At 53.9% G+C, this 47068-nt stretch carries 53 protein-coding genes (1 of these 53 only partly in view); 50 read left to right on the top strand and 3 right to left on the bottom strand.

Annotated features, from left to right (window positions below):
* Window positions 1-15: 15 nt before the first annotated feature.
* From rfbB to flhB, 23 genes are all read left to right on the top strand, one after another.
* Window positions 16-1080, top strand: a complete 1065-nt coding sequence (gene rfbB / locus IQ22_RS12420) for a dTDP-glucose 4,6-dehydratase (protein WP_145138774.1) — start codon at window positions 16-18, stop codon at window positions 1078-1080.
* Between the two features lie 65 nt (window positions 1081-1145).
* Window positions 1146-2027, top strand: a complete 882-nt coding sequence (rfbA, locus tag IQ22_RS12415; protein ID WP_145138777.1) for a glucose-1-phosphate thymidylyltransferase RfbA — start codon at window positions 1146-1148, stop codon at window positions 2025-2027.
* Window positions 2027-2560 (top strand): dTDP-4-dehydrorhamnose 3,5-epimerase, encoded by a 534-nt coding sequence (gene rfbC / locus IQ22_RS12410; protein ID WP_145138781.1) that lies wholly within the window; start codon window positions 2027-2029, stop codon window positions 2558-2560. The genes rfbA and rfbC overlap by 1 nt, the downstream gene beginning before the upstream one ends.
* Window positions 2560-3489: a dTDP-4-dehydrorhamnose reductase gene (gene rfbD, locus IQ22_RS12405; RefSeq protein WP_145142210.1), complete on the top strand. Its 930-nt coding sequence runs from the start codon at window positions 2560-2562 to the stop codon at window positions 3487-3489. Before rfbC ends, rfbD begins: the two co-directional genes overlap by 1 nt.
* 202 nt (window positions 3490-3691) lie before the next feature.
* Window positions 3692-4054: a ComEA family DNA-binding protein gene (locus IQ22_RS12400; RefSeq protein ID WP_145142208.1), complete on the top strand. Its 363-nt coding sequence runs from the start codon at window positions 3692-3694 to the stop codon at window positions 4052-4054.
* A 237-nt stretch (window positions 4055-4291) separates the two neighbouring features.
* Window positions 4292-4666 carry a flagellar hook-basal body complex protein FliE gene (fliE, locus tag IQ22_RS12395; protein ID WP_145142206.1) on the top strand — a complete coding sequence of 125 codons (375 nt, stop codon included), beginning with the start codon at window positions 4292-4294 and terminating at the stop codon, window positions 4664-4666.
* Window positions 4667-4680: 14 nt separating this feature from the next.
* On the top strand, window positions 4681-6489 hold the full coding sequence (gene fliF / locus IQ22_RS12390; protein ID WP_145142204.1) for a flagellar basal-body MS-ring/collar protein FliF: 1809 nt from the start codon (window positions 4681-4683) through the stop codon (window positions 6487-6489).
* Window positions 6476-7489: a flagellar motor switch protein FliG gene (gene fliG, locus IQ22_RS12385; protein WP_145142202.1), complete on the top strand. Its 1014-nt coding sequence runs from the start codon at window positions 6476-6478 to the stop codon at window positions 7487-7489. Before fliF ends, fliG begins: the two co-directional genes overlap by 14 nt.
* Before the next feature lie 123 nt (window positions 7490-7612).
* Entirely contained in the window at window positions 7613-8404 is a 792-nt protein-coding gene (gene fliH, locus IQ22_RS12380) for a flagellar assembly protein FliH (RefSeq protein WP_145142200.1), read from the top strand.
* On the top strand, window positions 8394-9740 hold the full coding sequence (gene fliI / locus IQ22_RS12375; RefSeq protein WP_145142198.1) for a flagellar protein export ATPase FliI: 1347 nt from the start codon (window positions 8394-8396) through the stop codon (window positions 9738-9740). Before fliH ends, fliI begins: the two co-directional genes overlap by 11 nt.
* A 6-nt stretch (window positions 9741-9746) precedes the next feature.
* Complete coding sequence (gene fliJ, locus IQ22_RS12370; RefSeq protein WP_145142196.1) at window positions 9747-10196, top strand: flagellar export protein FliJ; 450 nt, start codon at window positions 9747-9749, stop codon at window positions 10194-10196.
* A gap of 21 nt (window positions 10197-10217) precedes the next feature.
* Window positions 10218-10523, top strand: coding sequence for an STAS domain-containing protein (locus tag IQ22_RS12365; RefSeq protein ID WP_145142193.1), 306 nt, complete (start codon window positions 10218-10220; stop codon window positions 10521-10523).
* On the top strand, window positions 10523-11047 hold the full coding sequence (locus IQ22_RS12360) for an ATP-binding protein (protein WP_145142190.1): 525 nt from the start codon (window positions 10523-10525) through the stop codon (window positions 11045-11047). Before IQ22_RS12365 ends, IQ22_RS12360 begins: the two co-directional genes overlap by 1 nt.
* A gap of 81 nt (window positions 11048-11128) precedes the next feature.
* A complete protein-coding gene (locus tag IQ22_RS12355) occupies window positions 11129-11482 on the top strand; it encodes an Hpt domain-containing protein (protein ID WP_145142188.1) in 354 nt (117 codons plus the stop codon).
* An 86-nt stretch (window positions 11483-11568) separates the two neighbouring features.
* On the top strand, window positions 11569-12855 hold the full coding sequence (locus tag IQ22_RS12350; RefSeq protein ID WP_145142186.1) for a flagellar hook-length control protein FliK: 1287 nt from the start codon (window positions 11569-11571) through the stop codon (window positions 12853-12855).
* Window positions 12856-12997: 142 nt separating this feature from the next.
* A complete protein-coding gene (fliL, locus tag IQ22_RS12345) occupies window positions 12998-13510 on the top strand; it encodes a flagellar basal body-associated protein FliL (RefSeq protein ID WP_145142184.1) in 513 nt (170 codons plus the stop codon).
* A gap of 8 nt (window positions 13511-13518) precedes the next feature.
* On the top strand, window positions 13519-14490 hold the full coding sequence (gene fliM, locus IQ22_RS12340; protein WP_145142182.1) for a flagellar motor switch protein FliM: 972 nt from the start codon (window positions 13519-13521) through the stop codon (window positions 14488-14490).
* A gap of 62 nt (window positions 14491-14552) precedes the next feature.
* Window positions 14553-15011: a flagellar motor switch protein FliN gene (gene fliN, locus IQ22_RS12335; protein WP_145142179.1), complete on the top strand. Its 459-nt coding sequence runs from the start codon at window positions 14553-14555 to the stop codon at window positions 15009-15011.
* 3 nt (window positions 15012-15014) lie between these two features.
* Entirely contained in the window at window positions 15015-15428 is a 414-nt protein-coding gene (gene fliO / locus IQ22_RS12330) for a flagellar biosynthetic protein FliO (RefSeq protein WP_145142177.1), read from the top strand.
* Window positions 15429-15504: 76 nt separating this feature from the next.
* A complete protein-coding gene (gene fliP / locus IQ22_RS12325) occupies window positions 15505-16299 on the top strand; it encodes a flagellar type III secretion system pore protein FliP (RefSeq protein ID WP_145142249.1) in 795 nt (264 codons plus the stop codon).
* Window positions 16300-16309: 10 nt separating this feature from the next.
* A complete protein-coding gene (fliQ, locus tag IQ22_RS12320; RefSeq protein WP_145142175.1) occupies window positions 16310-16579 on the top strand; it encodes a flagellar biosynthesis protein FliQ in 270 nt (89 codons plus the stop codon).
* 3 nt (window positions 16580-16582) lie between these two features.
* The gene (fliR, locus tag IQ22_RS12315) at window positions 16583-17359 is read left to right on the top strand and encodes a flagellar biosynthetic protein FliR (protein WP_145142173.1); all 777 of its coding nucleotides are present in this window, start codon (window positions 16583-16585) and stop codon (window positions 17357-17359) included.
* Window positions 17360-17371: 12 nt separating this feature from the next.
* Entirely contained in the window at window positions 17372-18508 is a 1137-nt protein-coding gene (gene flhB, locus IQ22_RS12310; RefSeq protein ID WP_145142171.1) for a flagellar biosynthesis protein FlhB, read from the top strand.
* Window positions 18509-18537: 29 nt separating this feature from the next.
* Here the strand turns inward: flhB and sodC are convergent, their stop codons facing one another.
* Window positions 18538-19065, bottom strand: coding sequence for a superoxide dismutase family protein (gene sodC / locus IQ22_RS12305; protein WP_145142169.1), 528 nt, complete (start codon window positions 19063-19065; stop codon window positions 18538-18540).
* Between the two features lie 296 nt (window positions 19066-19361).
* On the opposite strand from sodC, the gene flhA reads away from it, so the two are divergent.
* From flhA to IQ22_RS12235, 14 genes are all read left to right on the top strand, one after another.
* Window positions 19362-21449: a flagellar biosynthesis protein FlhA gene (gene flhA / locus IQ22_RS12300; protein WP_145142247.1), complete on the top strand. Its 2088-nt coding sequence runs from the start codon at window positions 19362-19364 to the stop codon at window positions 21447-21449.
* 10 nt (window positions 21450-21459) lie between these two features.
* On the top strand, window positions 21460-22791 hold the full coding sequence (flhF, locus tag IQ22_RS12295; protein ID WP_145142167.1) for a flagellar biosynthesis GTPase FlhF: 1332 nt from the start codon (window positions 21460-21462) through the stop codon (window positions 22789-22791).
* A gap of 139 nt (window positions 22792-22930) precedes the next feature.
* Window positions 22931-23758 (top strand): flagellar synthesis regulator FleN, encoded by an 828-nt coding sequence (fleN, locus tag IQ22_RS12290; protein WP_167654171.1) that lies wholly within the window; start codon window positions 22931-22933, stop codon window positions 23756-23758.
* Window positions 23755-24495, top strand: a complete 741-nt coding sequence (gene fliA, locus IQ22_RS12285) for an RNA polymerase sigma factor FliA (RefSeq protein WP_145142164.1) — start codon at window positions 23755-23757, stop codon at window positions 24493-24495. Before fleN ends, fliA begins: the two co-directional genes overlap by 4 nt.
* A 76-nt stretch (window positions 24496-24571) precedes the next feature.
* Window positions 24572-24946, top strand: a complete 375-nt coding sequence (locus IQ22_RS12280; RefSeq protein ID WP_173869067.1) for a chemotaxis response regulator CheY — start codon at window positions 24572-24574, stop codon at window positions 24944-24946.
* 19 nt (window positions 24947-24965) lie between these two features.
* Window positions 24966-25751, top strand: a complete 786-nt coding sequence (locus tag IQ22_RS12275; protein ID WP_145142162.1) for a protein phosphatase CheZ — start codon at window positions 24966-24968, stop codon at window positions 25749-25751.
* A gap of 26 nt (window positions 25752-25777) precedes the next feature.
* Window positions 25778-27952, top strand: coding sequence for a chemotaxis protein CheA (locus tag IQ22_RS12270; protein WP_145142160.1), 2175 nt, complete (start codon window positions 25778-25780; stop codon window positions 27950-27952).
* A gap of 31 nt (window positions 27953-27983) precedes the next feature.
* Complete coding sequence (locus IQ22_RS12265; protein WP_145142158.1) at window positions 27984-29075, top strand: protein-glutamate methylesterase/protein-glutamine glutaminase; 1092 nt, start codon at window positions 27984-27986, stop codon at window positions 29073-29075.
* Window positions 29076-29161: 86 nt separating this feature from the next.
* Complete coding sequence (locus IQ22_RS12260; RefSeq protein ID WP_145142156.1) at window positions 29162-29902, top strand: flagellar motor protein; 741 nt, start codon at window positions 29162-29164, stop codon at window positions 29900-29902.
* Between the two features lie 3 nt (window positions 29903-29905).
* Window positions 29906-30721: a flagellar motor protein MotD gene (gene motD / locus IQ22_RS12255; RefSeq protein ID WP_145142154.1), complete on the top strand. Its 816-nt coding sequence runs from the start codon at window positions 29906-29908 to the stop codon at window positions 30719-30721.
* A 70-nt stretch (window positions 30722-30791) separates the two neighbouring features.
* Entirely contained in the window at window positions 30792-31580 is a 789-nt protein-coding gene (locus IQ22_RS12250) for a ParA family protein (RefSeq protein WP_145142152.1), read from the top strand.
* Window positions 31581-31655: 75 nt separating this feature from the next.
* Window positions 31656-32525 (top strand): CheW domain-containing protein, encoded by an 870-nt coding sequence (locus IQ22_RS12245; RefSeq protein WP_145142151.1) that lies wholly within the window; start codon window positions 31656-31658, stop codon window positions 32523-32525.
* A gap of 92 nt (window positions 32526-32617) precedes the next feature.
* The gene (locus IQ22_RS12240; protein WP_145142150.1) at window positions 32618-33097 is read left to right on the top strand and encodes a chemotaxis protein CheW; all 480 of its coding nucleotides are present in this window, start codon (window positions 32618-32620) and stop codon (window positions 33095-33097) included.
* Window positions 33097-33495, top strand: coding sequence for a DUF2802 domain-containing protein (locus IQ22_RS12235; RefSeq protein WP_145142148.1), 399 nt, complete (start codon window positions 33097-33099; stop codon window positions 33493-33495). Before IQ22_RS12240 ends, IQ22_RS12235 begins: the two co-directional genes overlap by 1 nt.
* Window positions 33496-33730: 235 nt before the next feature.
* Here IQ22_RS12235 and IQ22_RS12230 read toward each other — a convergent pair whose 3' ends face one another.
* Both IQ22_RS12230 and fliK read right to left on the bottom strand, forming a co-directional pair.
* Window positions 33731-33988, bottom strand: a complete 258-nt coding sequence (locus tag IQ22_RS12230; RefSeq protein ID WP_145142146.1) for an EscU/YscU/HrcU family type III secretion system export apparatus switch protein — start codon at window positions 33986-33988, stop codon at window positions 33731-33733.
* Window positions 33985-35508 carry a flagellar hook-length control protein FliK gene (gene fliK, locus IQ22_RS12225; RefSeq protein ID WP_158635431.1) on the bottom strand — a complete coding sequence of 508 codons (1524 nt, stop codon included), beginning with the start codon at window positions 35506-35508 and terminating at the stop codon, window positions 33985-33987. The genes IQ22_RS12230 and fliK overlap by 4 nt, the downstream gene beginning before the upstream one ends.
* A gap of 133 nt (window positions 35509-35641) precedes the next feature.
* On the opposite strand from fliK, the gene ccmA reads away from it, so the two are divergent.
* The 13 genes from ccmA to IQ22_RS12160 all read left to right on the top strand — a co-directional run.
* The gene (ccmA, locus tag IQ22_RS12220; protein ID WP_208733637.1) at window positions 35642-36277 is read left to right on the top strand and encodes a cytochrome c biogenesis heme-transporting ATPase CcmA; all 636 of its coding nucleotides are present in this window, start codon (window positions 35642-35644) and stop codon (window positions 36275-36277) included.
* A complete protein-coding gene (ccmB, locus tag IQ22_RS12215; RefSeq protein WP_145142139.1) occupies window positions 36274-36945 on the top strand; it encodes a heme exporter protein CcmB in 672 nt (223 codons plus the stop codon). The genes ccmA and ccmB overlap by 4 nt, the downstream gene beginning before the upstream one ends.
* A gap of 15 nt (window positions 36946-36960) precedes the next feature.
* Complete coding sequence (locus IQ22_RS12210; protein WP_145142137.1) at window positions 36961-37722, top strand: heme ABC transporter permease; 762 nt, start codon at window positions 36961-36963, stop codon at window positions 37720-37722.
* The gene (ccmD, locus tag IQ22_RS12205) at window positions 37719-37895 is read left to right on the top strand and encodes a heme exporter protein CcmD (protein WP_145142134.1); all 177 of its coding nucleotides are present in this window, start codon (window positions 37719-37721) and stop codon (window positions 37893-37895) included. Before IQ22_RS12210 ends, ccmD begins: the two co-directional genes overlap by 4 nt.
* Window positions 37892-38350, top strand: coding sequence for a cytochrome c maturation protein CcmE (gene ccmE, locus IQ22_RS12200; protein WP_145142132.1), 459 nt, complete (start codon window positions 37892-37894; stop codon window positions 38348-38350). The genes ccmD and ccmE overlap by 4 nt, the downstream gene beginning before the upstream one ends.
* Window positions 38351-38395: 45 nt before the next feature.
* On the top strand, window positions 38396-40375 hold the full coding sequence (locus tag IQ22_RS12195) for a heme lyase CcmF/NrfE family subunit (RefSeq protein WP_145142130.1): 1980 nt from the start codon (window positions 38396-38398) through the stop codon (window positions 40373-40375).
* Window positions 40372-40908, top strand: a complete 537-nt coding sequence (locus IQ22_RS12190; RefSeq protein WP_145142128.1) for a DsbE family thiol:disulfide interchange protein — start codon at window positions 40372-40374, stop codon at window positions 40906-40908. The genes IQ22_RS12195 and IQ22_RS12190 overlap by 4 nt, the downstream gene beginning before the upstream one ends.
* On the top strand, window positions 40905-41378 hold the full coding sequence (locus tag IQ22_RS12185) for a cytochrome c-type biogenesis protein (protein ID WP_145142126.1): 474 nt from the start codon (window positions 40905-40907) through the stop codon (window positions 41376-41378). The genes IQ22_RS12190 and IQ22_RS12185 overlap by 4 nt, the downstream gene beginning before the upstream one ends.
* Window positions 41375-42574, top strand: coding sequence for a c-type cytochrome biogenesis protein CcmI (gene ccmI / locus IQ22_RS12180; protein ID WP_145142124.1), 1200 nt, complete (start codon window positions 41375-41377; stop codon window positions 42572-42574). Before IQ22_RS12185 ends, ccmI begins: the two co-directional genes overlap by 4 nt.
* A gap of 101 nt (window positions 42575-42675) precedes the next feature.
* A complete protein-coding gene (locus IQ22_RS12175; protein WP_145142122.1) occupies window positions 42676-42939 on the top strand; it encodes a YeaC family protein in 264 nt (87 codons plus the stop codon).
* A 93-nt stretch (window positions 42940-43032) separates the two neighbouring features.
* Window positions 43033-43860 (top strand): DUF2797 domain-containing protein, encoded by an 828-nt coding sequence (locus tag IQ22_RS12170; RefSeq protein WP_208733636.1) that lies wholly within the window; start codon window positions 43033-43035, stop codon window positions 43858-43860.
* A 47-nt stretch (window positions 43861-43907) separates the two neighbouring features.
* Window positions 43908-46580 (top strand): aminopeptidase N, encoded by a 2673-nt coding sequence (pepN, locus tag IQ22_RS12165; protein ID WP_145142120.1) that lies wholly within the window; start codon window positions 43908-43910, stop codon window positions 46578-46580.
* Window positions 46581-46724: 144 nt separating this feature from the next.
* On the top strand, window positions 46725-47068 hold the 5' portion of the coding sequence (locus tag IQ22_RS12160) for a LemA family protein (protein WP_145142118.1). The gene runs 244 nt beyond the window's last position; 344 of the gene's 588 nt are visible here — the first part of the coding sequence; its start codon is at window positions 46725-46727; its stop codon lies off the right edge, out of view.

The following is a 47068-nucleotide window of genomic DNA, read 5'->3' as shown; positions in this document are numbered from 1 at the left end:
TCAGGCAGGTTCAGGATGAAAGTTCTGGTAACAGGTGGTGCGGGTTTCATTGGTTCTGCAGTGGTCCGTTTTTTGATTAATGAGACTGAGTGTCAGGTTGCAAATGTTGATAAGCTGACCTACGCGGGCAACCTGGAGTCGCTGAACGAGGTTGCCTCTTCTGACCGTTATGAGTTTCACCAAGTCGATATCTGCGATAAGGCTGCGCTTGAAAAGGTATTTTCTACCTTCAAGCCCCAAGCCGTCATGCATCTGGCTGCCGAGTCGCATGTCGATCGTTCAATCGAAGGTCCTGCCGAGTTCATTCGTACCAATGTTTTGGGTACAGGGACTCTGCTTGAAGTAGCCCGCTCCTACTGGTTGGGGCTGGAGGCTGAAGCTAAAGAAGCTTTCCGCTTCCACCATATTTCTACGGACGAGGTATTTGGCGACCTACACGGTACAGATGATCTCTTTACCGAAACCACGCCTTATGCGCCCAGTTCGCCTTATTCAGCCAGCAAGGCTGGTAGTGATCACTTAGTTCGTGCCTGGGGCCGTACTTATGGCCTGCCAGTACTTATTACGAACTGCTCTAACAACTATGGCCCGTTCCATTTTCCTGAAAAGCTAATCCCTCACGTCATTCTAAACGCCATGCACGGCAAGTCTCTGCCGGTTTATGGTGACGGCTCGCAAATCCGTGATTGGTTGTTTGTTGAGGATCATGCCCGTGCCCTCTATACCGTGGTCACTAAAGGCCAGGTAGGCGAGACCTATAATATTGGTGGGCATAATGAAAAGCGTAACCTTGAAGTGGTAGAAACGATCTGTTCGCTTCTTGAAGAGCTAGCGCCTAACAAGCCAGCCGGCGTAAAGCAGTACCGCGATCTGATTACCTTTGTAAAGGATCGTCCAGGGCATGATCTTCGTTATGCCATCGATGCCAGCAAGATTGCTACCGAGCTGGGCTGGGTTCCGCAGGAAAGCTTTGAAACTGGTTTACGTAAGACGGTCGAGTGGTATCTGAGTAATCGTGACTGGTGGCAGCGTGTGCTATCGGGGGAATATCGCCTGGAGCGTTTGGGCGAGGCTGTTTAAGTAATGGTGTTCGAGCTCGTTGTATGTGTGTCGCTAACCCCTAAATTGGCTGAGAGGGATGTTCTATGAAAAAGTACAAAGGAATTCTACTAGCGGGCGGTTCCGGGACACGTTTACATCCTATTACCCTAGGCGTATCCAAGCAGTCTTTGCCGGTATACGACAAGCCAATGATTTATTATCCGCTATCTGTGCTAATGCTGGCGGGTATTCGTGAAGTGTTGATCATTTCTACACCAACCGATCTACCAGGCTTCAAGCGTATGTTGGGTGATGGCAGCCAATTTGGCATTGAGCTAAGTTATGCCGAACAGCCTAGCCCAGATGGATTGGCGCAAGCTTTCATTATCGGCGCTGAGTTTGTTGGTGAAGACAATGTTTGTCTGGTGCTAGGCGATAACATCTTTTATGGTCAACACTTTACACAAAGTCTAGCTCAAGCCGCCCAGCGCGAAAAAGGCGCTACTGTATTTGGTTACTATGTAGCTGACCCCGAGCGTTTCGGTGTGGTGGACTTCGATGAGAGTGGCAAGGCGTTAAGCATAGAAGAAAAGCCGAAGAAGCCCAGGTCAAACTATGCGGTAACTGGCCTTTACTTCTACGACAATGACGTTCTGGATATCGCTGCTAATATCAAGCCTTCACCGCGGGGTGAGCTTGAGATTACCGATGTGAACAATGAATACCTGCGTCGCGGCGATTTGAACGTGTCGGTATTAGGACGTGGTTTCGCCTGGCTCGATACCGGCACACATGATGCCTTGCTGGAAGCGGGGCATTTTGTGCAGACCATTGAAAAGCGCCAGGGGTTAAAAGTGGCCTGCCTTGAAGAAATCGCTTTGCAAAAAGGCTGGGTAACCACAGAACAGGTCGCCTTGCAGGCGGAGGCGCTCAGTAAAACGGGCTATGGCCAATATCTGGCACGTCTGATTGCAGGAGCGCGTTAATGGAAGTGATCGATACGGTCATTGATGACGTAAAGCTCATTCAACCGCGTATCTTCGGTGATGCGCGGGGGTTTTTCTTGGAAACGTTCCAGGCGGAGCGTTATGCAGAGAAGGCAGGGATAACACTACCTTTCGTTCAAGATAACCATTCACGCTCTTGCCGAGGCGTCTTGCGCGGTTTGCATTTCCAGCGTAGCCGCCCTCAAGGCAAGTTGGTTAGGTGTGTTCGAGGCGAAGTGTTGGATGTTGCGGTAGACATTCGTCAGGGCTCGCCGACTTTCGGGCGTTGGGTTGCGGAAGTTCTTTCTGAAGACAATAAGCGACAGCTTTGGATTCCGCCGGGTTTGGCGCATGGATTTGTAGTGCTGTCCGAGACGGCTGACTTTGAATATAAGTGCACTGATTATTACGACCCCACCGATGAAGGCTGTTTGATCTGGAACGATCCTGACTTGGGTATCGACTGGAAAGTCAGTGAGCCGCAACTGTCCGCTAAGGACGCTCAAGGGCTGCGTCTGTCGGAGCTTTATTGATGAAAATAATGGTCACAGGGGCAAATGGTCAGGTAGGGCAGTGCTTGATTGACCGCTTAAAGCAAACTGATCTGATTTGGGAGGCTCATGGGCGTGCCACTTTGGACATTGCTGACGAGCACTCTGTGGCCGAACAGCTGCAGCGTTTCAAGCCTGATGTCTTGATTAACGCTGCAGCCTACACGTCTGTAGATAAGGCTGAGATAGAACCTGAGGCAGCGTCTCGTGCCAATATAAAAGGGCCTGAAGTGTTGGCTCGCCTTTGTCAGACACAGGGTTGTGCATTGCTGCATATCTCTACAGATTATGTTTTTTCAGGTGAGGCAGTCAGTCCATACACGCCTGAAGACTCTGTAGGACCTTCAGGGCTGTATGGACTAACCAAGCTGGAAGGTGAGCGTCGTATACAAGAGTTTTGTACGCGACATGTCATTCTTCGGACAGCATGGGTCTTTAGTGAGCATGGCAATAATTTCATGAAAACCATGCTTCGCTTGGCAAGAGAGCGCGATACATTACAAGTAGTTGATGATCAGCAAGGAACGCCTACCTATGCCGGTCATATTGCTGATGCTTTGCTGGTAATCGCTCATCGGATTTCGCAGTCCTCTGATTCAGGTACTTATGGCCTGTATCACTTTGGAGGAGACAAAGCGACTACTTGGTGTGCTTTTGCCCGTTATATTATTGACCAAGCCAAGCAAAAGGGACTGCTGACGCGTAGCCCTGTCATTAGAGGAATTACAACAGATGATTTTCCAACGCCTGCCAAGCGTCCTTCCTACTCGGTGCTAAGCAGTTCGCTTCTTCAACAACGCTTCGGAATAATGCCTAGCAATTGGCGGCAGGCAGTAACGGATGTGCTGTTTGTTTTGGCAAGAGAACAAACAGAGCAATTAGAGGCTAACTCTAAGCGCTTCGTAGGTTAGTAACCTTCCTTTTCAACTGCTGTTAGTCATTTGAACGCTGTGTTTTGTGAAAATCTTGAGCGATTGATAGTGGCATAGCACTGAACCTAGGATATTTAATACATTATGTACTACGTGAGCTGCTAGGCTTTTCTATATTGGCTTCTTTGCTAAAATTTTAGCGTAACCCTTCCCTGTGCACGTGATGAAAGGACTCTCAATCATGCACAAGTCAATCTTTGTTCTAACATTGATCATTGCGTCTGTTTTCTCTTCTGTGGCCTATGCTGAAACCTATGGCGATCCCCTCCATTACGCTTTCCCGGCTAAGCCGATCCAGCCTCAGTCAAAGAATCCAGCCGTCTCGAACGGTATAGTGTTTAAACCCGAAAGGATTAATATCAATTCGGCTGACGCTGTATTATTGGACAAGCATCTAAAGGGGGTTGGGGTTGCCAAAGCCAAGGCGATTATTGCCTATCGCGAAGCGCATGGTCCTTTCGCCTCCGTTGATGAGCTGCTGGAAGTCAAAGGAATTGGTCCAGCCATTCTCGAAAAGAATCGAGAAATTCTGACGACTAATTGAACCGTCTATTACTTCTGGCCTCAGCGACAAGGTTTCGCATGTAAAAACTTGTCGCTTGGCTCGTGGATCAGGTCTGCATGGTTTTATGCAAAGGTCTGATTGTTGCTCTAAAAACGTTTGCGCTTTGTAAAGTAAGGGCTTCTAACGCGGGCAGCCCCATTCTTTAAAGCCTTTTAGGTTTCCCTTCCTGTTTTTTGCAAACTTGGCATCCCCATTGCTATGTCTCGGTATAGCTAAATGTGCAGTGTCAAAAAACTGCGCTGTTCGGAGGGTACTGAAGTGCAAGGTTTAGAGTTCAACCGTTTGATGTTGGATATGCGGTCCATGCAGACCGAGGCCATGGCAAAAAGGCCAGTGGCTTCCCCTGTTGAAGGAGGTGTGGTTGATACGCCCAGCTTTTCAAATCTATTGGGTCAGGCCATCAATAAAGTAAGCGAAACCCAAAAAGTCTCCAATGAGATGGCTAGTGCCTTCGAAATGGGGAAGGGTGGAGTAGATTTAACCGAGGTCATGATTGCCTCTCAGAAAGCCAGCGTTTCCTTCCAGGCTCTGCTCCAAGTCCGTAACAAGATGGTTCAGGCCTACCAAGACATCATGCAGATGCCTATCTGAGGATCATGTAAATCATGGCTGACTCTGCCCTCAATACTCCGGTGCCCGCCAAGGCTAACGGTTCTGGTGACTCACCAAAGAAATCGTTTCCTGGCCTTGCATTTCTGGACAATTTGTCCGAGATGACGATCCTACGCCAAGTGGGCCTCATGGTGGGCTTGGCTGCAAGCGTTGCCTTGGGTTTTGCCGTCGTGCTGTGGTCACAACAGCCTGACTATCGTCCTTTATATGGCAGCATGTCAGGTCTGGATGCCAACCAAGTCCTCGAGACGTTGGCAGCGGCTGATATCAACTACAAGGTTGATCCTAATACAGGAGCTTTGTTGGTCAAAGCGGATGACTTGGGCCGTGCGCGTTTGAAGATGGCTAGCGCAGGCGTGGCACCTACGGATGGAATGGTTGGCTTCGAGTTGCTGGACAAAGATCAACCACTCGGAACCAGCCAGTTTATGGAGGCGGCTAACTATCGCCGTGGGCTGGAAGGCGAGCTGGCGCGTACCATTTCAAGTTTGAACAATATCAAGAGTGCCCGCGTCCATCTGGCGATTCCAAAGAGTTCAGTATTCGTCCGTGATGAGCGTAAACCCAGTGCCTCGGTCCTCGTAGAAATCTACCCAGGCCGTACGCTGGATCAGGGGCAGGTTATGTCCATCGTCAATTTAGTGGCGACCAGTGTGCCCGAGCTAAACAAGTCTCAGGTTACGGTCGTGGATCAGAAGGGCGCGCTGCTTTCCGACCAGCTTAATCAATCGGAGCTAAGTATTGCTGGTAAGCAATTGGATTATACCAACCGTATCGAAAGCACGTTGACTCAGCGTGTCCAAAATATGATACAGCCGGTCGTGGGCAATGGCCGCTTCAAGGCGGAAGTGTCGGCGGATGTGGATTTTAGTGCTGTTGAGTCTACATCGGAGCAATTTAATCCTGATCAGCCAGCTCTGCGTAGCGAGCAGATTAATACCGAGCAGCGCCAAACGGCTGGCGGTGGTCCGCAAGGTATTCCGGGTGCGTTGTCTAATCAGCCTCCAGGGCCAGCCGCTGCGCCGGAAAGAGCGGCAGCGGGTGCTGCGGGCCCCAACTACATGCCGCCTGGACAACCATTACGTGACCCGAACGAGCAGTTCATTAATGATCCAAAGACTGGTCTACCTGCTACGCTACCTTACCCAACTGATAAGCGTGACCAGAGTACCCGAAACTATGAGCTGGACCGTAGCATCAGCTACACCCGCCAGCAGCAAGGTCGAGTGCGTCGATTGTCCGTGGCGGTAGTGCTGGATGATCAGGTCAAGATTGATGCGGCGACAGGAGAGGTAAGCCGTACACCTTGGAGTGCGGATGATCTGGCACGCTTTACTCGTCTAGTGCAGGACGCTGTAGGTTTCGATGCTAGTCGTGGCGACAGTGTTAGTGTGATCAACGCGCCGTTTGCGCCGATGACTGCAGATGATATCGAAAACATTCCGTTCTACTCGCAACCCTGGTTCTGGGATGTGGTGAAGCAGGCCCTGGGCATACTGTTCATCCTGGTCCTTGTATTCGGTGTGTTGCGCCCGGTTCTGAACAATCTGGCGGGTGGAAACAAAGGCAAGGAGCTGGCGCTGGCTGACGGTGGTGCTGGAAATATGGCCGGTGGCGGCGTTAACGGTCTAGGTGATGACCTGTCCGAAGACAAAGTAAGCCTGGCTAGTCCTTCTGCTCTTATGCTGCCGGGGCCAAGTGAGAATTACGAAGTGCAACTCAATGCTATCAAGCAATTGGTAGCTGAAGACCCGGGTCTTGTAGCCCAAGTCATGAGGGACTGGATCAATGCCGACGAATGATTTTAGTACCATGAGCAATGTCGACAAGGCTGCAGTCCTGTTGCTCTCTCTGGGTGAAGCCGATGCGGCTCAGATCCTACGCCACTTGGGGCCTAAGGAAGTGCAGCGTGTCGGTACGATCATGGCGCAGATACGCAACATTAGCCGTGATCAGGCTGAGCATGTCTTGGGTAGCTTTATCGAGGTGGTTGGTGAGCAAACCAGCTTGGGTGTAGGCACAGACGGATATATTCGTAAGATGCTTACCCAGGCGTTGGGTGAGGATAAGGCTAACGGCTTGATCGACCGAATCTTGCTGGGTGGAAATACCAGTGGTTTGGACAGTCTAAAATGGATGGAGCCTCGTGCTGTAGCCGATGTGATCCGTTATGAACATCCACAGATTCAGGCGATTGTAGTGGCCTATCTGGATGCCGATCAGGCCGCTGAAGTTTTGGCGCACTTCGATCAAAAGATTCGGCTGGATATCATCTTGCGGGTTTCATCACTTAATACGGTACAACCGGCAGCGTTAAAAGAATTAAATACGATTTTAGAAAAGCAGTTCTCTGGTAGCGCCAGTTCGGCACGTACAACGCTGGGAGGAGTAAAGCGTGCCGCAGACATCATGAACCACCTGGACAGCGCAGTGGAAGCTCCGCTCATGGATGCTATCCGCGAAGTAGACGACGGACTGTCCAGCCAGATCGAAGACCTTATGTTCGTCTTCAACAATCTGGTGGATGTGGACGACCGTGGTATTCAGGCGCTATTGCGCGAAGTGTCCTCCGATATTCTGGTGCTAGCGCTAAAGGGCGCAGACGATGGGATCAAGGACAAGTTCTTCCGCAACATGTCCAAGCGTGCTGGCGAGTTGCTGCGTGATGATCTTGAGTCGCGTGGACCGGTGCGTATCTCTGAAGTGGAAAGTGCTCAGAAAGAAGTCATCGCCGTGGCACGTCGAATGGCCGAGGCGGGAGAAATTGTTCTAGGTGCAAAGGGTGGCGAGGAAATGGTTTAACACTGAATCGCTTTGATCAACCCGGCTGCTGCCTTTTCAGGTGGCAGCCGGGTTTTTTATTGTGACTTGGCCCAGGCCTTGCTTTGTGCTGAACCAATTGTGGTTTTCTTGTCGGGTACAGCAATGAACAAAGCAGAGAGCACTGACTTGATTCGGGCGAAGCAGATAAATGTCTTCGAACGATGGCTCCTCCCTGATTTTGACGGCCCACAGCCCGATCTGGAAACTCATATACCTGAGCCGGAGCCTGAACCTGTCATAGAACCATCTTCGATTGAAGAAGTGCCGATCGAGGAAGTCAAGCCATTGACGCTTGAGGAGCTCGAGGCGATACGTCAAGAGGCTTATCAAGAAGCTTATAACGAAGGATTCATGGCGGGCGAGCGGGAGGGATTCCATTCCGGGCAGGTCAAGGCGCGTCAGGAGGCTGAAGTTGCCCTTAAGAGCAAGCTGAGTAGTCTTGAGATATTGATGGGGCATTTACTAGAGCCTATTGCCCAGCAGGATCGTGAGCTTGAACAGGCTTTAGTGCGATTGGTTGGCCATGTAAGCCGACAGGTCATTCAGCGTGAACTGATTCAGGATTCCAGCCAATTGCGGCAGATTTTGCGTGAGGCGCTCAAACTGTTGCCGATGGGGGCAAGTAACATCCGGATTCACTTGAGTCCTCAAGATTTCGATTTGGTCAAGGCGTTGCGTGACCGTCATGATGAGCATTGGAAGCTTCTGGAGGACGAAGCCTTGTTGCCGGGCGGCTGCCGTATCGAAAGTGAGCACAGCGTCATCGATGCCAGTGTCGAGACGCGTATTGCACAGGCCATGACCCAGCTCGCCGAGCAGCAACGTCATCAGGCGACCCAGCCTGCTGAACCTGACATGCATATCTCTCTCGAGGGCGATGCTGATGCATCTTGATCGCTTGAGCTTTCAGCGGCGTATGGGTGGCTATATCGATGCAGTCAGCCTGCCGGGCGAACCTGTGATTGAGGGGCGTCTCTTGCGCATGGTGGGGCTAACACTCGAAGCTGAAGGCTTACGTGCTGCCGTAGGGAGTCGCTGTCAGGTTATCAATGGAGGAAGCTATCAGCCCGCACAGGTAGAGGCAGAAGTCATGGGCTTCTCCGGCAATCGTACCTTTTTGATGCCAATTGGTAGCTTGGCAGGCATTGCTCCGGGCGCCCGAGTTGTTCCTCTCCCTGATACAGGGCGTCTGCCGATGGGCATGTCGATGCTAGGACGTATCCTGGATGGTCTAGGCAATGCGCTTGATGGCAAAGGCCGGATGCGTGCTGAAGATTGGGTGCCGATCGATGGGCCTACAATTAACCCGCTCAAGCGTCATCCTATTAGCGAGCCGTTGGATGTAGGCATTCGCAGTATTAATGGTTTGTTGACAGTGGGTCGCGGGCAACGTCTTGGCTTGTTTGCCGGTACTGGGGTAGGCAAGAGCGTGCTTTTGGGCATGATGACCCGCTTTACCAAGGCCGACATTATTGTGGTCGGGCTGATTGGCGAGCGGGGCCGGGAAGTAAAAGAGTTCATCGAGCAGATTTTGGGCGAGGAGGGCATCAAGCGCTCTGTTGTTGTGGCGTCGCCTGCAGACGATGCTCCTCTGCTACGTCTACGTGCCGCCATGTATTGCACGCGTATCGCTGAATATTTTCGCGATAAGGGCAAGAATGTCCTGCTTTTAATGGATTCTTTGACACGTTACGCCCAGGCGCAGCGGGAAATCGCTTTGGCTATTGGTGAGCCGCCAGCAACTAAAGGGTATCCGCCATCAGTGTTCGCCAAGTTACCTAGCCTTGTAGAGCGAGCCGGTAATGCCGAAAAAGGTGGTGGTTCCATTACGGCTTTTTATACGGTGCTCTCAGAGGGCGATGATCAACAAGACCCGATTGCCGATGCTGCTCGTGGTGTATTGGATGGACACTTCGTCTTGTCGCGTCGCCTGGCAGAAGAGGGACATTACCCTGCTATCGACATTGAGGCCTCTATCAGCCGAGTGATGCCGCAGGTGGTCAGTCAGGAGCATTTACGTAATGCGCAGCGTATTAAACAACTATGGTCCCGCTACCAGCAAAGTCGCGACTTGATCAGCGTAGGGGCCTATGTGCCAGGCGGTGATCCGGAAACGGATCAGGCTATCAAGCGCTACCCTGTCATGCAGCAGTATCTGCGACAGGCGTTGAATGAAAGCGAGTCGCTAGAGCAGAGCGAGCAGTTTTTAAATGCCGTGTTGGAAGGATAATAGAACATGAAAGGTCGTGCAGCACGTTTGGCTCCTGTGATCGATATGAGCGAGCAGGAGGAGCGTGAGGCGGCCCGGCAATTGGGTAAGTGCCAGGCGCAGCTCATGCAAGCTGAGCAGAAACTAGCCGATTTGCAGCAGTATCGAGACGATTACCACAAGCAGTGGTTGAATGCGGGAAGTCAAGGCGTTTCTGGACAATGGATGATTGGTTACCAGCGGTTCCTGAGCCAGCTCGAGGACGCGATTGCACAGCAGGAGCGTAGTGCTGCCTGGCATCGTGAAGTTGTCACAAAAGCCCGGCAAGCTTGGCAACAGCGATATGCTCGCCTTGAAGGGCTGCGCAAGCTAGTACAGCGGTATCGCCAGGAGCAGCGTCTGGTCGATGATAAGCACGAGCAGAAGCAGCTGGATGAAATGTCTCAACGGTTATTACAGAGGGCGCGTGCCTACTAGTAATTCCGGAAGGAGCGTTGCATGGGAATTATTGCCTTGCCGTCGGCTGACGGAAAAGAGCTTACGCTGCGGATCGAAGGTCGCTTCGATTTTAGTACCCATCAGGCGTTTCGCCGTGCTTACGAGGAAACGGTCTCGACGCCGGAGCGCTATATAGTTGATTTAGCTCAAACAACTTATGTAGACAGCGCAGCGTTAGGGATGCTGTTGCTGCTTAGAGACCATGCTGGAGGCGACCAGGCGAATGTGCGTTTGATCAATTGTGGAGCCGCCTTACGCGAGATTTTTGAGTTTGCGCAGTTTAATGTGCTGTTTACATTGCGCTGATGACAGCTCTATTACTGCCAGGCAATACAGGGCTAAAGTCGTGGCGGCTAGATGCCAAGTGCCTCGCGCGGGGTTTTTCTATAAATGAGTTGCTGGGCGACTGGCTGCCTCCTGAGCTTGGCCAGAGCCTTTTGCATATCAAGACGCAGCTCGTCCTAAATGAATTGCTGAACAATGCAATAGATCATGGTCTCCTGCGGCTGGATTCTAATCTGAAATGCGATGCGGCCGGGTTTTCATATTTTCTGGCACAGCGAAAGCAACGTCTGGCGAAACTACGTCATGGATTCGTAACACTTGATCTGACCTGGAGCCATCAGGAGGGAAGGGCAGTGATTCAGGTCGAGGTAGGAGATTCTGGACCTGGATTCGATTTGAAGGCTGTATTGCAGGGTTCATTAACCTTTCCCTCCTATGCTGGTAGAGGGCTGCCTTTAGTACGTTATCTTTGTAAAGATAATTTATGGCAAAGTGCTACTGGTAAAGTATGTGCCATTTTCGTGGCAACGGATATTTCGACTTGATAGGCTGTGTGCATCCTCTGTACGAGCCCATTGATAACTTGCAGTTTCATCGGATAACCGTCCTGGTGAATGAGACCCTATATGTCATTGCCCCATTTGGATAACGAAGCGCTTATCGCCTTGCAGGACGTTATGGAAGACGAATATGGAAATCTGCTTGATACCTATATTCTCGATTCGGAAGAGCGTATCCGTGGGCTCAAGCAGGCATGTGAAGCGGAGGACTTAGGCGAAATCAAGCACCTTGCTCATAGCTTTAAGGGCAGTTCCAGCAACATGGGAGCTGTAGCCTTGACTGCTTTATGCCGCGACTTGGAGGAGGCTGCTCGCCGAGGCCTTTCCTATTCGATAATCAGTGAAAAGCTCGAGCAGATTCAGCGTGAGTTCGCCATTGTGCGCATATTATTTAAGTCTGAGCGGCAGCGTTATCGTTAAGCTTTCCGCCAGTCTGCGTAGTATAACTCATAACTTGGCCTAAGCTTTGCTTCTCTCGCTCCAGATCTCATCACTGGAGCAATTTTATGGCTGTCGCCTCCGACCTTACGCTGTCGTCGACGCCTGACCTCCGCTCGGCAACCCGGATGACGCCATCATCCGAACGGGCTGGCGAAGCGTCTCGAAAAGACACCACAAGCTTTGCCGAGCTCTATGCCCAAGAGCAGCAACCTGCCCGCAAGGAGCCCACTCAATCCGCACGCGTGGAGCGTCGAGAAATGAGTGAGAAGCCCGAGCGTGCGAGTAAGTCGACTCAGGAGCGGGATACTGAGGTGCCGACTCGAACCAATGCAGCACCTGCTGAGAAAAAAACGGCCTCTGCCGATAGCGGCAAGTCTTTGCCGGTAGGCGAGGAGGAGGAGCCTGTACCTGAAGCGCAGCTGGATCCGTTACTGCTGCTAGGTATGACTGGTCAGTTACCGGAAGAGCCTGCAATACCGCCTTCCTTGAGCGGCAATTCTTTGACGTCAGCGTTAGAGATGGTGGAAGAAGGCGCCGATAATCCAGCGGTAGCCTTGTTGCCAACCGATACATTGATTTTGGAAGGCACATCCTCTTTGCAGGAGGTGTCGCGCCTTTCCGGATCGGTTGCTCCAAATGCTGACACAAAGGCCAATGCTTTAACTCAGCAAGTTAATACGGATGTCTCCAAGCAGCCAATAATGATGGCGACGGTGCTTTCCGAGCAGGTGGCGACAGAGGGAGACTTGGCTGGAGATGCCTTGCAGCTTTTATCGGAAGCTGATGATGGAAAAGGTACATCCGCTGCGAAAGCCGAATCCTTTACGGATCGACTCGGTGCGCTGACTCAAGCGATGTCTGCATCAGCGCAGACAACCCGCCCCGTAATGCCAACCGTCCCCGGCCAGCCTGTTCCTATGAACCAGCCTGGGTGGAGTGAGGCGGTAGTGGATCGAGTTATGTGGATGTCGAGTCAGAATCTCAAGTCGGCCGATATCCAGATGGAGCCGGCAGGCTTGGGGCGTCTGGAGGTACGTATTCAGATGTCGCCTGAACAGACGCAGGTCACTTTTGCCAGTCCTCATGCGGCGGTTCGTGATGCGCTTGACAGCCAGTCGCAGCGGTTGCGCGATCTTTTCGTACAGCAGGGTATGACGTTGGATGTGAACGTCTCCGATCAGTCTATGCATCGTAGCTGGCAAGGATCGCAGGGAGATAGTCGCCCTGGTTCCGGTCGCTCAACCGGCTTGCATCAGGACGAAGCAGTCGAACAGGTTGGCAGCATGACGATCGAAACGCCTGTGCAAACCACGCTTAAGCGCGATGACGGGCATGTGGATTACTACGCGTAAGACTTAGGAAGTATGACTATAAGACTTTATGGCGCAGCCCTGCCCCTGGCATCTTTCCTGCACAGAACCTGATAGTACCGTCGCCGTTCCGACACTACAGAGCGACGACGGTTGATTTTTCACGCAATGGATATCCATAGATATGGCCAAGAAAGAAAAGGCGCCTGATGACGGCACCCAACCAGCCAAGAAAGGCAAGCTCAAGCTGATCATTATTGTAGTGCTCGGGCTGTTGTTGACGGTGGGGGCTTCGGTGGGAGGTACCTGGTTTGTCATGAACAAGAAAGTCCAGCAGGCTGAGACGGCAAAGACCGAATCTGCTGCGCCTGTCCGATTACCTGCTATTTATGAAAAATTAACGCCGTCTTTTGTGGTCAATTTCAATATGAATGGTCGGCAACGTTACATGCAGATCGGTGTGGCTCTCATGGGACGTGATCAGGTCAAAATGGATGCTCTTAAAGCCCATCTTCCGCAAGTCCGCAATCAATTAGTCATGCTGTTCTCCGGACAAAACTTCGATACCTTACTGACGCCGGTTGGAAAGGAGCTGCTTCGCCAGCAGGCAACATCGAGTATTCAGGAGCTTGCTCAGAAGCAAGTGGGGCAGCCTACCGTAGAACAAGTTTTATTCACTAATTTCGTCTTGCAATAGGAATCATCATGGCTGTGCAAGATTTACTTTCCCAGGATGAAATCGATGCGCTCCTGCATGGCGTTGATGATGGCTTGGTAGAGCCGGAAGCTGTAGCGCCTTCTGGTACCGTTAGAGGATATGACCTGACCAGCCAGGATCGGATTGTGCGTGGTCGCATGCCGACTCTGGAGATGATTAACGAGCGCTTTGCCCGTTATACCCGTGTGAGCATGTTTAACTTGTTGCGCCGTTCCGCCGACGTATCGGTAGGCGGCGTACAGGTCCTGAAGTTTGGTGAATACATCCGCTCCCTGTATGTGCCGACCAGCTTGAACATGGTGAAGATCAAGCCACTGCGTGGTACGGCGCTGTTCATTCTCGATGCGCGTCTGGTTTTCAAGCTCGTGGATAACTTTTTTGGTGGCGACGGCCGACATGCCAAGATTGAGGGTCGTGAGTTTACACCTACCGAGTTACGTGTGGTGCGGATGGTGCTGGATCAATGTTTCGTCGATCTGAAAGAGGCCTGGGGTGCGATGCTGGCTTGTCAGTTCGAGTACATAAACTCTGAAGTCAACCCGGCTATGGCCAATATCGTGAGCCCCAATGAAGTAGTCGTGGTCAGCTCGTTCACGATCGAGCTCGACGGCGGTGGTGGGGAGCTGCATATCGCCATGCCGTATTCAATGATCGAGCCGATTCGTGAAATGCTCGATGCTGGTTTTCAGTCGGATGTGGACGATCAGGACGAGCGTTGGGTCAAGGCACTGCGAGAGGATCTGTTGGACATTCGCGTACCGCTCCAGGCAACTGTGGTCCGTCGTCAACTTAGGCTGCGCGACATTCTGCACATGCAGCCGGGTGACGTTATTCCAGTCGATTTGCCTGAAGAGATGTTGATGCGTGCTAACGGAATGCCTACTTTCAAAGTCAAAATGGGCTCGAAAAGAGGTAATTTAGCATTGCAAATTATTGAACCGGTTAAAAGTTTGCGCTAGCACGAAAGAACTTAAACCCTTATTTAGGCCCTTAGCGCCCAACGCTTTACACTGAGGTTAAGATGGCAGACCACAACCAAAGCACCAGCAGCGAAGAACAGGCTCTAGCCGATGAATGGGCTGCTGCCATGGAAGAGTCCGGTGACTCCAACCAGTCCGAAATCGATGCCTTGATGCAGGGTGGTGAAGGTCCCGCGCGGGCACCCATGGAGGAATTCAACGGCTCGAAAGGCGGTAATCTTTCGATTTCCGGTATGGAAGGCCCGAACCTGGATGTGATTCTGGATATTCCAGTCATGATCTCTATGGAGGTTGGACATACAGACATTTCTATCCGGAACCTGCTACAACTGAATCAGGGCTCTGTAATCGAGCTTGACCGCCTGGCCGGTGAGCCGCTTGACGTATTGGTTAACGGTACGCTGATTGCCCATGGCGAGGTGGTGGTGGTAAATGAGAAGTTCGGCATCCGGCTGACCGATGTTATCAGCCCTAGTGAACGCATCAAGAAACTACGCTGACCTATGCGCATGCTCATGGCTCTACTGGCGGTTTTGCCGCTGGCCTCACTGGCGGCTGAAACAGCTGTCCCTCCTATTAACGTAGGGTCGCAAGTAGCCCAGATACTGCTTGGGTTGCTATTGATCATCGGCCTTATTCTAGGGCTGGCTTGGTTGGTGCGACGAATGCAGCAAGTAGGGCCTAAGAGTAATCAGGTCATCAAACTGGTCGCGATTCAGCACCTGGGGCCACGCGAAAGGCTGGTTCTGGTGCAAGTAGGCCAGGAGCAGGTATTGGTTGGGCTGACGGCTGGGCGTATTACCCCTTTGCATGTTATGCAGGAGCCGGTACGCCTAGCTGAGGAACAGCCGGCCTCGCCGGAGTTTGCCCAGCGGTTGTTCGAGTTGATCAGTCGCGAACCCAAGGACAAGCTATGATTCATGTGTTGACCAAGTGCTTCCCATGGTTGATGAGGAGCACAGATAGGTGCTGACTGTTATAACTGATGTTGTTATGCGCAGGTTATTGCCTGATCGACAGTTCTGGCGCTACGGGTTGTTAGTGATCCTGGCGCTTCTAACACCTCTGGCCTTTGGTCAGGAAAACGCTTCTGCTACTGCCAACCCGCTTTCTATTCCGGCGATTACGCTTAGTACTAATGCGGAAGGTCAACAGGAATACTCGGTAAGCCTGCAAATCCTGTTGATTATGACGGCGCTGAGCTTTATTCCGGCTTTCGTCATGTTGATGACCAGCTTTACGCGGATCGTTATCGTCTTTGCTATTTTGCGACAGGCGCTGGGATTGCAAACAACACCTTCGAATCAGGTGTTGATTGGCATGGCGCTTTTTCTGACGCTGTTCATCATGGCGCCGGTATTTGACCGTATCAACACCACAGCCTTCCAGCCCTATCTGAATGAGCAGTTGTCTGCGCAGGAGGCCATCGGTCGTGCAGAGGGGCCAATTAAGGATTTTATGTTGGGGCAGACCCGTCAGTCAGATCTTGAACTGTTCATGCGACTTTCCAAGCGGACAGACATTCCAAGTGCTGATGAGGCGCCTTTAACGATCTTGGTGCCAGCGTTCGTAACATCCGAGTTGAAAACTGCCTTTCAGATCGGTTTCATGATTTTTATTCCCTTCCTCATTATCGATTTGGTGGTGGCCAGCGTACTAATGGCGATGGGTATGATGATGTTGTCACCTATGATTATTTCTTTGCCGTTCAAACTAATGCTGTTTGTATTGGTGGACGGCTGGGCGCTCATTATGGGCACCCTCGCCAGCAGCTTCGGTACGGTATAGAGAGGTAACCATGACGCCTGAAATAGCTGTCGACCTGTTTAGACAGGCCCTGTGGCTCACTGCCTTGCTGGTAGGCATTCTGATTCTGCCTAGCCTGTGTGTAGGGTTGATCGTGTCAATGTTTCAAGCGGCAACCCAGATCAACGAGCAGACTTTGAGTTTTCTGCCACGTCTAATCGTCACCTTATTGACGTTGATCGTGCTCGGGCCTTGGATGATTCGTGAGCTCATGGACTTTATGCGGGCCATTATCATCAATATTCCGCTGGTAATTGGCTGATCGATGCTAGAGCTGAGCGATGCGCAGATTGGTGGTTGGGTAGGTAGTTTCTTTCTGCCGCTGATTCGCATCGCGTCCCTGTTTATGACTATGCCTATCATTGGTACCAACCTCGTACCGGCCCGTGTGAGGTTGTACCTGGCGCTGGCTTTCACGGCTCTGCTGGTGCCAACCCTACCACCTATGCCGCAGGTGGACGCCATTAGTGTTCAGGCGCTACCGCTGATTGCCGAGCAAGTCTTGATCGGCGCTTTAATGGGATTCAGCCTTCAGTTGTTTTTCCATGTTTTTGTAGTGGCCGGACAATTATTGTCGATCCAGGCCGGCTTGAGTTTCGCCTCAATGGTGGACCCGGCAAATGGTATCTCCGTGCCTGTCCTCGGCCAATTCTTTACTGTTCTGGTAACCTTGCTTTTCCTAGCCATGAATGGCCATCTTGTTGTATTTGAGATTCTTGTAGAAAGCTTTACGACATTGCCTGTAGGGGATGTGCTTAGTGTTGATCATTATTGGGATATAGCAGGCAAGCTGGGTTGGGTGCTGGGCGCTGGTGTGCTATTGGTGTTGCCTGCCGTTACGGCGCTTCTGGTCATCAACCTGTCCTTTGGTGTCATGACGCGTGCAGCGCCGCAGCTCAATATTTTTTCGATCGGCATGCCGCTTACGGTCGGCCTGGGGCTGGTCATCATTTGGATCGGCACTGCCGATATCCTGTCGCAGTATCAATCTCTCGTGACCGAGGCGCTGCAATGGCTGCGCGAGTTGGTCCGGGCGCGCTAAGGAGGAGGTCCCATGGCGGATGAATCCAGCAGTGAAGACCGCACAGAGGAACCCACCGAGAAACGTAAACGAGAGGCGCGCGAGGAAGGCCAGCTGCCTCGCTCAAAAGAGCTGGGCACGTTTTCCGTCGTATTAAGTGGTGTAGGCGGGCTGCTCATGTTTGGTGCCACGCTCGGGCAAGCGCTGCTTGATGTAATGCGTGGGAATTTCTCTTTAACCCGTGAAACTGTGCTAGACGAGCGGAACATGGGGTTGCTGTTACTGGCATCTGGCAAGACCGCCATGCTGGGGATGATGCCGATTCTCCTGGTGCTGTTATTGGCTGCGATCATTGGGCCGATCACCTTGGGAGGCTTCTTGTTTTCAGGCAAAAGCCTGCAGCCTAAATTCAACCGAATGAATCCTGCCTCGGGTCTCAAGCGCATGTTTTCAACACATTCGCTTATGGAGTTGGGCAAAGCTTTAATCAAGTTTGTGCTGATCTTATGCATTGCCTTGCTAGTCTTGTCCGCAGAGCGTGACGCCTTGCTGGCAATTGCCAAGGAGCCATTAAACAATGCAATCTTGCACAGTATTCAAGTGGCCGGTCATGCCACGTTGCTGTTATCCATAGGCCTGTTCATCATCGCCGCGGTAGACGTGCCGTTCCAGCTGCACAGCAACAAGAAAAAGCTGATGATGACCAAGCAGCAGATCAAGGATGAATACAAGGACAGTGAGGGGAAACCAGAGGTAAAAGGGCGAATCCGGCAAGTGCAGCGGGAAATCGCGCAGCGGCGCATGATGGCTGCAGTACCAGAAGCCGATGTGATCATCACCAACCCCACCCACTATGCCGTAGCGCTGAAATATGATGCTGAGAAAGGCGGGGCGCCGGTACTTGTGGCCAAGGGGAACGATTTTACAGCGCTGAAAATTCGCGAGATTGGACAAGAGCATGCGATCACGCTGCTGGAGTCGCCAGCCTTGGCGCGAGCGGTGTACTACTCGACTGAAATCGACCAGGAGATTCCAGCAGGCTTGTATATAGCAGTTGCTCAGGTATTGGCTTATGTCTATCAGCTCCGGCAGTACCAGGAAGGGCGAGGGCGTCGTCCGGACAAACTGCGGGACCTTCCGATCCCGCCGGATTTACAGCGCGACGAATAAAGGAGGCCCTGCTTGTGCAGGGCCTTCGCTTATTTAATGACGCCGCAAGCCATACGAGCTCCGCCGCCGCCAAGCGGTTTGGGCTGGTCGGCATGGTTATCACCGCCTGCATGAATCATGAGAGCATGATTTTTCAAGGCATCAAGATCTTTCAGGCGTGGCGCCAGTACCGGTTGATTAGCTGTGCCGTCGCTCATTACATAAAGCGCAGGCAAATCACCGATATGCCCATCTCCCCAGGGTGTACCGTGCTTGCCAGTGTTCTCCGAGTCCCAATGTCCGCCCGCCGCGCCAGCCGGCGTGTTTTTACCATCTACCTCCGCGGCATCGCAACTTGCTTTGGCATGGATATGAAAGCCATGAATGCCAGGCTCTAGTCCTGTCAGGTGGGGAGTAAAGACAAGGCCGTGCGGGCTCGTGGTGATAGTGACGCTGCCAGCACTGTCACCTGGGCCTTTTTCGGTAGTGACCTGCATAGGGACGGTAAGGGTTTCATTGGCATGGGCCATGCTAATAAAGCCTATAGTTGCCACGGTAGCTGCGATCCATTTTTTCATTGAGAACTCCTGATTATGAGCATAAAGAAGCGGGTCTCGTGAAAAGGACCTTTGATTGACGCAGAGGTTTCTTCTGGCAGCCATCATCACCGTTCCAACTCAGCGTCCAAACCTAGAGCTACCCTGGCGATGTAAGGATGGGTGGCAGCTTTACAATATATCTGCATACAAAATAGCAACTTGGCCCGTTGCTTGCTCTGGAGCTTGCATCACGTCTGACTGACGTCAAAAGATTGATAGCAAGGCATTCAAGAGGAACAGCAGTGAAGGTCAATCACGGGCAAATCTTAACCAACATGCGTACCCTGAGCAGGGGCAATTTGGCCGTGCCGATCCTGGTTCTAGCCATGCTCGGTATGATGACGCTGCCGATTCCACCGTTCCTGTTGGACGTCCTCTTTACATTCAACATTGCCTTGTCAATCGTGGTGCTGCTCGTCAGCGTCTATGCGCTCAGGCCGTTGGATTTTGCTGTTTTCCCTACGATTCTGTTGGTTGCGACACTGCTTCGTCTGGCCCTGAACGTAGCGTCTACCCGAGTCGTTCTTATGCACGGTCACGATGGGCATGCGGCCGCAGGCAGCGTGATCCAGGCTTTTGGTGACGTAGTGGTCGGTGGTAACTACGTGGTCGGCGCGGTAGTCTTCGCGATCCTCATGATCATCAACTTCGTAGTTGTGACCAAGGGTGCCGGCCGTATTTCCGAAGTATCGGCACGCTTTACTCTGGATGCCATGCCGGGCAAGCAAATGGCGATCGACGCTGACCTTAATGCCGGCATCATTGACCAAGCCGAGGCCAAGCGTCGGCGTATGGAAGTAGGCCAGGAGGCTGACTTCTATGGCTCGATGGACGGTGCTAGCAAGTTTGTCCGTGGCGATGCTGTTGCAGGCTTGCTTGTCCTATTTATCAACCTGATCGGCGGTATTGCTATCGGCACGCTGCAGCATAACTTGAGCTTTGCCGATGCTGGCCGGATTTACGCTTTGCTAACCATTGGTGACGGCCTTGTAGCTCAGGTTCCTTCGCTGCTACTGTCCGTTGCCGCTGCCATCATGGTGACTCGTGTGTCTTCTTCGGAAGACATGGGTGAGCAAATCAATCGCCAGATGTTCGCATCGCCCAAGGCGCTCGCTGTGTCTGCCATGATCATTATTGCAATGGGCCTGGTACCCGGTATGCCGCACGTCCCATTCCTGGGGCTGGGTGGTTTGGCGGGATGGGGCGCTTATTTCATTTGGAATCGTCAGCGTAAGGCTAAGGTAGCAGTTGAGCAGGAAGCCAAGCGACAGCAGGATCTTGCTCCGATCCAACGCCCGGCTGATGCCAAGGAGTTGGGCTGGGATGATGTCATGCCTGTAGACATGGTAGGCCTTGAAGTTGGCTACCGGCTGATTCCATTGGTGGATCGCAACCAGGGGGGCGAACTGTTGACCCGTATCAAGGGTGTCCGCAAGAAGCTTTCACAAGAGCTGGGATTCCTGATGCCATCCGTTCACATTCGAGACAACCTTGAACTGATGCCCAATGGGTATCGTTTAACGCTTATGGGCGTCAACGTAGCCGAAGCTGAGATCTATCCTGAGCGGGAGCTGGCCATTAATCCGGGGCAGGTATTCGGTAACCTGAACGGGGTAGTTGCTAAAGATCCGGCGTTTGGTCTGGACGCCGTCTGGATCGACGCAAGTCAACGTGATCAGGCGCAGTCCTTGGGCTATACCGTTGTGGATGCCAGTACGGTAGTTGCAACTCACCTGAATCAGGTGCTCCAGAAGCATGCCCATGAACTCATCGGGCACGAAGAGGTTCAACAGCTCTTGCAACTGTTGGCGAAAAGCTCGCCTAAACTGGCTGAGGAGCTGGTGCCTGGCATGATTTCACTGTCTGGGCTGCTTAAGGTACTTCAGCAATTGCTTCATGAACAGGTATCGGTTCGGGATATCCGTACGATAGCCGAGGCGATTGCCAATGTTGCGCCGCGGAGTCAAGATCCTGCCGTCATGGTTTCGACAGTTCGGATAGCCTTATCCCGTGCAATTGTCCAGAACATCATCGGTTTGGAGCCAGAGCTCCCGGTTATCACGCTTGAGCCGAGATTGGAACAGATGTTGCTTAATGGTATGCAGAAGGCCGGACAAGGTGCAGAAGATGGCATGTTCCTGGAACCAGGAATGGCCGAGAAATTGCAAAGGTCTCTGGTAGAGGCAGCACAGCGTCAAGAAATGATGGGTAAGCCGGTGGTGTTATTAGTTGCCGGTGCAATCAGAGCGATGATGTCACGGTTCGCTCGGATGGCCATCCCTACCATGTCTGTACTGGCTTATCAGGAAATTCCGGATAACAAACAAGTCACCATTATCGCAACGGTTGGCCAGAACGGCTGAGGTTTGAACCATGCAAGTTAAACGCTTTTTTGCTGCTGATATGCGACAGGCTATGAAAATGGTCCGTGACGAACTGGGTGCGGATGCCGCTATCCTGAGTAACCGTCGTGTTGCTGGCGGCATTGAGCTAACCGCTGCGCTGGATTACCAGACACCTGCGCCAAGCCTGCCGAATACCGCTCTGGAAGCCGAGCTGCGTAAGACTCAAGTGCGTATCGCTGAGGCCCATGCTCAATTGTCTATTCGTGCGCCGGGTCTGTCTGATGTACAGGCTAAGAGCAGTCAACTTCTTGGCATCGAAAAGCCAGACACCCGTCAAGAGCCTGTTTTGTCGGAGCCTAAGCCAAGCGCTGTAGCCGTCGATCCCACCGCAGCTACTAAGGCCGTTATTGCTGAAGAACGCCGCGCTCTGGAAGCCATGCGCTCTGAGCTGGTTGGTTTGCGAGAGCTTATCGAGGTGCAGCTGGGTTCCATTGCCTGGGGGCAAATGCAGAGCAAGCGTCCAGACGAGGCGAATATCTGGCGCCGTTTGCAGCGCATGGGTTTACCGGCTGATCTGTCCCGTAACCTGATGAACCGTGTAGCGGATGTAAGTGATTCCCGTCAGGCCTGGCGCATGGTATTGGCTTATTTGGCTCAGGCTCTTGATACACCGCAAATCGATCTGTTGGAGCAGGGTGGTGTAGTTGCGCTGGTAGGGCCGGCTGGCGCAGGCAAGACCACCACTTTGGCCAAAATGGCGGCAAGCTATGTGTTGAAGTACGGCGCGCAAAGTCTGGCGTTGGTTACCATGGACAGCCACCGTATCGGTGCGCAGGAGCAGGTCAAGACTCTAGGGCATATTCTGGATGTACCGGTAGCGATCGTGGATCCACGTCAATCACTTGCTCATGCCCTTGAGCCTTTTGCCCGCAAGCGCATGGTTCTCATCGATACGGCAGGTCTTCCGGCCAATGATCCTGCACTGCGTCTGCAGCTTGAAGCCTTAGCCAATCCAAAACTAAACATCCGTAACTATCTGGTGATGGCCGTTACTAGCCAGAGTCAAGTACTAAAATCGGCTTATCACTCTTACAAGCGCTGCGGTCTGTCGGGCTGCATGCTAACTAAGCTGGACGAGGCGGGCAGTTTGGGAGAAGCATTGGGGCTGGCAATAGGCCATCATATCCCGGTAGCCTATCTCTCTGACGGTCCTCGTATCCCAGACGATTTGCAGATTGCCCGTAGCCACCAATTGGTGAGCCGCGCGGTGAATCGCCAATCTCCGGATGAGCCTTGCGAAGAAATCATGGCTGACATGTTTGCTGAGCTATATCAACGCCCAGCCCAGCGTGCCGGCTAGCTAGCAAGCGCAGCAGACTGCTGCGTCAGGAAAGTGTAGGGAAACGCTTTAATACAGTGCTAGCCGGTTCGCTTCATGAAGACCGGCTCCACCAAGAACGCCCTGTGGGCTGGTTGGTTTTTTATAGGTGCGCAAGTAAATGGGTATGCATCCCGTACAGGTAATCGCAGTGACAGGAGGCAAAGGCGGCGTAGGTAAGACCAACGTCTCGGTTAACCTTTCGCTTGCGTTGGCTGACCTGGGCCGGCGCGTCATGTTACTCGATGCCGATTTAGGGTTGGCGAATGTTGACGTTTTGCTCGGTCTGGCACCGAAGCGAACACTGTCTGATGTAGTGGCTGGTGAGTGTGACTTGCGCGATGTGATTCTGCAGGGGCCCGGCGGTATCCGAATCGTACCGGCTGCGTCGGGTATGCAGGGTATGGTGCAGCTAACCGCCTTGCAACACGCCGGACTGATCCAGGCCTTTAGTGAAATCAGTTATGACATTGATGTCTTGGTTATCGATACGGCTGCTGGCATTGGTGACTCGGTTGTTAGCTTCGTACGTGCCGCGCAGGAGGTTCTGCTGGTGGTCTGTGACGAGCCGACTTCTATCACTGATGCCTATGCTCTGATCAAGATGTTCAACCGCGACCATGGAATTACGCGGTTCCGCGTGCTTGCCAATATGGCAATGACGCCCCAGGAAGGACGTAATCTCTTCGCAAAGTTAACCAAGGTAACTGACCGTTTCCTTGAAGTGGCTCTGCAATATGTGGGCGTAGTTCCTTTTGACGAATGCGTGCGCAAGGCGGTGCAAAAGCAGCGGCCGGTTTACGAAGCATTCCCGCGCTCAAAAGCCGCCCAGGCATTTCGGATGATCGCGCAAAAAGTGGATTCCTGGCCGTTACCGGCCAATCCACGTGGTCATCTGGAGTTTTTCGTTGAACGATTAGTGCAACCCACTGTAGGGCCTAATGTATGACAGCGTCCAGCGGTCTCCGCATGTATAGCAAATCTCAGACGCACTCTCAGCAGGAGAAGTTGATCAACCAATATGCGCCTCTGGTAAAGCGCATTGCGTACCACTTGCTGGCTCGTCTGCCTGCCAATGTGCAGGTAGAGGATCTCATGCAGGCGGGAATGATCGGCCTGCTCGAGGCGGCGAAAAAATACGATGCCGGTAAAGGTGCAAGCTTTGAGACCTATGCCGGTATCCGTATCCGCGGAGCCATGCTGGACGAAGTCCGCAAGGGCGATTGGGCGCCCCGTTCGGTGCACCGCAACAGCCGTATGGTGGCTGATGCTATTCGTGCCGTAGAGGCAAGAACAGGTCGTGACGCTAAAGATCCTGAAGTTGCTGCCGAACTTGGAGTAGGGCTTGAAGAATATTACGGCATTCTCAGCGATACGCAGGGGAGCCGACTGTTCAGCTTTGATGACTTGATGGAAGAGGGAGAGCATGGTCTCGAAGAGAGCGGCTCTCATGATTTCGAGCCAGGTCGCGGGTTGGAAGACGAGCGCTTCAGGCGTGCACTGGTGGATGCCATTGCCAGTCTTCCAGAGCGTGAGCGCCTCGTCTTGTCGCTGTACTACGACGAGGAGTTGAACCTTAAGGAAATTGGAGAGGTGCTTGGGGTCAGCGAGTCCCGGGTCTGTCAATTGCACAGTCAGTGCGCGGCGCGTCTACGGGCCCGTCTGGCTGAATGGCGTTCGCGCTGAAAATAACCATGAATGAAATGACGAGCCTTTGAGCGGGCGCGTTGAGGTAAGGACGGAGGTCGACTTGGACAAAGATATGAAAATCCTCATCGTGGATGATTTCTCCACCATGAGACGCATCATCAAAAACTTGCTACGGGACCTGGGGTTTACCAATACCACGGAAGCGGATGATGGCTTGACGGCGTTGCCAATGTTGCAAAGCGGCAACTTCGACTTTCTGGTGACCGACTGGAATATGCCGGGCATGACCGGTATCGACCTACTTCGTGAAGTCCGTGCCGATGCGCGTCTGAAGAACCTGCCGGTTCTGATGGTGACGGCCGAGGCCAAGCGGGAACAGATCGTCGAGGCGGCTCAAGCGGGTGTAAACGGCTATGTAGTGAAGCCTTTTACAGCCCAGGTGCTCAAAGAGAAGATTGACAAGATCTTTGAGCGGGTTAACGGCTGATTACCATCTCGAGGATGTTATGGATCTTGGCAGTAAATCGTTCGGCGACTTCGAGTCGACCCTGAAACAGCACGCCCAAGAGCTGGTGGCTAGTCTAGAAGCTGGCAATTTCAGCAAGGCTGTGCAGCTCATCAATGATCTCAATCAGGTTCGCGATCGCGGTTTGTATCAGGAAATTGGCAAGCTGACCCGCGAGTTGCACAACGCGATCGTCAACTTTCAGATTGATCCGCAGGCGTCCTACGCCAACGAGGTATCGGAAATCGCAGACGCGACCGATCGCCTCGGCTATGTTGTGCAAATGACGGAACGTGCTGCCAACCGTACCATGGACCTGGTAGAAGCCAGTGCGCCGCTTATCGAGACGTTTGGTCAAAGTGCTCACGAACTGCATGCCGAATGGGGCCGATTCATGCGGCGCGAACTCAGTGCGGAAGAGTTTCGTGATTTGGCTAAGCGGGTCGAGGCATTTCTAGGACGCAGCGATGAGGACGCCCACAAGCTGTCTGCGCTTCTCAATGACATCCTGTTAGCGCAGGACTATCAGGATTTGACCGGTCAGGTCATCAAACGCGTCACGAATCTGGTGACTCAGGTAGAAGGCGATCTAGTGAAGCTGGTCCGTATGGCTAGCCAAGTAGACCGTTATGCCGGAATCAGCCATGACCACGAGAAGCTTATTGAAGAAATTCAAAAAGAAAAGTCTTCTAAGGGTGAAGGTCCGCAGATTCATGCCGATAAAAGAGAAGACGTCGTTTCCAACCAGGACGATGTAGATGACCTTCTGTCCAGCCTCGGCTTCTAAGCCAGGCCTTTTTGGAGAGCGCATGAATGAGCTTCGACGCCGATGAAGAAATCCTCCAGGATTTCCTGGTAGAGGCCGGCGAGATTCTCGAATTGTTATCCGAACAATTGGTGGAGCTCGAAAGCCGCCCGGATGACATGGATCTTCTCAACGCTATCTTCCGTGGTTTCCACACCGTCAAGGGTGGCGCAGGTTTCCTGCAGCTGCATGCTTTGGTCGAGTGCTGCCATATTGCCGAAAACGTGTTCGACATCCTGCGTAAGGGTGAACGTCGCGTGGATGCCGAGCTGATGGACGTCGTCCTTCAGGCTCTGGACTCGGTAAACGAAATGTTTGGCCAGGTACGTGAAAGTACTGAGCCGACACCGGCTACGCCTGAATTATTGGCGGCTTTGGCACGGCTGGCTGAGCCAGCGGGTGCTGAGCCGGTAGTAGCTAATACCAGCGAACCTGCTGCGGTTGCCAGCGAGCCGCCCCCCGCAAATGACTTGACGGACGAAGAGTTTCATCAGTTGCTCAATGCGATTGATGAGCCGTCGGCGGCAGCGTCAGTGGCTGTACCGGCATCGGATGAAATTACCGACGATGAATTCGAGGCGCTGCTCGATCAGTTACACGGTAAAGGCAAGTTCGATAACGATACTGCCGAAAGCAAGCCTGTCGCAGCAGCAGTTAAACCTGCCGCTGCGGGTGATGAAATTACTGACGACGAGTTTGAGGCATTGCTTGACCAGTTGCATGGTAAGGGCAAGTTCGATGCAGATGCAGCTGTTGTCGAACCGGCCAAGCCAGTTGCTGCGGTAAAACCGGCCGCAGGCGGTGACGACATTACCGACGATGAGTTCGAAGCGCTGCTAGACGATTTGCATGGTAAGGGCCAGTTTAAGTCAGAGGCGGTAACACTGGCGGCACCTGCTGTAGTGCCTGCACCTGTGTCAAAGCCGGTTCCTGTTGCCAAACCGGCACCAATGCCTGCTGCTCAGCCTGCCAAGGCAGTAGCAACGCCTGCTGCCGAAAAACCGGCCAGCGAGGCGGAAACTACCGTACGGGTTGATACGGCCCGTCTCGACGAGATCATGAACATGGTCGGCGAGTTGGTGCTGGTGCGTAACCGTCTGGTACGCCTGGGGCTGAACAGCGGCGACGAAGCCATGGCGAAAGCTGTATCCAATCTGGATGTAGTAACGGCCGATCTGCAAACGTCAGTTATGAAGACGCGGATGCAGCCGATCAAGAAAGTATTTGGCCGTTTCCCACGGCTCGTACGTGATCTGGCTCGTAACCTCAAGAAAGAGATTAACTTGGAGCTCGTAGGGGAAGAAACCGACCTCGACAAGAACCTGGTGGAGGCGCTGGCTGATCCGCTCGTGCACTTGGTGCGCAATGCGGTGGACCATGGAGTGGAAGAGCCTGACGAGCGTGAGCGAAATGGCAAGCCCCGTGCGGGCCGCGTCATCCTCTCGGCGGAGCAGGAGGGCGACCATATCCTGCTGGCGATCTCTGATGACGGCAAGGGCATGGATCCCAGCGTGCTGCGTGCCAAGGCTGTTGAAAAAGGTCTCTTGGATAAGGACGCTGCCGATCGGCTGACGGATCTTGAATGCTACAACCTGATCTTTGCGCCGGGTTTCTCGACAAAGACCGAGATTTCCGACGTGTCTGGTCGCGGTGTAGGCATGGACGTGGTGAAGACCAAGATCACTCAGCTCAACGGCACGGTGAATGTATTCTCCACCAAAGGGCAGGGCTCGAAGATAGTCATCAAGGTTCCGCTAACCTTGGCGATTATGCCAACGTTGATGGTGATGCTGGGTGATCAGGCTTTTGCCTTCCCGTTGGTCAACGTTAACGAAATCTTCCACCTGGATCTGTCACGTACCAACGTAGTGGACGGGCAGGAAGTAGTGGTCGTGCGTGATAAGGCACTGCCGTTGTTCTACCTCAAGCGCTGGCTGGTAAAGAATGCGGTGCATGAGGAACAGCGCGAGGGTCATGTAGTCATCCTGTCTGTAGGTAACCAGCGAATCGGTTTCGTGGTGGATCAACTGGTCGGGCAGGAAGAAGTAGTCATTAAGCCGTTGGGCAAGATGCTGCAGGGTACCCCGGGCATGTCGGGCGCAACAATTACAGGGGATGGCCGAATTGCGCTGATCCTGGATGTGCCGAGCATGCTCAAGCGTTACGCCCGTCGCGGTTTGTAAGTGGGCAAAACCCGCCGTTAGGAGTGTTTACATGGCTGTAAGAGTGCTGGTGGTGGATGACTCAGGGTTTTTCCGCCGCCGTTTGAGTGAGATCCTGGCGGGGGACCCCAATATCATGGTCGTCGGTACGGCGACCAACGGGCGAGAGGGTGTAGATCAGGTAATGGCGTTGAAGCCCGACGTCGTTACCATGGACTATGAAATGCCGTTTATGGACGGCATTACGGCTGTAAGGCATATCATGCAGAAGTGCCCTACACCCGTCCTGATGTTCTCTTCACTGACGCACGAAGGCGCACGAGTGACCCTCGATGCGCTGGATGCCGGTGCGGTAGACTATCTTCCAAAGAATTTCGAAGACATTTCCCGTCATCCGGAAAGTGTCAAACGACTGCTATGCGAGAAAATCCATACGATTGCCCGTAGCAATCGACGGCTCTCGTCGCCCAATACAATACCTATGCCGACGCCGGCGGCTCCAGTACAGCGTCCGGCTACGCGCAGTCCGTCGGCTGCAGCGCCAGTGGCACCGGTTGCATCCAGTGCCCCGCCACGCCGTAAGGCTTACAAGCTTCTGGCAATCGGGACGTCGACTGGGGGGCCCGTTGCATTACAGCGTGTCCTGACCCAGCTCTCGGCTAATTTTCCGACGCCTATTGTTCTTGTCCAGCATATGCCGGCGGCGTTTACCAAAGCGTTTGCCGAGCGCCTCGACAAGCTTTGCAAGATAAGTGTCAAGGAGGCCGAAGATGGTGACCAGCTGCGGCCTGGTCTGGCTCTGCTAGCGCCTGGCGGCAAACAGATGATGATTGACGCGCGGGGTACTGTGAAAATCCTGCCCGGTGACGAGCGCTTGAACTACAAGCCGTGTGTGGATATCACATTTGGTTCGGCTGCCAAGGTTTATGCCGACAGGGTTCTAGCTGTCGTGTTGACCGGAATGGGGGCCGATGGTCGTGAAGGGGCTCGTCTGCTAAAGCAAGGCGGAAGTCAGGTATGGGCTCAGGACGAAGCCAGCTGCGTGATTTATGGAATGCCCATGGCGGTGGTTAAGGCCAATCTGGCAGATGCCGTCTACAGTTTGGATGACATGGGCCGACATATCACCGAAGCGTGCATGTAATGGCGCGTCACCTGCGCAGAGCAGATGTACGTATCGAGCGAATCAAATAGGCAGTAGCGGTATCGCCTGCCTCATGGAGATGATGTGTGGATGTCCTCAGCCTAATCGGCATCCTGCTGGCCTTTACTGCCATCATTGGAGGTAACTTCCTCGAAGGCGGGACCGTGGGAGCCTTGCTCAATGGCCCGGCTGCCCTGATCGTACTGGGCGGGACATGCGGCGCTGCCATGCTGCAAACGCCTATGCGTGTGCTAAAGCGTTCTATGAGCCTGCTGAGTTGGGTATTCATTTCACCCAAGATCGATATGCCCGCAGGCATCAACCGCATCATTGGCTGGAGTCTTTCTGCGCGCAAAGAAGGTCTACTGGGACTGGAGCCGCTGGTAGACACCGAACGGGACCCTTTTGCGCGTAAAGGCCTTCAATTACTGGTAGATGGAGCCGAACCTGAAGCTATTCGCAGCATTCTTGAAGTAGATATGTATGGTCAGGAAGAGCGCGATCTGCAGGCTGCCAAAGTGTTCGAAGCGATGGGCGGTTATGCGCCTACGATTGGCATCATTGGCGCGGTGATGGGCTTGATCCATGTGATGCAGAATTTGGCTGATCCGTCGCAACTGGGTAACGGAATCGCCGTGGCGTTCGTGGCCACTATTTATGGTGTTTCCTTTGCCAACTTGCTGCTCTTGCCAATGGCCAGCAAGTTAAAAAGCATAGTGATCCGTCAAACGCGTTACCGAGAGATGCTGCTTGAAGGGCTGCTTTCTATTGGTGAAGGCGAAAATCCCCGGTCCATCGAATTGAAGCTGCAAGGCTTCGTGGAGTAAGCGATGCGCCGCCGTCGTCAGGAAGAGCACGAGAATCACGAACGCTGGCTCGTATCCTATGCCGATTTTATCACCTTGCTATTTGCCTTTTTTGTTGTGATGTATTCCATCTCTTCACTCAATGAAGGTAAGTACAAGATTCTTTCGGAAACTCTGACCGGTATCTTCAATGAGCCGTCACGCTCGACAAAGCCGATACCCGTCGGCGATCAAGTGCCGCGCAGCGCGACGCCGGCCATTGAGCAGAACAACCCGGCCACAGGCACTTCTTCAGATCCGAGTGGTGAGAATGCACTTGAGCAAATTGCCGATAGTATGCAGGCCGCCTTTGGTGATCTGATCGGTTCGGATCAAATGACAATTCGCGGTACGGAAACTTGGCTGGAAGTCGAATTAAACTCCAATCTGTTGTTTCCAAGTGGCGATGCTATTCCCAGTGACTCGGCCTTCAACCTCATTGCCAAGGTTGCCAAAATTCTGGCGCCTTACCGGAATCCTGTACAGGTCGAGGGCTTTACGGACAATCTTCCAATCCATACGGCTCAGTATCCAACCAACTGGGAGCTATCAGCTGCACGATCAGCGAGCATTGTACGTTTACTGATTGGCGATGGCGTGGCGCCAGAGCGTCTGGCCGTTGTGGGCTATGGGAGCTACCAACCTGTTGCCAGCAATGCGACACCTGAGGGCCGGGCGCGTAATCGTCGTGTCGTCCTGTTGATTTCTCGTCATGTCGATATCCGGCGTGGTAGTAGCGGCTTCCAGAATACCTCCTCCGTTGAAAGTGGCACGCAACGTGCACCGGCTTCCGTCAAATAACGTCTTTAGCGGTAGCCGTCAAATCTTCGCCATCGATGCGTGGTAAGTGCCGGAAGCCTGGAGGGGAAGCGTGAGAGTTTGGGCGATAGCCAATCAGAAGGGCGGGGTCGGCAAGACCACTACATCCGTTTCGCTGGCAGGTCTTCTGGCTGATGCGGGCAAGCGCGTGCTGATGGTGGATCTTGATCCCCATGGCTCGTTGACGAGCTATTTCGGGCAGGATCCTGACACGCTGGAGCATAGTGCCTACGAGTTGTTCCTGCATCAGGGGATCGTACCTGAAGGCTTGCCCCGGCAGTTGCTGTTGCCTACGAGTCACGAGCGGATCGCCTTGTTGCCAGCCAGTACCGCACTGGCTACGTTGGAGCGTCAGTCGCCTGGCCAGAATGGTATGGGGTTGGTGATTGCCAAAAGCCTGGCGCAGCTGTGGAACGAGTTCGATTATGCCTTGATCGACAGTCCGCCCTTGTTAGGCATTCTGATGGTCAATGCTCTTGCTGCAAGCCAGCAATTAGTGATTCCGGTACAAACCGAGTTCCTGGCGGTAAAGGGGCTTGAGCGCATGGTGAATACCCTGACCATGATCAACCGCTCCCGCAAGCAGGCCTTGCCTTACACGATTGTTCCAACGTTGTTCGACCGGCGTACCCAGGCTTCGCTGAGCACGCTCAAGTATCTGCGTGAGCATTACTCTGCCGCGTTGTGGCAGGCATTTATTCCTATAGACACGCGCCTGCGAGACGCCAGCCGGGTGGGGGTAACGCCATCGCAGAACGATCCGGGCAGTCGCGGCGTCATTGCGTACAGGGCCCTGCTCAAACATCTTTTGTCGAATCAGCCTGCCAGTCATGTGGCTTGATGTTCTGAAACGCGAAACTCAAGTTTTGATGTCAACCAGCCGATAGTTTGATCAACCATAGCAGTGAACTGTGATATGACGTTTTCTACTCACACTGAAACTCGCTCTCAGCAGGCCCTGCAGTCTTACCTGGACGCCCTGCTAATGGAGGCGACACTCGAATTGCCGGTCGAGGCCTCTGCGCCTGTTTCAGTGCCGGTGGCCGACGTCGTGTCGGTGGCTCCAGCCGTGGTTGAGGCACCGGCGGAGTTCTTGGCGACGACTGTAGTCGAAAGCATTACGCAGGATGAATTTGCCGCGGCGGTTCAAGAGGAAATGGCCCGGGATGCCTTGTTACAGGCAGTGGTAGTGCCGGAGGCCGTACCGGTTTTAAAAGAGGTAACGCAGTTACCTACAAGTGCGATGGTGGCTCCGGCTATTCCGGTGGGGCTAGTGGCAACTGAGGCGAAAGCCGTTCCGGCGATATCTGCTGTAGACGGGCGCCCTGACTGGGCTGAAAAGCCTTTCGAATGTTTGTTATTTGATGTGGCAGGTCTGACGCTGGCAGTACCCTTGATTTGCCTAGGCTCAATCTATTCCCTGGAAGGGCGCGAGCTTACTCCGTTATTTGGTCAGCCAGACTGGTTTCTAGGCATTTTGCCGGCTCAGACTGGCAATTTGAAAGTATTGGATGCGGCGCGCTGGGTTATGCCCGAGCGTTACCGCGAAGATTTCAAGGACGGACTGAGATTTGTTATCTCGGTAGAAGGGTTCGATTGGGGAATTGCTGTCCATCAGGTTAGCCGTTCCATCCGACTCGACCCGGCTGAAGTGAAATGGCGTACTCAGCGAACTCAACGTCCATGGCTTGCGGGAACGGTCATCGATCACATGTGCGCCTTGCTGGATGTTTCGGCATTGGCGGCTTTGATCGAAAGCGGAGCCGCAAGGAAAGTGAAACAGTAGAAAAGTTGGCCTACGCTCAAGAGGCTGGCTTGGATCAACCAAGGCGGGATGACCGCTAAGACCGCTCTAGCGGTATCAACGAGGCTGGGAAAATGAAAAAGTCGTCTGCACAGGGTTCCGAGGATCCAATTCTGCAGTGGGTAACCTTCCGTCTGGATAACGAAACCTACGGCATCAACGTGATGCAGGTCCAGGAAGTGCTGCGTTACTCCGAGATCGCACCGGTTCCCGGTGCACCGAGCTATGTGCTAGGTATTATCAACCTGCGCGGCAATGTTGTGACGGTTATCGATACGCGTCAGCGCTTCGGCCTGGACTCGACCGATATCACGGACAATACACGAATCGTAATCATTGAAGCGGACAAGCAGGTAGTGGGCATTCTGGTCGACAGCGTGGCGGAAGTAGTGTACTTGCGTCAGTCTGAGATCGAGACGGCACCTAATGTCGGTAATGACGAGTCGGCCAAATTCATCCAGGGTGTATGCAACAAGAATGGGGAGCTGCTCATTCTTGTAGAGCTGGATAAGATGATGACCGAAGAAGAATGGTCTGAACTGGAAAGCATCTAATGTTGGCTGCGTTGATCGTGCTGGTATTCATGTGCCTCGGTCTGGCAGGCGCCTGCTTTATGTTGTGGCAGGCGCTCAAGCAGCAGGCTGCCAAGCTTGTTCAGCATGAAGAGTTAACAGAAAAGCGTTTGAAGGCTTTGGCCAAGCGGCTGGAAACCTATCAAGCGGGCACGGTCCGTATGGGTGAGCAGTTGGGCGAGCTTAGCGAGGTTATCGCCCCCTTGCCTGACCGGCTTACCCGTATCGAGCAGAGCGATCCGGCCAATCTGTCACTCAGTCAGGCCGCGCGCTTGGCGGGGATGGGGGCCAGCATTGATGATCTGACCCAGTCCTGTGGCGTTTCACGCGCCGAGGCCGAACTGATCAGCAAAATGCATAAGGCGCGGCAGCAATCCTGACGCCTATCTTTCCTGTTTTACCAATGGGCACGGTTTTCTCTCGAAACCGTGCCCATTTTGTTTTCGGGACGATTTTGGGCTCCACAAGGCATTTACAGAAAGCAATCTTTTTTTAATGTCTGCGTCTCAAAGGAGCTATAGGCAGGAAGCAGAGCTCAGAGCTACCTATCAACACCTCTGAAAATCCGGAGAGCAATTACCTGCGCCGACTCTTCCTGGCTTGACGGACTAAGGGTTAAAGATGTTTGCCTTTTAAATACCAAGCAAAGGCAATGATTTCGGCCATTGTTCGATACAGGACCTCCGGGATGGCATCGCCTAGCTCCAGCCGTGCCAGCAGGCGTACCAAATCCGGGTTCTCATAAATCGGTACGTCGTGCTCGCGTGCCAGAGCAAGAATGGCTTCAGCCAGGTCGTCCTCACCCTTGGCTGTAAGGGTAGGTGTGTTTTTCCCATCGTAAACCAGGGCTATCGCGCTTTTAGTCGAGTTCATGCGCTTTCATCGATCCATTGTTCTTCAAGGTGGGTGCGAGGACCGCTTGGAGGGCGACCTTGCTGGCAATTCAACTCGCCCACAATCAGGCCAAGCTTATCTAGGCGCTCGCGCAAATGATCCAGCTCATGCGTGATTAGCCGTACGGTTTCTGGGCGCTCGGCCCAGAGGCGACTCGACACGCTGCCCTGACTAAGTTGGGCCTGGACCTGCATTTGGCCGAGTGGCGCCAAGTCGAAGGCCAACTCCAGACGCCACAGGCTTTGTCCAGATTCCCGTACCGCCGACTTGCGCTCTTCCTGAAGCTTGTACTGTAACGCGATGATGTGTTCACCATTACGCATGGGAAGTTCTCCCTGCCACGTCAGCACAACGGAGCCGTCAGGCATCAGGCGGGTCTGCTCCAGGCTGGACAGCTGATGAGTTTGCAGGCGGGCCAGAGCCGCGCTGGCCAGTTTTAGCAGCTCCTTAAGATCGACCCCTTCCTCGGCCAGCGCATTCATGATGCGGGGCGGTAATGGAAAGCTGAGCGCAGCCTGACGCGGACTCGTTTGGCCAAAGGCTGAAAGAGCGTTACGCAAAGCAGCTGGCATTATAGGTGTTAAAACGGACGCGCTTCCGGCGGGGGATAAGGACAGTGCGGTCGTTAATTGGCCTATCAGGCGCAGCAACAATGCTTTTTGATCCTGATTCGCTGTTGAAGGATGCCCGGCGATGAGATGGCGTTCTAGCCATAGCCCACTGTGAGCAAGAGCAGTTTTCAATGTCTCGGCATCGCTCAGGCTTTCAATGTCCGGCAATGTAGCTAGCAGTTGAGTTGCCAGGTTTTGAAGTCCATTCGTATGCTGCGATGGACCAGGCAGGGTATTCAAGGCTTGGAGTAAGCCGGTCAATGACCCCTGGCGTTGGTATTGGCTTGCAAGTTGCTGACCCAGCTCAAGCTGGTCGAGTCGACCGGGAGATGAGACAATGGCCAGTTGCTGGGCGCCGCGCACCTCAGCCGTCAATAGGCTTCCAGGCTTGAGTAGGTGAGGAGACTCGATCAGGAGTTGCTTGCCGCTGAGTGTAGTGTTCAGCAAGTTGATGACAGTTTTAAATGTTGTTGGGCCGCCCTCCTGGGAGGGCAGGTTGCTTACTACCCGGCCCTGCAGTAACGTGCCGACAGGTAATTGATCGGTATCCAGGGTGTCCAGTGGGGGCTCGGCCGCGAGGTCTGGCCGTATAGCGAGACGAGAGGGCGACAGGGCGCTAACACCGAACAGGGCTCCCAACGGTAAAGCTACTGGACTTTCTGCCGACAACCGGACCTGCTGTCCATTGTTCAGGGTGAGCTGAAAGATGACCTGAAAGTTTTGCAGCGCCTGCTTGATAGCCAGTACTTCGGCTTTGGCTGTTTCGCCTGCGGCTAGAGGGCTGTTCTGGCCTGCGGCGAGGCGGACAGTCTGTTCGAGCAGAACTCCTGTGCGGGACGTGCTGGTAGGAAGAGAGGCGGTGAGGCGGACGCCACCTATATCAGTCATGGGGTGCTCGATCGTTTTGCTGCCGGGCATCCTGAATCAGGACGATGTGTATAATGCCGCGGGTAAGCGGCCGTTTACTGTCTTTCTTATAACGGCCGTTTCCTCTTCGACTTTATGCAATGGTGGCCGTGCGGTGACTTTTCCCCTTCTTGAAGCCAGAGCACTAACCTGTGAGCGAGATCAACGGGTGCTGTTCGAGCATTTGGATCTGCGCGTCGAGGCGGGGGAAATGGTACAGGTCGCAGGCCCCAACGGCAGCGGCAAGACCAGCTTGTTGCGCTTGCTGGCTGGGCTCATGAGTCCGACTGCTGGAGAGGTTCAGTGGCGAGGCCGCGCTGTAACTGCGCAGCGGCATTCCATGGCGCGTGAACTGGTCTGGATAGGCCATCGGGCCGGCCTCAAAGAGCTATTGAGTCCGGAAGAGAACCTGGCTTGGTGGAGTGCCCTGCATCACCCGGCTGCGCGTCGCTCCATAGGGGAGGCGTTAGACGCCGTTGGCCTTCGCGGCTTTGAAGACGTGCCTTGTTACATGCTGTCTGCAGGACAGCAGCGCCGAGTAGCGCTGGCTCGTCTCTATCTGGCTCCCTCATCGCTCTGGCTGTTGGACGAGCCCTTTACTGCCCTGGACCGGGACGCGGTTGAGCAGCTGGAAGCGCATCTGGCCATACATTGTGAGCGGGGAGGGCTGGTGGTGTTCACGACACATCACCGTTTGGAAAAGCAACCATCCCGTTATCGCCAACTGGATCTGGCGGCGTGGGCTGCATGACTGGGTTCGTTCGCTCTCTGGTTCTACGCGAGGCTCGCCTACTGTTTCGTCGGCCAGCCGAGCTGGTCAATCCATTAATTTTTTTCGCGCTCGTAGTCGCTCTGTTTCCTCTGGCCGTTGGACCACAAGCAGAGTTGCTCCGCGAGCTGTCTCCGGGGCTGATCTGGGTAGCTGCGTTATTGGCCGTCTTGCTTTCACTGGACGGGCTGTTTCGTAGCGATTATGAGGACGGTTCACTAGAACAGTGGATGTTATCGCCACGTCCGCTGGCGGTATTAGTGCTGGCCAAGGTGCTGACGCACTGGGTGATTTCCGGGCTTGCCCTCGTATTGCTGTCCCCTGTGTTGGCACTTATGCTGGGGTTGCCTAGCCAGTGTCTTGGAACTCTTATACTTTCGCTTTTACTAGGAACCCCAACACTTAGCCTGCTCGGCGCTATCGGAGCAGCCTTGACGGTTGGGTTGAGGCGTGGAGGGTTACTCCTGGCTTTGTTGATCCTGCCTTTGTATATCCCGGTGCTTATTTTAGGGAGCGGTGCACTTCAGGCTTCGCTCCAAGGCATGTCTTCCTCAGGGCAATTACTCTGGCTAGGTAGCTTGGCTGTCTTGACGCTGACCCTTTCGCCCTTTGCAATTAGTGCTGGGCTCCGCATCAGTGTAGGTGAATGAATAAATGGATAAGGTATGACGTGGACGCTTTTCCATAAGCTGGGCTCGCCAAAATGGTTTTATGAGATCAGTAGTCGATGGCTTCCGGGCTTGGCCTGTGCCGCTGTGCTTCTTCTTGTAACCGGCACCGTATGGGGACTGGTCTTTGCACCAGAGGATTATCAGCAGGGTAATAGTTTTCGCATTATCTATATCCATGTGCCCGCCGCGTTTCTGGCGCAATCGGGGTATATTTTCCTGGCTGTCGCCGGCTTGATCAGTCTGGTCTGGAAAATGAAACTGGCCGATGTAGCCTTGCAGGCTGCTGCGCCGGTCGGTGCCTGGATGACTGTCCTAGCATTAGTTACAGGATCAATCTGGGGCAAGCCTACGTGGGGCACCTGGTGGGTATGGGACGCACGGCTGACGTCCATGCTGATCTTGCTCTTCCTGTATTTTGGTGTCATTGCCTTGGGTCAGGCCATCACTAACCGTGACAGTGCAGCCAAGGCTTGCTCTGTATTGGCTTTGGTCGGTGTCGTAAACATTCCAATCATTAAATACAGCGTCGAATGGTGGAACACCTTGCATCAGCCGGCTACCTTCACGTTGACCCGGAAGCCAGCTATGCCTGCCGAAATGTGGCTACCGCTGTTGATCATGGTCGTCGGGTTCTATTGTTTCTTCGCCGTGGTGGTACTGATGCGGATGCGCTTGGCTGTACTACAGCGTGAGTCGCGCACAGCCTGGGTCAAGGCAGAAATCGAACGAACCATGCCTAAGAGAACATTGCGATGAGTTTCGAGAGTATCGGCGATTTTCTGGCCATGGGGCATCATGGCGCTTATGTCTGGTCTGCCTATGGTCTTACCTTGCTTGTTCTGACAGGCAACATCGTATGGCCAATCATGGCCCGAAAGCATTACCTGCAGGTTGAAGCGCGCCGTTTGCGTCGTGAGGAGCGAGCATGAATCCGGCGCGCAAGCGACGTCTTATCGTCGTACTGCTCATCGTGGTGGGCGTCGCTATCGCTGTAGCGTTGGCCTTGTCGGCGCTGCGGCAGAATATCAACTTGTTCTATACACCCAGCCAGATCGTAGCAGGCGAGGCGCCTATCGACACCCGTATCCGGGCGGGCGGCATGGTGGAACGGGGCTCGCTCAAACGCTCCCAGGATTCCTTGCAAGTCAGCTTTGTCGTGAGCGATGGCGTGCAGCATGTCACGATCAGCTACCACGGTATCCTTCCCGATCTCTTTCGTGAGGGGCAGGGCATCGTGGCCCTCGGTAAACTAAATCCGGCGGGAGTACTGGTTGCCGATCAGGTACTGGCCAAGCATGACGAAAACTACATGCCGCCTGAGGTCACTAAGGCCATGCAGGATAGCGGCATGTACAAGCAGTTCGAAGATCAGAAAGAACGCTGAAATGACCTTGTCTGAGAGGACTTATATCCATGAGCCGAGACGTCCATGATTCCTGAGTTAGGCCAGTTGGCTCTTATTCTCGCCCTCTGTATGGCCTTGGTTCAGTCAACCCTTCCGCTGTTAGGAGCCTGGCGGCGAGACCAGCAGTGGATGAGTTTTGCCCAACCCGCCGCCTGGGGACAATTTGCTTTCCTGCTGTTTGCCTTTGGATGCCTGGCCTGGTCATTTTTGACTGATGACTTTTCCGTCACTTACGTAGCCGAAAACTCGAACAGTTTGCTGCCGTGGTACTACAAGATCAGTGCTGTCTGGGGCGCTCATGAGGGCTCTTTGCTGCTCTGGGCCTTGATCCTGGGTGGCTGGACCTTTGCTGTTTCTATCTTTTCCCGGCAGTTGCCTGAGGAAATGCTGGCCCGTGTCCTGGCAGTCATGGGGCTTATCAGTGTAGGTTTTCTACTGTTCCTCGTGGTGACGTCCAATCCTTTCAGTCGGCTGCTTCCGCAATCGCCTTCTGATGGCAACGATCTTAATCCGCTGCTGCAGGATATCGGCCTGATTGTCCATCCGCCCATGCTTTATATGGGTTATGTCGGGTTTGCCGTGGCTTTTTCTTTTGCCATCGCAGCGTTATTGGGTGGACGCCTGGATGCCGCCTGGGCACGCTGGTCGCGGCCATGGACCCTGGTAGCCTGGACATTTCTAACTATTGGCATCGTGCTGGGCTCGTGGTGGGCCTATTACGAGTTAGGTTGGGGCGGCTGGTGGTTCTGGGATCCTGTGGAGAATGCGTCCTTCATGCCCTGGCTGGTAGGCACGGCATTGATCCACTCGCTTTCGGTTACGGAAAAGCGGGGCGTGTTCAAGAGTTGGACGGTGCTGTTGGCTATCGCGGCTTTCTCGCTGAGCCTGCTTGGAACATTTCTGGTCCGCTCCGGTGTGCTGACATCGGTACATGCCTTTGCCTCCGATCCAACCCGCGGGGTATTCATCCTCGCTTTTCTGCTGATCGTAATAGGCAGTTCGCTAACGCTGTTCGCATTGCGCGCGCCGGTAGTCAAAAGCCAGATTGGCTTTGGCATGTGGTCGCGGGAAACATTACTTCTGGTCAATAACGTTATCCTGGTCGTGGCCGCCGCGATGATCCTGCTGGGTACGTTGTATCCACTAGCGCTCGATGCGTTGACTGGAGCCAAACTGTCAGTGGGGCCTCCGTATTTCAATATGCTATTCATGCCGCTGATGGGCGCGCTCATGTTGGCCTTGGCTGTCGGAGTGTTGGTACGCTGGAAGGACACGCCCGGACGTTGGCTCAAGGGCATGTTGATGCCGGTCCTGCTAGGCAGTGTGGTTCTTGGTGTTGGGGCTGCCATAACGCTGGGTGACTTCCATTGGGCTGTTTTGGCTGTTTGGCTATTGGCTGCCTGGGTCGTGCTGGCCGGCCTGCGTGATTTACGGGAGAAGACACGTCACAAAGGCTTTTGGCTTGGTCTAAAAACGCTGCCGCGCAGCTACTGGGGTATGCAGTTCGCTCATTTTGGACTGGCCATGGCCGCATTAGGTGTTGTGCTCTCGACGCAATACACCGTTGAGCGTGACCTGCGCATGGCGCCAGGCGAGTCTATCGAACTAGGCGGTTACCGCTTCGTATTCGAGGGCTCTCAACACTATGAGGGGGCCAATTTCAAATCCGATTACGGCACCGTGCGGGTTCTTGAGGGAGAGAAGACAGTCGCGTTGCTGCATCCTGAAAAACGTTTGTATGAAGTACAGCGCTCGGTCATGACCGAGGCAGGTATTGATGCCGGCTTCACGCGTGACCTTTATATAGCCCTAGGCGAGCCGCTCGAAGACGGTGCCTGGGCCGTGCGTATTCACGTTAAACCGTTTGTTCGCTGGATCTGGTTTGGTGGTTTGTTGATGGCCTGGGGCGGCATGCTGGCATTTACCGACCGGCGTTACCGCCTTAAGGTCAAGCAGCGTGTCGGCCGCACAATGGGTGTTTTAACGGAGGAAGTGCAGGCATGAGCCGTCGTCTGGTTCTACTGATTCCGCTGATCATTTTCCTGATCATGGCCGGCTTTCTCTTTAGAGGGCTGTTTCTTAATCCGTCCGAGCTGCCCTCAGCCTTGATCGACAAGCCGTTTCCAGCTTTTTCATTGCCTGCCGTTGGGGAGCCTTCACGTTTGTTGACCGAGGTCGACCTGCAGGGTAAACCGGCCTTGGTTAATGTCTGGGGAACCTGGTGTGTAGCCTGCCGGGAGGAGCACGCTGTACTTAATGCTTTGAAAGAGCAGGGTGTCACGATTCATGGCATCAATTACAAGGATGATCAGGCCAGCGCCTTGAAATGGCTGAAGGAATTCCACAATCCTTATCAGCTTGACGTGCGTGACGACCAGGGAAGCCTGGGGTTGGATCTTGGTGTGTACGGTGCGCCGGAAACATTCTTGATTGATAAGAATGGTGTGATTCGTTACAAGCATGTCGGGATCGTGGATGAGCGCGTCTGGCGTGAGCAGTTGGCGCCCCGCTATCAGCAGTTGCTGGAGGCACCATGAGCCGCCGGATAGGTATGCTGCTGATACTGTGGGCTCTGATGGGCAACGTCTGGGCGGCTATAGAGACATTTTCTTATCAAGACGATGCCGAGCGTGAGCGTTTTAAAAACCTGACCCGTGAACTGCGCTGTCCCAAGTGTCAAAACCAGGATCTGGCCGACTCGAACGCTCCCATTGCCGCAGATTTGCGCCGGGAAATCCATCGATTGATGGCGGCCGGTCAGAGTGATGAGCAGATCATCGAGTATCTAGTGGCGCGCTATGGTGAGTTCGTACGTTACAGGCCTGCCGTTGAAGGCCGCACGTTCATACTCTGGTATGGCCCGGCAGGTCTTTTACTGGCGGGAGCTATAACCGTCTTGTTCATGGTACGTCGTCGACGTCAGGTTTCCCTCACAGATAACACACCGCTTTCAGCCGAGGAGCGTGCGCGCCTCGCTCATCTTTTGGATAAAAAAGACCGTTCATGATCGATTTCTGGCTGGCTATGGGGTTGCTGCTGTTAGCGGCATTGGGTTTCCTCTTGCTTCCGGTGCTGCGTAAGCGCAGTTCAAATCCCGAAGCCGATCGCGAGGTGTTGAACGTTGCCCTTTATCAAGAGCGGCTTGAAGAACTTGGCCAACAGCAGGCTACTGGCAGTCTGACGCTTGAGCAGTTAGAGGCAGGCCGGGCCGAGGCGGCGCGCGAACTGTTATCCGATACGGAGTGGTCAGGCGACTCGGCCGCTGCCCGTTCGCGGGGTCACCGGGCGATTCCTATAGTAATCGCACTGCTGGTGCCGTTGGCTGGCTTGGGGGGCTATCTGCATTGGGGTAGTAGTGACAAGGTTGAACTTACCCGGGAGCTGGCCCAGCCACCCCGTTCGATGGAGGATATGCTTGCCAGGCTCGAACGGACCGTGCAGCTTCAGCCCGAGTCGTCACAAGCGTGGTACCTGCTCGGTCGTGCATACATGAGTCAGGAGCGCTTCTCTGAGGCGTCGAAAGCATTTGGGGAGGCGGTCCGGTATGCCGGGCGGGCCCCCGAGCTGCTTGGCCAGTGGGCCCAGGCGCAGTATTTTGCTGCCGGTAAAACACTTACGCCAAAGATCCGGCAAATAGCGGAAGAGGCGCTCAAGGCCAACCCACGTGAAATAACGACCTTGGGGCTGTTAGGCATTGCAGATTTTGAACAGCAGAATTATGCCGGGGCGATCAGTCACTGGCAGACCCTGGTCGATCAGCTTCCCGTCAATGATCCATCACGTCCGGCAATCGAAGGTGGTATCGAGCGGGCGCGCCAAGCCTTGGCCGTAAAAGGACAGGCGGCCCCTTTGGCCGATGCGGCCAAAATCGAAGTAACGGTCACTCTTGATCCAGCCTTGAAAAACCGGGTAAGCCCAGGGGATACGGTATTCGTCTTTGCTCGCGCTGATGCTGGGCCCCCCATGCCGCTTGCCGTCAAGCGCCTGACCGTGGCGGATCTGCCAGCCACGATCAGCCTAAGCGATGCGGATGCCATGTTGCCTGAGCTTAAATTATCCAGCTTTACACGGGTGGAGCTAATCGCACGGGTATCGCGTGCGGGCGATCCCACCAGGGGCGAATGGAGAACACAAGGCACGGTTCTCACCGTGCATGATGCGCCAGCGCAGCAGTTGAAAATCGATCGACCCGACACCAAATAAAGCTATAGACGGCTTCTCTATCGAAGCGTCTCGTTTGGGAAACCGTGCGCTCCGGCCGGCAGCCCGCTACACTTACACCTCTATTTTGCAGGAGCGGGATCATGTCTACATCCTTCGCCCAAATGCTTGAAAACATCACGCCGGAAATTTATGAGAACCTCAAGCGGGCCGTAGAAATCGGCAAATGGCCGGATGGCCGTAAGCTGACCCGGGAGCAGGTTGAACTCAGTCTTCAGGCTGTTATTGCCTATGAGATCAAGCACGTGCCGGAGGACCAGCGAGTCGGTTATATGGGCCCGCAACAATGCAGTTCGAAATCCGAACCGATTCCCAACCTCCTGTTCAAGTCCGACGCTATTCATTAAGCATTCGCTTATTAAATTACGAATGATCGGCTGTTTTCAGGCGCCGCGGCTCAGAGAGCCGTGGCGCTTTCATTTTTGAGGTAGATACACGATATGAACGAGTTAGGGCGCGGCGCGCTGAGCAAGATGAAAGTGCGCCTCGACGAGCCCGTGCAGTACGCCTTCCGGCTAGGCGAGACGGAAATTCCCGTTAATCCCTTGATCGGTCAAAAGATTCGTCTGGAATATTTAGGAGCAATCCACTGTACCCATTGTGGCCGCAAGACCAAAAAGAGTTTTAGCCAGGGGTACTGCTATCCTTGCTTTACGTCGCTGGCGCAATGCGATAGCTGCATGGTCAGCCCTGAAAAATGCCATTTCGAGCATGGCACCTGTCGTGAGCCGGAGTGGGGGGAATCGTTCTGCATGACGCCCCATATTGTCTACCTTGCCAACTCATCAGGTCTTAAGGTCGGTATTACCCGCGCTAACCAGTTGCCTACCCGCTGGATCGATCAAGGTGCTCACCAGGCATTGGCTATCCTGCGCGTGGCCACGCGGCAGCAGTCCGGGCTTGTTGAGGATCTCATGCGCAGCCAGGTGGGTGACCGTACCAACTGGCGGGCTATGCTGAAAGGTGTGGCCGAGCCGGCTGATCTTGTCGCACTTCGCGATCGGATCCTGTCTGCTTGCGCCGAGGGGATGCAAGCGTTACAGGCGCGTTTTGGGCTTCAGGCTATTCAGCCGATAGTCGACATGGCGCCGCTTGAGATTCATTATCCGGTTACGGTGTATCCCACCAAGATCGTCAGTCATGACCTGGAAAAAACGCCTGTAGTGGAAGGCACACTGCTTGGTATCAAGGGTCAATACCTGATGTTCGATACCGGGGTCATCAACATTCGCAAATACACAGCTTACCAACTGGCCGTGCATCATTAAGCCGCCGCGGTACAACCGCCGTCGTGAATCAGCATAAGGGTTACGTCATGCGCACCGAACAACCGAAGACGATACATCTCAAGGATTACCAAGCTCCTGAGTACCTCATTGACGAGACGCATCTCACGTTCGAGCTGTTCGATGACCATACGCTCGTCCACTCTGAGCTGCATATGCGGCGTAACCCCGAGCGGGACGCTGGGGTGGCGGGCGTGGGCCTTCCACCTCTTGTGCTGCATGGCGAAGACCTTGAGCTTCTGAGCCTGGCCGTCAACGCCGAGCCACAGGCGCCTAATGAGTACCAGGTAGGGACGGATCATTTAACGATCCAGCCGTGCGGCAATAATTTCACATTAAGCACTACCGTGCGTATCCATCCGGAAACCAATACCGCGCTGGAGGGCCTGTATACCTCGGGCAAAATGTTCTGTACTCAGTGTGAGGCCGAGGGCTTTCGTAAGATCACCTATTACCTTGACCGCCCGGACGTGATGAGCATCTTTACCACGACCATCAAGGCGGACAAGACCAAGTACCCGATTCTGCTATCCAACGGCAATCCAATCGCCAATGGCGAGGAAGAGGGCGGGCGTCACTGGGCAACCTGGGAAGACCCCTTTAAAAAACCCTCATATCTGTTCGCGCTGGTGGCTGGCGATCTGTGGTGTATCGAAGATACCTACACCACCGGCAGCGGCCGTGATGTGGCATTGCGTATTTATGTAGAGCCGGAAAATATCGGCAAGCTGCAGCATGCCATGGACAGCCTCAAGTGCTCCATGCGCTGGGATGAAGAGGTTTATGGCCGCGAATACGATCTGGATATTTTCATGATCGTGGCCGTAAATGACTTCAACATGGGCGCTATGGAAAACAAGGGCCTGAATATTTTCAATTCCAGTGCTGTACTGGCGAGCCCGGACACTGCCACAGACGCCGCGCATCAGCGGGTCGAGGCTATCGTTGCCCATGAATATTTCCATAACTGGTCGGGTAACCGTGTCACCTGCCGTGACTGGTTCCAGCTATCCCTGAAGGAAGGCTTCACCGTATTCCGTGATGCCGGATTCTCCTCCGACATGAACTCGGAAACAGTCAAGCGTATCGAGGACGTGGCCTTCCTGCGGACCAATCAGTTCGCAGAAGATGCCGGCCCGATGGCGCATCCGGTCCGTCCAGATTCCTTTATCGAGATTTCCAATTTCTATACCCTGACAGTGTATGAAAAGGGTGCCGAAGTGGTACGTATGCTACATACCTTGCTGGGCGCCGAAGGCTTTCGCAAGGGGACCGATCTGTACTTCGAGCGTCACGACGGGCAGGCCGTGACTGTTGAAGACTTCGTCAAAGCGTTGGAAGATGCCAACGGTGCCGACTTTACTCAGTTCAAGCGCTGGTACAGCCAGTCCGGCACTCCCCGTTTGGCAGTATCTGAAGCATTCGATGCCCAGGCCAAGACCTATACACTGATTTTCCGCCAGAGTTGTCCGCCCACGCCAGGCCAGCCCACTAAGGAGCCCTTCGTGATTCCGGTCAAGCTGGGGCTGCTGGATGCTCGGGGGCAGGAGCTGCCGTTGCGTCTGACGGGCGAGACGGGCGATGCTGTAACCGACCGTGTTATCGCTGTGACCGAAGCCGAACAATCCTTTACTTTTGAAGGGATTGTAGAAAAGCCGCTGCCTTCATTGCTTCGTGGTTTCTCCGCACCGGTCAAGTTGAGTTTTCCCTATACCCGTGAACAGCTGATGTTCCTCATGCAGCACGACACCGACGGGTTCAACCGTTGGGACGCTGGTCAGCAGCTGTCCGTACAAGTGTTGCAGGAGTTGATCACCCAGCAGCAGAAGGGTGAAGCGCTGGTGCTGGACCAGCGCCTCGTAACAGCGCTGCGTACAGTATTGGAAGACGAAAGCTTGGATCAGGCCATGGTGGCCGAAATGTTAGCGCTTCCCACCGAGGCCTATCTGATCGAGTTGTCTGAAGTCGCTGATATCGATGCTATCCACGCTGCCCGGAATTTCGCCCGCGAAGCGCTGAGCAAAGCTCTGTATGAGCCACTCTGGAAGCGTTATCAGGCAAACCGCGAAACGTCTCGTACTACGCCGTACGTGCCCCAGGCGGATCACATTGCTCGTCGTAGCTTGCAGAATATTGCACTGAGTTATCTTATGCTCAGCGGCAAACCTGAGGTATTGGCCGCTGCGCAGGAGCAATTCGATAACTGCGATAACATGACGGAGCGTTTGGCGGCGCTGTCGGCACTGGTGAATTCCGACTTCGAGGCGGAAAAAATCGAGATATTAGGGCGCTTTGCCGAGCGGTACAAGAATGATCCTTTGGTTATGGATTCCTGGTTTAGCGTACAGGCAGCCAGCGCTCGTCCAGGTGGCTTGGAACGAGTCAAGGCGCTGATGGGGCATCCGGCGTTCACCTTGAAAAACCCCAATAAGGTTCGGGCGCTGATCGGTGCGTTCGCCAACCAGAACCTGATCAACTTCCATCAGAAAGACGGCAGCGGTTATCGCTTCCTGGCTGATCAAATCATCACGCTCAATGCACTAAACCCGCAGATTGCGTCACGTCTGCTGACGCCGCTGACCCGCTGGCGCAAGTATGACGAAGCACGTCAGCAGCTTATGCGCGGTGAACTTGAACGCATTATGGCAAGCGGTGAATTGTCCAGTGATGTGTACGAAGTGGTGAGCAAGAGTCTGGCTTAAATCAAAGACTTGGATGGCAGGCTTGAAGGAACAGGCCTGCCACTTCCCGCTGGTATTTTCAGGTTGATGAGTGGGCGGGCGTTTGCTGTAACGGTTCGGGTGAACCCGCTACACTTTGCATCTTTCTGTCATGGATGATAGTGCATGAAGCTTATGCTTTTCCTGGCCGTTCTGGCCGCGCTCGGGTTTTTCCTGGTATCGCTCTACAACGCACTGGTGTCGGCACGAAATGCCTACAGGAATGCCTTTGCACAAATCGATGTACAGCTGACCCGTCGACACGATCTGATCCCCAACCTGGTCGAAACCGTAAAAGGCTACATGAAGCACGAGCGGGAAACACTTGAGGCTGTTGTCCAGGCCCGCAGCCAGGCGGTTACGGGCTTGACCCATGCCAAGCGCGAACCGGGTGATATGCCAGGGATGCAGACGCTGGCGAGTGCAGAGAATCAATTATCGCAGGCGCTAGGTCGTTTGATGGTGGTCTC

The organism is Pseudomonas duriflava, from assembly GCF_007830155.1.
GTDB classification, from domain to species: Bacteria; Pseudomonadota; Gammaproteobacteria; order Pseudomonadales; family Pseudomonadaceae; genus Chryseomonas; species Chryseomonas duriflava.
The sequence above is the reverse complement of the archived record's forward strand: the minus strand, read 5'-3'. Positions and strand labels throughout refer to the sequence as shown.

What these genes read in the sequence shown, in the direction of transcription:
- IQ22_RS12240 (WP_145142150.1), top strand. Translation starts at nt 32,618, where the DNA reads ATGAAAAAGTCGTCTGCACAGGGTTCCGAGGATCCAATTCTGCAGTGG.
- IQ22_RS12365 (WP_145142193.1), top strand. Translation starts at nt 10,218, where the DNA reads ATGGGAATTATTGCCTTGCCGTCGGCTGACGGAAAAGAGCTTACGCTG.
- fliK (WP_158635431.1), bottom strand. Translation starts at nt 35,508, where the DNA reads ATGACTGATATAGGTGGCGTCCGCCTCACCGCCTCTCTTCCTACCAGC.
- ccmB (WP_145142139.1), top strand. Translation starts at nt 36,274, where the DNA reads ATGACTGGGTTCGTTCGCTCTCTGGTTCTACGCGAGGCTCGCCTACTG.
- IQ22_RS12195 (WP_145142130.1), top strand. Translation starts at nt 38,396, where the DNA reads ATGATTCCTGAGTTAGGCCAGTTGGCTCTTATTCTCGCCCTCTGTATG.
- IQ22_RS12270 (WP_145142160.1), top strand. Translation starts at nt 25,778, where the DNA reads ATGAGCTTCGACGCCGATGAAGAAATCCTCCAGGATTTCCTGGTAGAG.
- IQ22_RS12350 (WP_145142186.1), top strand. Translation starts at nt 11,569, where the DNA reads ATGGCTGTCGCCTCCGACCTTACGCTGTCGTCGACGCCTGACCTCCGC.
- IQ22_RS12355 (WP_145142188.1), top strand. Translation starts at nt 11,129, where the DNA reads ATGTCATTGCCCCATTTGGATAACGAAGCGCTTATCGCCTTGCAGGAC.
- pepN (WP_145142120.1), top strand. Translation starts at nt 43,908, where the DNA reads ATGCGCACCGAACAACCGAAGACGATACATCTCAAGGATTACCAAGCT.
- fleN (WP_167654171.1), top strand. Translation starts at nt 22,931, where the DNA reads ATGGGTATGCATCCCGTACAGGTAATCGCAGTGACAGGAGGCAAAGGC.
- ccmD (WP_145142134.1), top strand. Translation starts at nt 37,719, where the DNA reads ATGAGTTTCGAGAGTATCGGCGATTTTCTGGCCATGGGGCATCATGGC.
- ccmE (WP_145142132.1), top strand. Translation starts at nt 37,892, where the DNA reads ATGAATCCGGCGCGCAAGCGACGTCTTATCGTCGTACTGCTCATCGTG.
- IQ22_RS12400 (WP_145142208.1), top strand. Translation starts at nt 3,692, where the DNA reads ATGCACAAGTCAATCTTTGTTCTAACATTGATCATTGCGTCTGTTTTC.
- IQ22_RS12275 (WP_145142162.1), top strand. Translation starts at nt 24,966, where the DNA reads ATGGATCTTGGCAGTAAATCGTTCGGCGACTTCGAGTCGACCCTGAAA.
- fliM (WP_145142182.1), top strand. Translation starts at nt 13,519, where the DNA reads ATGGCTGTGCAAGATTTACTTTCCCAGGATGAAATCGATGCGCTCCTG.
- IQ22_RS12280 (WP_173869067.1), top strand. Translation starts at nt 24,572, where the DNA reads ATGAAAATCCTCATCGTGGATGATTTCTCCACCATGAGACGCATCATC.
- fliI (WP_145142198.1), top strand. Translation starts at nt 8,394, where the DNA reads ATGCATCTTGATCGCTTGAGCTTTCAGCGGCGTATGGGTGGCTATATC.
- ccmI (WP_145142124.1), top strand. Translation starts at nt 41,375, where the DNA reads ATGATCGATTTCTGGCTGGCTATGGGGTTGCTGCTGTTAGCGGCATTG.
- rfbA (WP_145138777.1), top strand. Translation starts at nt 1,146, where the DNA reads ATGAAAAAGTACAAAGGAATTCTACTAGCGGGCGGTTCCGGGACACGT.
- IQ22_RS12175 (WP_145142122.1), top strand. Translation starts at nt 42,676, where the DNA reads ATGTCTACATCCTTCGCCCAAATGCTTGAAAACATCACGCCGGAAATT.
- rfbB (WP_145138774.1), top strand. Translation starts at nt 16, where the DNA reads ATGAAAGTTCTGGTAACAGGTGGTGCGGGTTTCATTGGTTCTGCAGTG.
- IQ22_RS12210 (WP_145142137.1), top strand. Translation starts at nt 36,961, where the DNA reads ATGACGTGGACGCTTTTCCATAAGCTGGGCTCGCCAAAATGGTTTTAT.
- fliA (WP_145142164.1), top strand. Translation starts at nt 23,755, where the DNA reads ATGACAGCGTCCAGCGGTCTCCGCATGTATAGCAAATCTCAGACGCAC.
- sodC (WP_145142169.1), bottom strand. Translation starts at nt 19,065, where the DNA reads ATGAAAAAATGGATCGCAGCTACCGTGGCAACTATAGGCTTTATTAGC.
- fliN (WP_145142179.1), top strand. Translation starts at nt 14,553, where the DNA reads ATGGCAGACCACAACCAAAGCACCAGCAGCGAAGAACAGGCTCTAGCC.
- IQ22_RS12185 (WP_145142126.1), top strand. Translation starts at nt 40,905, where the DNA reads ATGAGCCGCCGGATAGGTATGCTGCTGATACTGTGGGCTCTGATGGGC.
- flhF (WP_145142167.1), top strand. Translation starts at nt 21,460, where the DNA reads ATGCAAGTTAAACGCTTTTTTGCTGCTGATATGCGACAGGCTATGAAA.
- rfbC (WP_145138781.1), top strand. Translation starts at nt 2,027, where the DNA reads ATGGAAGTGATCGATACGGTCATTGATGACGTAAAGCTCATTCAACCG.
- fliF (WP_145142204.1), top strand. Translation starts at nt 4,681, where the DNA reads ATGGCTGACTCTGCCCTCAATACTCCGGTGCCCGCCAAGGCTAACGGT.
- fliO (WP_145142177.1), top strand. Translation starts at nt 15,015, where the DNA reads ATGCGCATGCTCATGGCTCTACTGGCGGTTTTGCCGCTGGCCTCACTG.
- fliE (WP_145142206.1), top strand. Translation starts at nt 4,292, where the DNA reads ATGTGCAGTGTCAAAAAACTGCGCTGTTCGGAGGGTACTGAAGTGCAA.
- fliQ (WP_145142175.1), top strand. Translation starts at nt 16,310, where the DNA reads ATGACGCCTGAAATAGCTGTCGACCTGTTTAGACAGGCCCTGTGGCTC.
- flhA (WP_145142247.1), top strand. Translation starts at nt 19,362, where the DNA reads ATGCGTACCCTGAGCAGGGGCAATTTGGCCGTGCCGATCCTGGTTCTA.
- IQ22_RS12265 (WP_145142158.1), top strand. Translation starts at nt 27,984, where the DNA reads ATGGCTGTAAGAGTGCTGGTGGTGGATGACTCAGGGTTTTTCCGCCGC.
- IQ22_RS12190 (WP_145142128.1), top strand. Translation starts at nt 40,372, where the DNA reads ATGAGCCGTCGTCTGGTTCTACTGATTCCGCTGATCATTTTCCTGATC.
- IQ22_RS12360 (WP_145142190.1), top strand. Translation starts at nt 10,523, where the DNA reads ATGACAGCTCTATTACTGCCAGGCAATACAGGGCTAAAGTCGTGGCGG.
- fliP (WP_145142249.1), top strand. Translation starts at nt 15,505, where the DNA reads ATGCGCAGGTTATTGCCTGATCGACAGTTCTGGCGCTACGGGTTGTTA.
- IQ22_RS12235 (WP_145142148.1), top strand. Translation starts at nt 33,097, where the DNA reads ATGTTGGCTGCGTTGATCGTGCTGGTATTCATGTGCCTCGGTCTGGCA.
- fliJ (WP_145142196.1), top strand. Translation starts at nt 9,747, where the DNA reads ATGAAAGGTCGTGCAGCACGTTTGGCTCCTGTGATCGATATGAGCGAG.
- fliL (WP_145142184.1), top strand. Translation starts at nt 12,998, where the DNA reads ATGGCCAAGAAAGAAAAGGCGCCTGATGACGGCACCCAACCAGCCAAG.
- rfbD (WP_145142210.1), top strand. Translation starts at nt 2,560, where the DNA reads ATGAAAATAATGGTCACAGGGGCAAATGGTCAGGTAGGGCAGTGCTTG.
- fliG (WP_145142202.1), top strand. Translation starts at nt 6,476, where the DNA reads ATGCCGACGAATGATTTTAGTACCATGAGCAATGTCGACAAGGCTGCA.
- flhB (WP_145142171.1), top strand. Translation starts at nt 17,372, where the DNA reads ATGGCGGATGAATCCAGCAGTGAAGACCGCACAGAGGAACCCACCGAG.
- IQ22_RS12170 (WP_208733636.1), top strand. Translation starts at nt 43,033, where the DNA reads ATGAACGAGTTAGGGCGCGGCGCGCTGAGCAAGATGAAAGTGCGCCTC.
- motD (WP_145142154.1), top strand. Translation starts at nt 29,906, where the DNA reads ATGCGCCGCCGTCGTCAGGAAGAGCACGAGAATCACGAACGCTGGCTC.
- fliH (WP_145142200.1), top strand. Translation starts at nt 7,613, where the DNA reads ATGAACAAAGCAGAGAGCACTGACTTGATTCGGGCGAAGCAGATAAAT.
- IQ22_RS12245 (WP_145142151.1), top strand. Translation starts at nt 31,656, where the DNA reads ATGACGTTTTCTACTCACACTGAAACTCGCTCTCAGCAGGCCCTGCAG.
- IQ22_RS12230 (WP_145142146.1), bottom strand. Translation starts at nt 33,988, where the DNA reads ATGAACTCGACTAAAAGCGCGATAGCCCTGGTTTACGATGGGAAAAAC.
- fliR (WP_145142173.1), top strand. Translation starts at nt 16,583, where the DNA reads ATGCTAGAGCTGAGCGATGCGCAGATTGGTGGTTGGGTAGGTAGTTTC.